This window comes from Bifidobacterium boum (assembly GCF_000741535.1).
Classification (GTDB): Bacteria; Actinomycetota; Actinomycetes; order Actinomycetales; family Bifidobacteriaceae; genus Bifidobacterium; species Bifidobacterium boum.
On sequence record NZ_JGYQ01000018.1, the window covers coordinates 57,518 to 115,188 of the forward strand.

Below are 57,671 nucleotides of genomic sequence, written 5' to 3' on the forward strand. Positions count from 1 at the left end.
GGGAGATTGTCTCGGCATCGGCAGGAGACCGATGAAGTCCCGGATTTATGCGGGAATTTATCGCGGTGCTGCAGATTCGCGGGTGTTCTCCCGATGCCGGCGTTGGGGGCGTTTTGCTGAACCGCTGATTTCCAACGTTTCTCTTGGGAGATTATCCGCAAGATGACGTTTTCCCATAATCCCCCGCCCCTTGTGTGGGAGTTTATACGCCCATCAAGCAAATCCGCCAGTTCTTCCGGCAGAATGCCGTAGCCGGGCGCGATGGACAACCGACGGGCTGATAAGCACCCGACGGCTCCTCCAGAAGCAAAGCAGCTGAGGAACCCGAGAATCAGCAGGGCTAGCCGAGGCGCTGCTGTTCGATGTCCGTGTAGATATCGGCGAGCATCTGTTCCAGCTCACTCATGGACATGCCGGCACGCTGGGCGGCGGCGCACGCTTCTTCGAGACTTTCGCGGGTTTTGGTCATCAGACGGCGGCGCAGCACTTCGGCGCTGCTTTGCGCGATGAATGTGCCCCGGCCTTGTTCGTTATGTACGATGCCTTCATCGGCGAGTTCGTCGTAGGCACGGGCGACGGTGAGCACGGACACCCCGAGTTCGGCGGCGAGCCGGCGCAGCGACGGCAGGGACTGGCCTTCGGCGAGTTCGCCGGAATACACAGCCGAGCGGATTTGGGTTTTCAGCTGCTCGTATTTCGGTTTGCCTGACTCGTCTGATACGAAGAATCGCATACCGCCCTCCCATCCTTGGCATCACTACGCGTTGGTGGTGTCCGCCCGCGATGCGCGCACACCACCAACTGTTCTACTGTATTCCATATCAGCATATCACCCGATGGTGCAGTCGCATCGGACGACGCCACCGCTCGACGGCCACTCGTCGTTACAAGCGTACCGGCGCATCACTGAAATCAAACATGATGCCGTCCGCCTCGTCGCAAATCGTCTGCCAATCCAAGTCAGAAGAATCGTCATGCATCGCCCATGCGTGCATGCCGACGGATTTCGCCGAGCGGATACCGACCAGAATATCCTCGAATACCGTACAGTTCTTTGGCTCGACATTGAGTAGTTGCGCCGCCTTGAGATACACGTCCGGCTCTTCCTTGCCGGTATCCCCCACTTCGTCAACGCTGCATACGACATCAAAATACTCGTCGAGACCGGTATGGCGCATCGCCGCCACCCGCATACTCGGCAACAGTGTCGTCGCGACCGCAAGCTTGGCCCCGCTTTGGCGCAAATACGCAAGATATTGCAAGGCATGCGGCTTGGCTTCGACAATGGTCGCATACGCATGCGTGGCCATCTCAGTCCACTCGTTCATCAGGTCTTCCGGCGTATCGTCCAAGTCGAAGCGTTTGATCGTATATTCGGCGATCTGCCGGAACTGCATCGAAGAAACCGTCGACATGTAATCGTCCGGCACTTCGATGCCCCTTCTGCCGAGGAAATCGATATCCACCTGATCCCATACGCCCATGGAATCAAGCAGTGTCCCATCAAGATCAAAAATCGCCGCCTTGCCGCTGTTGGCACCCATCTCAGGCTCCTTTCGTCATTTCCGCCGCAACGTTACGGCAGAACATGCTGATACCTGCTACTGTACACTTGTCGCGAGCAATTCACGCGCATGGTCGAGCGAGGTTCCCGATTCACTGCCGGAGAGCATGCGGGCGATTTCCTGGATACGCTGTTCGCCATCCACACGGGTGACCGTCGTGACTACGCTCACCTCCCCCGGCTCATCGGAAGCACCCGATTGGGCCGGCTGTTTGCTGACCACATACTGTTCTTGCGCCCATGAGGCGACCTGCGCCAAATGCGTGACCACGATGACTTGCGACGTACGGGCAAGCTTCGCCAAACGCCGCCCGAGTTCAGCCGCAGCCTTGCCTCCGACACCGGCATCGACCTCATCGAAAATAAACGTCATGTCGGCGGCACTGCCACGCCGTTCGGCGACAGTCAATTCAAGCGCCAACATAAGGCGGCTCAGCTCGCCGCCTGAAGCGCTCGACCCCATCGGCAGGGCATCCGAACCGGGGAACGGGGTGAATGCGAACATGATATCGTCCATGCCATGCGCATCAAGCACCGCCGCATCCGCATCGCCTTCCGTGTTCGCACGCGGCTGTACGCGCACATCCAGGCTTGCCCCCGCCATCGCAAGTTCCGCCAATTCCGCAGTGACCCGTCGGCTTAACTCCCCCGCCGCTTCGGCACGTACAGCACTCAGCTCGCGAGCGGCCTGCAACGCCTGGCTGGCAAGCTCACTGCGCTGCGCACGCAACTGGTCAAGTTTCTCCGGGCTCGCATCCAGATCTTCGACCTCAAACACCGCTTTGTCCCGCCATGCGATGACATCGGCAAGGCTTGGCCCCCACCGCCTCGTCAACTCACCCAGCTCGTGAATCCGCGCGTTGATCGCATCCAAATCACCCTCATCATCGTCATGATCCAGTTGCCGGGACAATGTGAACGCCACGTCAACAAGATCCGTTTCAATGGAATCCAAGCGTTGCGCGAGCCGGTCGTATGTGTCGTCGCCATCCATGCGAATCGAACGCAGGCTTTGGGCAGCATGCCGGACCAGATCAGTCGCCCCCATCCCGTCCGAACCAGTGTCGAATTGTGACGCGTCCAAGGCGGCGAGCGCACTGGTGACCCCCTGTTGGATGGAGGCTGCATTCTCAATACGGGAGCGCTTGGCTTTCAGTTCCTCGTCTTCACCGGGCTGGGGGTCGGCTTGGTTGATGCGTTCGATGGATTCGCGCAGATAGTCGGCTCGCTGCCTGGCATCCGCCTGCTGATGTTCGAGCGTATCCAACCGCTCATCGACGGCTTTGAGCGCCTGCCAAGCGTCATGATAGGCGTTCAGTTGCGTGCTGTCTTCGGCGTAGGCGTCAAGCAGGTCACGTTGCCGTGCGGCGGAGGCGATGCGCAGCTGATCGGCCTGGCCGTGGATGGTGACCAGATGTTGCGCGATGTCTTCAAGCACCGACCTTGGCACGCTGTGTCCGGACAGTACCGAGCGGGACCTGCCGGATACCGGGATGGTGCGGGATAGGAACAGTTCACCGTCGTCGGCGTTCGTGTCGACACCGGCCTCTTCGGCTTGGATGGCCGCCGGATTGTCGGCGTCTACCATGAACACGCCTTGCGCCCATGCCTGGGTTGCACCCGGACGGACGCGTCTGGATTGTGCCGGCGCGCCGGAAATGAGACGGATGGCGCTGAGCAGCATGGATTTGCCGGCACCGGTTTCGCCGGTGATGGCGGTCATACCTTTGGCTGGGGTGATACGCGCTTCCTGAATTGGCCCTAGATCATGGATTTCGAGCTCTTCCAGCATCAGCGGGTATCCTCCTTGGTGTCGATGATATTGCCGGCATTTGCTGCGTTCTGCGACTGTCGGGCGTGGCCATGTTCACGCCAGCCGACAACCGGCAGGTCGAATTTGGTGACGAGACGTTGTGTGAATGGTACACCGGACAGTCGGGCGAGACGTAACCGGCATTGTGATTCGCGTACGACGACGCGGGTACCCTTGGGTAGGGCGCGCTGGCGTCGGCCATCGCAGCAAATCCACCCGTCTGACGTGGAATTATCGAGAATCGTCATCGTAAACGACGATCCGGAGCCGATCACCAGTGGCCGGGCGAATAGGGCGTGTGCGGCGAGCGGGACGAGTTGCAACGCTTCGACATTCGGCCAGATGATCGGGCCGCCGGCGGAGAACGCGTAGGCGGTGGAGCCGGTCGGCGTGGATACGATGACGCCGTCACATCCGAATGAGCTCATCTCGACATCGTCAACACTGATGGACAGTTCCACCATTTTGCCGCGGTCGGATCGTTCGAGGGTGATGTCGTTGAGCGCCCAGTCGCTCAGCGGCTCGCTTACCCCCGGCAGCCACACGTCAACATGCGCAATCATGCGCTCGTCAATCGAATAGTCATGATCCGCGACGCGCCGGATCGCATCGGCCATCTGGAAGCTTTCAAATTCGGCGAGAAATCCTACGTGTCCGAGATTGACGCCCAGAATCGGGACTTTGCTGGAATGGACAAGTTCCGCTGCACGCAAAATCGTGCCGTCTCCGCCGAGAACGACAACGATTTCCGTGTCGTCATCAATCTGCGTGACCGGTTCGGCGAATTCCGGGGCGGCGACATTATCGATGATCGAAACATCGAATCCTGCGCCACGCAACTGGTCCACCGCTTCGGACACCACGGTTCCGCTTTCACGCAACCGGGTATGAGTCACCACAACAGCGCGTCGCCCAGACGTCATATGCCGCCCCTTTCCGAGTAAGGCAGTGCCCGCGTATCAGACGCGGCCAAACCTACACCCATCCTAGCCGAATGTCATCTACAATAGCCGCAGAGCCCAAGTACCGGCACGCTGTAAGGAGCGCAGAACATGAACCTCGTCCTTGACGAGTCTTCCACGAATCGTGAGGCCTCGCGCGGCTACAGCTGGTGGTTCTCCGGCGACGCGTTCGAGCGTCAGGCGGCGCAAGACCGCAAACCGCCGCGACGGAACCTGTCCGCCAGACTGTGGTCGCACCCGGGGCGTCTGACCATCCTGTATTTTTTCACGCTGATCATCATTGCCACGGTACTGCTCGCTCTGCCGATCAGTTCGCACAGTCGCACCGCCACCGACCCGGTGGTGTCGTTTTTCACTGCGGTGTCCGCCGCCTCAACCTGCGGCATCCAAGTGGTCAACACGACCACGCACTGGTCGATGTTCGGCCAGGCAGTTATTCTCCTCGCAGTACAGTTCGGCGGTTTCGGTGTCATGACATTCGCTTCCCTGATCGCGTTGGCGGTCAACCGGCATATCAAAGCATCGCAGCGCATGCTCACCGCCACCGAAATCGGGGCGACCAAACTAAGCGAAACCAAAGGTGTGCTCAACGCGGTCCTGGTCACGACCTTGCTGATTGAGGTCATCACCTTCTTCGCATTGTTCCCCGGCTTGCTGCACGTCAACCACGGTAATGTGAGGCATGCGCTGTGGGAAGCGCTGTTCTTCGCGGTGATTTCGTACAACAACGCCGGGTTCACCCCTGACGGCGCGGGATTGCATGTCAACAGCTGGTCGGTCGGATTGCCTGTGCTGCTCAGCGCGTTCTGCGGTACGCTCGGTTTCCCTGTCCTGCTTAACCTCATGCGTGCGGCACGCAACCATACACCGCCCAAACGCTGGACTTTGCACACCAAAATCACCCTGATCGCCACGTTCAGCATGGTTGCCGTCTCGCTGGTATGGTTCCGCTGTGTTGAGTGGAACAATCACACGCTGTTCGCACACGCCGACCTGCAAACCCGGATACGGTACGCGCTCACCGCCGCAGTGATGCCGCGAACCTCCGGGTTCGACCCGTCGTGGGTGCCTCAGGTCAGCGATCCGACGAAAGTGTTCATGAGTGCGGTCATGTTCATCGGCGGCGGCAGTACGTCCACCGCGGGCGGCATCCGCGTGACCACTTTCGCTGTCGTCCTGCTTGTTTGCCGTGCCGCATTCCAAGGCCGTCATGACGTGACCGTACTGCGTAAACGTATCAGCGAGCGCACGACGATGACCGCAGTGAGTATTATGACCACGTGCCTGTCGCTGGTGTTTGTGGTGTCGGTCGCGTTGATGGTGGTGTCCGACTGTTCGCTCAGTGACGCGTTGTTCGATACGTGTTCAGCGTTCGGATTGGGCGGTTATACGGTCGGCGTTGCTGATCAGGGTGACCCTGCGGCGTTGCTGCTGTTGTCGGTGACGATGATCATCGGGCGTATCGGCCCGATGACGATCGCGTATGCGATCAACCGGCCCGCTCAAGCGGAGGCGGTGCATTTTCCCGAGGAGCCGATTATCGTAGGGTAATGGTGCAACTGGCGTCGTGCATGCCGTGTCGGTGGCGTGCTTGGCGTGAGCTGGTTCGATTGTGTCGGTCGGCAGTTTCGAAAGGAAAGCGTGGAATGGCGGATAATAATCGCAGTGTCCTAGTGGTGGGGCTTGGTCGGTTCGGCAGTTCGGTGGCGGCGACACTTGACGAGTTGGGTCAGGATGTGCTGGCTGTGGACAAGGATCCTGATCTGGTGAACCGGTGGTCATCGACGATTCCGACCGTCCAAGCGGATATGACGGATGTGTTGGCGGTCGAGCAGATTGATGCCGGCATGTTCGCGACGGCTGTTGTGGCGATCGGTGACAGCATCGAGGCTTCGGTGATTACCACGGGAAATCTGCTGGACGCTGGGATCACTGATTTATGGGCGAAATCGGTGTCGAAGGAGCATGCGCGGATTTTGCAGCGTATCGGTGCACGGCATGTGATCAATGCGGAAATGGATGCCGGCAAGCGGATCGGGCATTTGGTGTCCGGTGATTATCTTGATTACATTGAGATTGAAGGGCCCCATACCGTGGTGAAAATCCATACTCCGGCGCAGGTTGTGGATCGGACGGTCGCTCAGGCTCGCGTCCACGACCGCTATGGGGTGACGGTGGTGGCGGTGAAGTCGCCTGGCCGCGAGTTGCAGTACGGGTCGAAGGATATCGTCATGCATCGCAATGATGAGCTGATTATCATGGGCAAGCAAGACCAAATCGACCATTTTATGCGTGGGTGAATCCGGCGGATGTCCGTTCCGCCCCGCGATTTGGCATCCCGCAGGCGTTTCGGTATGCTTTTGGTCATATCGGCGTGGATCCCGGGAAGGGGGCGCGCCACATTCACCAGTGTCCGGGCGGCACGGCGCATGTCGGATTCGCACGGATGCTCTGGCAGAAGGGCGAAGATGACCACAGAATGTCGGGGAGAACCGCGTCTGGACCACAGTCGGGGTAATGGCTTGGTGTCAGGCGCGCAACGTATGAATAGCGGGCAGAATGCTCATGCGCTGCCGGCACGCCGGGACGCATTGATGACAACCATCGTGCAGGCGAGAACCTATAATGAGCCGATTGATATGGGGCGGATTGTTGTGCTTCGACAGTTGCACTCCCCCGGCATCAGCGCTCGGAGCCTATTGTGCGATAACGCCACGGTGGTATGCGACGGCGATCTTACCGCGTCTCGTCTCAGCGGTTCCGGCAAACTCATCATCAATGGTCACGCTCGCTGTGACACATTGGATTTCATTGGGGAAATCCAATGCACTGGAAGCATCACATGCGCGAACAGGTTGACGGTGACCGGTTTGGCACGCACCCAGGCAGGCATTGACGCATCGCATATTGTTATCACCGGCGTGGTGAATGCCCCTCGTCTTTTCGCCGATGACACGGTCACTATCCGTTGTATCGGCAGCGGACTGAGCGTACAGCGTGCTTTCCCTTATGCCATGCATCGCAGTGAAATCGGTGTGATTGATACGAGTGTGGTCACCGCCGAGCATATGGTATGCGACCGGATTGAGGCCGAGCGGATCGAACTGAACCATGCCTGCCAGGTCCGGGTTATCCCCTCATCCGCGACCCTGTTGCATGACACGCATTCGCGGGTAGCGTTCAGCGCCGGCCCCGACGGCAATCTGATGATCAAGAAACGTATCGCATCCGAAATAACGGCACCATCTCAACGTTCGATATCCGATTGTCCGGCACGCGCATAAAGCAGATATTCCACGTTGCCAAAAGTCCCCTCAATCGGGGATACCGTCGTGCCAACAATCGTAAGTCCTTGGGCTTGGGCGCACGCGGTGACGCGGGCGACTGCCCGATCGCGCAGCTGCGGATCGTCGACGATACCGTTTTTGCCGAGATTGCCACGGCCGACTTCGAACTGGGGTTTGATCAGGAGCACAATGTGGGCTCCCGGAGCGGCGATCCGCGCAATCACAGGAATGACGTAAGTCAAGGAGATAAAAGAGACATCCGAGACGATCATGAACGGCGTGTAGGCCAGGTCCTCACTCGTGATATCGCGAATATTGACTCCGCTCATGTCAATCACCCGTGGATCGGCGGCGATGCGTGGATCCAGCTGGCCGTGGCCGACATCGAGTGCGATCACGCGCGCCGCCCCGCGTCTGAGCAGCACTTGGGTGAAACCACCGGTTGAAGCGCCGATATCAAGACAATTCATGCCTTTCGGCTCAATCAGTCCGCAATCGGCGAACGCGTCAAACGCGCCGACAAGCTTGTACGCGCCTCGGGACACGTAATCGTCCCCACGGTCGGCTTCAAGCGTGTCTTGGGAGGTGACAGCGAGCGATGGCTTGGTTTGGATGATCCCGTTGACACGGACGTTGCCACTGCGGATCAGTCGACTCGCTTTTGTTCTGGTCTGCGCCAAGCCCCGATCGACGAGCGCGAGGTCAAGCCTGGTTGAACCGGTCATGGTCATCCTGTCCCTTCATCCAAAGGCGCTGCTTGCGATTGAACGCTATCAGATATAGCGGTATTCCAAGCATCGCTTCCTCTCCGGGATACCCATTACGCTGTGGGCAACGTTGCCGGAGGATATCAAGCTTGTGCATGGCACGGATACGATATGCCTGCACGCCGGTTTGTGCGCCGGCACGTTCCCCGAAGCGCGGCACTCATGCGATGGCGAATCCGACAGCAGTGGTGTCTGTATCCTCGCCGGCATCAGCCCGTTCCCATGTCGCGCACAGCGCGGCACGTAACGCGTTGATGCTTGTCGGATCGCTGACCGTGAGCCTGCCACGTTCGACGTTTGCCTGGGCGTCTGCACAACGCCATGAGCCATCCGGCAGGCGTGTTGGCTGCGGCATTGCGGTAAGCAGGCCGCGTAAATCCTCAGACACGTATGTGGGCCGCAAGTGCTCGGGCGCGTGCAGCAGCTGCTGCGGGTCGGTAACCCCGGTCAGTACGGCAAGCGAGTCATAATCGCCACGGTTGCCTGCCTCGATATCCGTGTCGAGCCGGTCACCGATTGCCAGGCACTGTTCACGCGCGACCGGTGTGGCACCATCGTGTGCGGCAAGAATCCGCGCCTCATCATACATCGCGGACTCCGGTTTACCGGCCGATCCAACCGGCTCCACGCCGGTGGCGTTGATCACCGCTTGGATCATGGAACCGCAGCCCGGGGCAATCCCGAGTTCACGGGGAATGGTCAGATCACGGTTCGTGACGAAGTATTGGGCGCCGCGTTCGACCGCGTACGCGACTTGCGCCATTTCCTGCCAGCTCATCTGCGGATACCAGCCTTGGATGACCGCAACAGGATGATCCTGGGCTTGCCTCACAACGCACAGCCCCTGGTTGGTGACTTCCTCCGCCAGATGCTCCGCCCCCAACACCAGCACGGGTGAGTCTTGGGGAACATGTTTGGCGACCATGCGGGCGGCAACAACCGATGAGGTGATGACCTGCCAGGGTTCGACATCAAGGCCGAAACCTCGGAGCTGCTCGGCGACGATTCGCTGGAAGCGCGATGAGTTATTGGTCGTGTACTCGATGGTCATGCCAACGGCTTGCGCCTGGCGGATGCTGTCCGCAGCGTGGTCGACCGGGAGTTTACCCCGGTAGACCACACCATCCAAATCAAGTAGCGCGAGCCGGTAGGTCTCGTCAAGCGGCCGTTTGGTGCCGCCGAGCAGCTTACTCATGCCTGATCGCCGTCCGTCTGCGCAGCGTCGTCTTCGGTGGTGTCCGCATCGGTGGCTTCTGACGTTTTGTCAGTCTCGTCTGCGGCTTGAGCGGGCTCAGCGGACGTATCGGATTCAGCGGATTCGCCGGTGTCCGTCTGCTTGTCATCCGATTCGGGCTGCTCGCTCGCGACGGCATCCGCTTGATCTTGCGCCTGCTGCGGTTCCTGATCGGCTTGGGCGCCTTCTTCGGTTTCCTGGGCGGGCAGTTCGGTTTCGTCATCCTCCTGCTCAGGGTCTTCGGGGGCATATTGGGCGTCGTCCTCGCTGATACCCAGGTCTTCCATCAGGTCTTCGGGAAGATGCTCAAGATCATAGTCGATGACGATATCGTCAGAAGACTGCTCGTCCTCGTCTTCCTCAGCGTACTGCGCTTCAAGCCGGTCGAGCAGGTCATCGAGCTTCACCGCCTCATCATCGCGTCCAGCCTGCTCAAGGAAGTACTGCTCGGCTTGAACCGCACGCATACGGTAGGCACCCGGCAACCCCTTCGAACGACCCAGCTGATGGGCGATTTCGATGGCCTTGTCCCACAGCTTCAGGTCGCCGAGCGCACCGGCATAGACAAGGAACATCTCCGCTTTCGCTTCACCGTTCAGTCCACGAGCGTCATCGGACAACGCGATTTCGACCGCTTTCTTCGGGTGGCCGACACCGCGTTCGCAATCGGCAATCAGCGGCAGATAGTCAAGGTATCCGTTCATACGGTAAGCCGTACGGAACTCACGCAACGCGAGCTTGTACTTGCCTTGACGGTAGGCCACGAACGCGAGCGCCTCACGGGCGAAGTCCACGCGCGACGCCTGGCGTGCGGCCCACTGGGCGTGCTCGAGCGCAGCTTGCGGATCGTCCTGTTCAAGCGAATACGCGGCGAGGATATGCAGACCGACATTTTCGGCATGCTCCTTGGACAGGCCACGCAGCCGTTCACGCTCATCGGTGGACAGCATGGACCAGGTCAGCCCCTTCGGCATCTTCGGTTCGCCCGGACGTCGATCCGTGTACGGGTTCTGGGACGGATAGGATACCGTGCCGTCAGAGTTACGGCGCGGCTTGGACATGTATTCCTCGCGCTTGCGTTCACGCCATTGCTGGCGTTCCTCGCGATTGAACTCGCGGCGTTCCTCACCCTGCTGTTCACGCTCGGCGGTACGGGAATCCTTACGCTCGTCCTTATTCCAAGGCTTCCGTTCGGTATTGCCGCCGCGATGGTCGTTGAACGGACGACGATGATCATCGTGACGGTACCGTGGATTGCCGCCGTCTCGACGGTCGTCGCCGTCACGACGCGGACGGTCATACCCGCTCTTGCGGTCGCCGCGATGGAAGTCCTTCTTGCCGTAACCGCGCTTACCGTAGTCCTTGCGGTCGCCGCGGTAGCCGCGGTCATCACGACGCTGACCGTCGCGGTCGCGGTACTGGCGCTCCTCACGGGCCTCACCGTCACGGCGATCATCATGCCTGTCGTCGCGGTGGAAATCCTTGCGGAAACCGTCACGACGCGGCCCCTTATGGAAGTCCTTGCGGAAGCCTCCACGATGCTCGCCGTCGCGGTGGAAATCCTTACGATAGCCGCCGCGGCGCTCACCGTCTTGACGGCGCTCACCGTCGCGATGTTCGCCCTCCTTGTGGAAGCTGCGGTGTTCATCGTCACGGTGGAAATCCTTACGGAAACCATCACGACGCGGCCCCTTATGGAATCCTTCACCATCACGACGGCCGTGACCGAATGAGTGTCCTTTGCCGCCGCCGCGTGGCTTGAATCCTTTGCCTCCACGTGCGCCCGGACGACGCGATCCGAATGATTTGCCGCCGCCACGATTACCGTTGCCGTGTCGTTCTTCTGCCATGTATTCGCTTTCCGTGTTTCGGTGGCGGCGTGTTCAGTACACCGCCACATGGGTATCTGTCGTATGGTATGTCACACCCGGGCGATGGATGCCATCCGTCTGGTATGAGATATGTTCGGCACTAGATAGTTAACGCCGGGGTGCAAATTATTGTGCGCACCGTACCGCGCCCAACGCCTTCTTTCCTCGCCTGATCAGCGCGTAGCCGCCATCGAGGAAATCATCCTCGCCAAGTAGCTGATCCTGGTCTTCGACGCGCTGGTTGTTGACGTAAACACCACCGGATTTGATGGTTTTACGTGCCTCGGAAACGGACTTGAACAGTCCGGCTTTGACCCCCGCCTCGGCGATACGGTCTCCCGGCGCCACTTGTGCGAAGGTGCGACCGCCCTCGCCATCATCGACTTTCAGTCCTTCAATGGCGGCCTCAAGCGTATCCTTGCCGATGGTCGTCAAATCCCCGCCACGGCCGAACAATGCGGCGGCCGCATCGATCGCCTGCCGGGTGGCTTCCTCACCGTGCACGAAGCTGGTGACCTCCCATGCAAGCGTTTTCTGCGCTTCACGGGCGCCGGGATTGGCTTGCACTTCCCCGGCCAATCGTTCGATTTCGGCCTTGGGCAGGAACGTGAACACCTTGAGCAGCTTCACGACCTGGTCATCGGGCTGGTTGAACCAGAACTGGTAGAACTTGTAGGGGCTTAGCATGGTCGGATCGAGCCACATGGCGTTGCCTTCGGACTTGCCGAATTTCTTGCCTTGGGAATCCGTGATGATGGGGCTGGTCATCACGTTCACGGATTCGCCCCTCACCTTGCGGATCAGGTCGAGACCAGATGTGAGGTTGCCCCACTGGTCGGCACCACCGGTCTCCAGCACCACGCCGTATTCGTCGAACAGGTGCAGGAAGTCGTTGCCTTGCAACACCTGGTAGCTGAATTCAGTGAAGGAGATGCCTTCTTCGGAGTTGAGTCGGCGGGCTACGGTTTCTTTGCTGAGCATGGTGCCCATGCGGAAGTTCTTGCCCACATCGCGCAGGAAGTCAATGACCGACATGTTCGCGATCCAGTCGTAGTTGTTGACGAAACGCACGGCATTGTCGCCCTCAGTGTCGAGGAAGCGCGAAATCTGCGTACGCAGACGCTCGACCCACCCGGCGACGATCTCCTTGGGGTTGAGGGTTCGCTCACCGCTTTGGCGTGGATCGCCGATAAGACCGGTGGCGCCGCCCACCAACGCATAGGGCTGGTGTCCGTCAGCTTGGAGGTGACGCATCACGATGAGCTGCACGAGATTGCCGATATGAAGCGATGGCGCTGTCGGGTCAAAGCCGCAATAGTAAGCAATGGGATTCCCGTTGAGTACAGCCGCAAGCTGCTCCTTGTCAGTGGATTGGTTGATGAGTCCGCGCCACTCCAGCTCCTCCATAGGTGTGGAGAAGCCGGCATCCCTGTAATTCCTTACTTGGGCCATGATGCTCCCTCTGTTGTTGTCATGCCGTGCTGTGCCGGCACGTACCGCGATGCTGCCGCACAGGCACACTCAATCTTACTTATTGTGCCAGCTCATACCGACAGCGGCATGGCATACGATTCCGCTTCGCTGTTGGATACGACGGTGCCTGTCAGACTGCGCGCTCTTAGCTACTGGCAGGCGCCGACCGGCAGCCGAGTCAAGTATCGCAATTGGCGACGAATCCGCTTCCGCAGCGTCAATGATATGTGCGGCAGGCACGTTGTTGTGCGTGTTTACTTGGTGTGCTTCAGCAGATTGCGTACAGTTTCGATCAGCGCGTTGTAGGTGTCGGACGTGGTCGAAGACAGGCGCGGGAACGCGTCGATCATGCGGCGCTGCTGATGGCTGAGCATATCGAGTACCGCCCCGCGCCAACGCACGAATACCTCCTGGGAGGATTCGGACCAGGCTCGCATCCTGCGCACAACCGGCTGACCGTCCTTGAACGGCATGCTCTCCCCCGCCCGCACGGCGTATTCTTGGACCGCGGCTTTGAGTTTGTCAAGATTCTCCTCGAAACCGGCCATACCGCGAATCGTCACCATGATATCCGCGACCAGTAGCGCTGCGAACAGACCACATACCGCATGGAGCAGAGGCGACGGGATGAGCGCGGTCCATGCTTGGACCAGAGGCTGGACGACTTTCACGATGAGCACGCCTGCGGCACCGAATACTGTTGCGCCGAGCAAACAGACGCGTCCTTGGATATTGAAACGGTAATGGCGATAATCCCACCATCGTGCGTGAAACAGGCGTTCCAGACCCCAAGATGTCACGTATTCGAGAACGCTTGCGCCGAATGCGGCGGCCGCGAACACGATGACCGGATTGGCGATGCCGCTGAGCAGCACCACACCGAGGACCGCTCCCACCCCGTAAATCGGGCAGAGCGGTCCGTTCAGAAATCCCCTATTGACCCACCGGCGGCTGGTTATCGAGACGAAAGTAGATTCATAGGCCCATCCGATGACACTGTAGCCGACGAACCACAGGAACAGCTGTTCGAAAGCCACGATCATGCGCGTTGCAATCGTGGACGCCGGGAATGCTTGCGCGGCTTGGTGAATCGCGCCGGCGACAGCGTCTCCCGCGTAGCACTGACCTTGTCGGCAAGGGAGACGATGTAACCCTCAAGGTATTTCGGCGGGATTGGCGTCAGCGGGAACATGTGCCGGGCGATGCTGTCACGCTCGACGGATCCAAGCTGGAAATCACGCGAAGCGTTGAGCAACGCGGTCTGCCCATGAGTCAATCCGTGCAGGCGGTGCGTGCCATTGTCCCACTCATGCCAGTCGTACAGGAAGTAATCGTGCAGCAGAGCGGAACGCACGAGCGCACGCTGATCAACACGATTCCACAGGTGCATCCGGTCCGCCAGCCATACGCTCAGGCATGCCACTCTGATGGAATGGGCGAACGTCGTGACCACGCCATGCTGGTAACTGTTCTGTTCGATGCGCATATGCTCGTGCAGGATGATTTCCTTACCATGGTGCTCGACAATGCACTGGATTTGGGTGCGGTCGAGCATGTCAGGCAAGCGATCCCGGAGCTTTGTACGCAGTGCCGTCGCTGCGTGACTGTGCGAAACGGCGAAGCTCCACCGTGAGATTCTTCGCGGAGAGGATCTGCTCGCGCACACGCGCTGGCGAAGTGCCACCATGGCCGTTACGTGCGGTCACCGACCCCTTGGTGGACAGGACTTCACGTACTTGCGGCGCTTTGTCTGCCGGCAGGAAGTCTTTGAACACTGCGATGAAGTCGTCATCGGTCAAATCCCACAGCTCTTGGCTGCGGCCTTCGGCGAGCTTGACGCACGCGCCGGACAGTTCGTGGGCGTGGCGGAATGGGACACCGTTGCGCACCAGCCATTCGGCGATATCCGTGGCGAGTGCGAAGCCTTGCGGTGCCTGCTGTTCGAGGCGAGCCTTGTCAAAGACCATGGTGCGCAGCATGCCGGCGAAGGCGGGAAGTACGACTTCGAGGGTGTCCACCTGGTCGAAGACCGCTTCCTTGTCTTCTTGCAGATCGCGGGCGTACGCGGTCGGCAGACCTTTGAGCGTGGCGAGCAGACCAGTCAAATCGCCGATGAGACGCCCGGACTTGCCGCGGGTGAGCTCGGCGATATCCGGATTCTTCTTCTGCGGCATGATGGACGACCCGGTTGAGTACGCGTCGTCGAGCTTGACGAAGGCGAACTCCTGAGTATTCCAGATGATGATTTCTTCGCTTAGGCGTGACAGGTCGATACCGGCCATCGCGGCGACGAACGCGAATTCGGCGACTACGTCACGGCTGGCGGTCCCATCGATCGAGTTCTCGGTGACACGGCTGAAGCCAAGCTCTCGGGCGACGGCATCCGGGTCGAGTCCCAGCGTGTTGCCGGCGAGCGCTCCGGAACCGTATGGGCTGGCATCGGCACGGCGATCCCAATCGACAAGACGCTGTACGTCACGCAACAGGGGCCAGGCATGAGCCATCAACTGATGGGCGAGCAGCACAGGCTGGGCGTGCTGCATATGGGTACGCCCGGGCATGACAGTGTCCTCTGCCTGTTCGGCTTGGCCGATCAGCGCCTGGACGACGTCGAGCAGCTGTCCGGCGATGAAGCGGGCGTGGCGGCGCAGCCACATGCGGATGAGGGCTGCGATTTGGTCGTTGCGGGAACGGCCGGCGCGGAGTTTGCCGCCGAGTTCGTCACCGGCGATGTCGAGCAGGCCGCGTTCGAGTGCGGTGGCTTCATCTTCATCTTCTTCGATGGGGGCGAAGGTACCGTCGTCGACTGAACGCTGCAATTGGTCGAGTGCGGCTTCCATGTGGTCGAGTTCGTCTTTGGTGAGTAAGCCTGCACGGCCAAGTGCGCGCGCGTGGGCGCGGGAGCCGGCGATGTCGTCGTCGGCGAGCCGCCAGTCGAACTGGGTGGATTTGCTCAGGCGCGCCAGTTCGGGTGATGGGCCTGAGGTGAAGCGGCCTCCCCACAGTGCGATTGAATGGTCCTGTTCGTTGTTGTGTTCCATGGACATTGGCGTCTTTCTATGTGGTCTGGGCTGTCTTTCCGGCATTCCGCAGGCGTATGTGTTTTACCTTACACCGGTGATTCGTCAAATCGGTTTGAAATGTCGGGAAGGCCATGGACCGGCATGCCGGCATGGCCTTCCTGTGGTGTTTCTGTCGCAGCACGACGGTGTTGGATTCGTGTGCTACGTGAGACAGGTTTATTCGACGGTGTTCTCCGGCACTTCGATGCCGTTGCCGAACTTCACGTCACGAGCGGCGGCGACCTTGCTGGGCAGGCCGTAGATCTCGATGAAGCCGTTGGAGGCATGCTGGTCGAAGCTGTCGCCGGAATCGTAGGTGGCGAGGTTGTAATCGTACAGCGAGCTGTCGGAGCGGCGTCCGGTGACCACGGCACGGCCGCCGTGCAGGGTCATGCGAATCTCGCCGGACACGTACTTCTGCGTGTCCTCGATGAAGGCGTTGAGCGAGCGGACTGCCGGGGAGAACCACTGGGCGTCGTAGACGAGTTCCGCCCAGCGCTTGTCGATATCGCGCTTGATGCGGTGCTGTTCGCGTTCAAGGCAGCAGTTCTCGAGTTCCTGATGCGCGGTGATGAGCGCGACAGCACCCGGGGCTTCATACAGTTCGCGGGACTTGATGCCGACGAGACGATCCTCGATCAGGTCGATACGGCCGATGCCCTGGGCACCGGCGCGACGGTTCATTTCCTCGATGGCTTGCAACGGGGTGACTTCCTTGCCGTCAATCTTGACGGGCACGCCCTGCTTGAATTCGATGACCACCTCGTCCTCGACTGGCGGGAACGCCGGGTCGTCGGTGTAGGAGTAGCAGTCCTTGGTCGGGGCGTTCCACGGGTCCTCGAGGAAGCCGGTCTCGATGGCGCGGCCCCACACGTTCTGGTCGATGGAGTACGGGCTCTTCTCGGTCTGGGTGATCGGCAGCTTATGGTCCTTGGCAAACTTGATCTCGACATCGCGGGTCAGAGACAGATCGCGAATCGGGCTGATGGCTTTGAGGGTCGGGTCGATCGACTGGATGGAGACCTCGAAGCGAACCTGGTCATTGCCCTTGCCGGTGCAGCCGTGCGAAATGGTGTCCGCGCCGAACTGGTGGGCCGCACGCACCAGATGCTTGGTGATCAGCGGGCGGGAAATGGCGGAGACCAGCGGGTACACGCCTTCATACATGGCGTTGGCCTTGAGTGCGAGCATGCAGTATTCGTCAGCGAACTCCTCGCGGGCGTCGACGACATACGCCTCCACCGCACCGCAGGCAAGTGCGCGCTGCTTGATGGTCTCGAGGCTTTCGCCGCCTTGACCGACATCAAGGGAGACGGCGACGACATCCTTGCCGGTGCGCTCCTTGAGGTATGGAATCGCTACCGAGGTGTCGAGACCACCGGAATACGCTAAGACGATGCGCTTGTTGTCGCTCATAACTGCCCTTTCTTATCGGAGTTGCGCGGAGCTGATATTGCAATTATATACAGTCCTATGCATAAATATGCAATCAGGGTGTTCCGCGTGTCGTTTTATGTCGCGGCGACGTACGAGGGCATACCCGCCTGAAGCGCGTGCCATGCCAGACGAGTTACGAAGCCCAAACAACGAATGCGCCCGGCAGACCGTCGTTGATGGCGGCCTGCCGGGCGCACAGTCCGACGGCATCAATCAGTCGCCGGCTTGCTGGCTGGTTGAGGCGATTTCCAACAACCATGAAGCTCGGGACGCGGCACGTTCATCATCCTTGCAGATGATGAGTACGGTGTCATCGCCGGCAATGGTGCCTAACACATCATCAAGCGACTGACGATCCATGACGCTGGCGACATATTGCGCGGCCCCCGAGGGGGTATGTACGACAACGAGATTACGTGCCGCCGCCACCGAGGTGACCAAGCCGGAAAGGATCCTCGACATCTGCTGTTGCGCGGATTTCGGTGTCGCCGCCTTCGCGTTGCTGGCGAGCACGTAGGCGACAGTCCCGTCTTCAAGCCGAGTTTTCGTCGCGTTGATCTCTTCCAAGTCACGACTGAGCGTCGCCTGGGTCACCTCGATGCCTTCATCGGAAAGCATGCCGGACAACTGCGATTGGGAGGTGACGATATGATGCACCAGCATCTCCTCAATCGCGCTCAGGCGTGCCGCCCGGGATGCCGGTCGTTGCAGCGGGGTCTTGTTGTCTGCCATATCGTCACACAGCTCAGGCGAGCAGGCTTTCATCACCGCGAAGCTGTCCGGTCAGCCAGGTCAGCAGTGCTTTCTGGGCGTGCAGACGGTTCTCAGCCTCATCCCAAACCACGGATTGCGGCCCGTCAATCACCGAAGCGGTGACTTCCTTTCCGCGGTATGCCGGCAAGCAGTGTTGGAAGAGAGCATCGGGCTTGGCGAGCTTCATCAGCTCGTCGTTGACCTGATAATCCCAGAACGGCTTGGAGCGCTTCTCATACTCCGATTCCTCGCCCATGGACACCCATGTGTCGGTGAACACGCAGTCAGCGCCGTCCACGGCTTCACGCGGATCCGTGGTCACGAGAATGGAACCGCCGTTTTGGGCTGCGATACGCTTGGCATCATCGACAATATCCTGCGCCGGCAGGTAGCCGTATGGGCCGGCGATACGAACGTTCATGCCGGCGGTCGCGCCTGCCAACAGATAGGAGTTCGCCATATTGTTGGCGGCATCGCCCAGATACGCGATGGTTTGTCCGGCAAGCGCATCGACTCCCCCGCGGAACTGTGCGATGGTCATGAAGTCGGCGAGCACCTGGCAGGGGTGGAACTGGTCGGTCAGCGCATTGACGACCGGAACGGTCGCATACTTGGCCATTTCTTCGACACGCTCCTGGCCGAAGGTACGCCATACGATGCCGTAGGCCATGCGGGTGAGGACGCGCGCGGTGTCCGCAACCGGCTCGCCGCGGCCAAGCTGGGAACCGGACTTGTCGATGACCAGCGGGTAGCCGCCGAGCTCGGCGACACCGATCGAGAAGCTTGAACGGGTGCGGGTGCTGGGCTTGTCGAACAGCACGGCGACGCCTTGGGGCCCTTCGAACGGCCGCTTGTAGAAACGGTTTTCACGGAATTTCAGTCCGAGCGCGATGATTTGTTTCTGCTCGTCATGGTTGACGTCATCGTCGCGCAGCATGTGGCGCAATTGTCCATCCATACGTATTCTCCTTCTTGTTTTCCCGGCACAAGATATGTCGGGGGTGATCCACGGGATTGTCGGCGTATTGGCGATCAGTCGTCTGTCAGATCGCTGGGTACGGCCGCCATAATCGATATCGCCTCATCGACATCCTGTTCGGATACGATCAGCGGCGGCGCCAGTCGCAACGCGTTCGGGGCGACCGCATTGACGATCAGTCCGTGTTCGAGCATCCAGTTCATGGCGGCGTGCGCGCACGGATGAGCCAGTTCGACAGCATCCAGCAAGCCGGCACCGCGCGTGGACTTGAACAGCGGGTTGCCGGTGGCCATGATGCCGTCGCGCAGCTGTTCGCCTCGCGCTTGGGCGTTGGCGAGCAGATTGTCCTGTTCGATGACCCCAAGCGTGGCGAGCGCGGCCGCAGCGCCGAGCGGATTGCCGGCGAAGGTCGAGCCGTGCGAACCAGGGGTGAACAGGTCGGACAGTTGCTGACCGAAGGCGATCATGCCGCCCATCGGGAAGCCTCCGGCCACGCCCTTGGCGAAGGTGATGATGTCGGGGGTCACGCCTCCGGACAGCTCCTCCCGCTGGAACGCGAACCAGCTGCCAGTACGGCCGATACCGGTCTGGACTTCATCGATGATGAGCAGCGCATGATGCTCGTCGCACAGTGCTCGCGTCTGACGGACGTAGTCTGCGCCCACTGGCATGACGCCGGCCTCGCCTTGGATGAGTTCCATAATGACCGCAGCGACCGGGCCTTTGCCGTCGGCTGCGTTTGAGGTGGCGTCGAATGCCGCTTTGAGCGCCTCGGCATCTCCCGGTTCAACGAATTCGATTGCGGGAACGAGCGGTTCGAACGGTGTGCGGATAACCGGTTTCCATGTGGCGCTCAACGCGCCCAAGGTACGGCCGTGGAAGCCATGGACCATGGAAATGATGCGTGCCGGCTTGCCTCCCTCTTCAGGCAGAGCGCCGGGCAGGGTCCGACCGTACAGTTTCGCGAGTTTGAGTGCAGCCTCGTTGCCTTCGGCCCCGGAATTGCCGAAGTAGACGTGGGATCCTTCTGGCGCTCCGGCGAGTTTCACCAGTTTCGCGGCGAGCTCGATTTGCGGTTCGGTGGCGAAGTAGTTGCTGGTGTGGGCGACTTTGGCCGCCTGCTCGCTGACGGCCTTGACCCATGCGGGGTGCGCGTAGCCCAGCGAGTTAACCGCGATGCCTGCCAGGAAATCGAGGTATTCGTTGCCGTCGATGTCCCACAGACGGGTGCCTTCACCGTGGTCCATGACGCGCAGCGGGGTGCCGAATACGTTCATGTGCACTTGCGAGTATTTGCCGAGCCACGCTTTGTCTTTGGCTCCGAGCTGTTCGAGCTGTCCGTCAGTCGTCATAGGAACTCCTCATTTCCACACCGTCTTCGGGCACGACCATGGTGCCGATGCCTGCACTGGTGAATATCTCGTTCAGGATTGAATGTGGTTTGCGCCCGTCGATGATATGCGCTTGGGGTACTCCCCCGTCGATGGCACGCACGCACGCCTCCATCTTGGGCCGCATGCCGCTTTCCAAATCCGGCAGCATATCGCGCAGATTTTCAACGCCGATACGCCCGATCAGGGAATTGCGGTCCGGCCAGTCGGCGTACAAGCCGTCCACGTCGGTGAGGATCACGAGCTTGCGGGCGCCAAGCGCAGAAGCCAGCGCCGCAGCCGCAGAGTCAGCGTTCACGTTGAGCACCTGGGTGGCGTCTTCCTCGTCTGGCGCAACGGAGGAGACCACCGGTATACGGCCTGCGGAAATCAAATCCTCGACCGCAGAGGCGTCGACGCTGACCACATCGCCGACAAGCCCGATATCGGTGGGTTTGCCGTCGATGATCGGCTTGCGTTTCATCGCGGAGAACAAGCCACCGTCCTCGCCTGACAGGCCGACTGCCATCGGACCGTGCGAGTTGATGTAGCCGACGAGTTCACGCGAGACCTTCCCGGTGAGCACCATACGCACGACATCCATCGCTTCAGGCGAGGTGACGCGCAGACCGCCTTTGAACTCGGATTTGATGCCGAGCGCTTTGAGCATCTTGGAAATCTGAGGGCCGCCGCCATGGACGACGACCGGATGCATGCCCACTTGGCGCAGGAACACCATGTCTTCGGCAAAGCATTGTTTGAGATGCTCGTCGACCATGGCGTTGCCGCCGTATTTGATGACGATTCGTTGCCCGGCGAACTCCTCAAGCCAAGGAAGCGCTTCGATGAGTACTTCGGCTTTTTGATCCGGCCTCAGGTCGGTGTGTACGTCCAGGTGGTAGCCGGGGCCTTTCAATTCACTCATGCCGTTCTTTCTATCGGTTCTGGTATGCCATGCTTGGGATGGCGCGTTGGTGAGCGTTCAGCTCTCGTAGTCGGCGTTGATATGGACGTATTCGTGGGTCAGATCGTCGGTCCATACGGTCGCTTCGGCGTCACCGGCGTTGAGATACACATCAACACCGACTTCACGCGGGGTCATATCGACCTCGGAACGGTCGCGACCGGTGCCGCCGCCCTGGCAGATCCGCACACCGTTGACGTCGACATCCACGCGCGTCGGGTCGAAGGGGGCGACATCCAGCGGAACCGTACCCAGCGAGCTGAGGATACGACCCCAGTTCGGATCATTGCCGCTGACCGCGCATTTGAACAGGTTCGATGCGGCAATGGCACGCCCGCACGCCAGTGCCGCGTCTTCGCTCGTAGCCCCGTGGATGCTGATGCGGATGTCATGGCTGGCGCCTTCGCCGTCGCCGACAATCTGGCGGGCGAGGGATGCACACGCCTGGCGAACCAGATCGTTGAACTCGTCCGGATCCGGTTCGACCCCGGAAGCGCCTGAAGCGAGCAGCAGGACCGTGTCATTGGTGGACATGCAGCCGTCAGTATCGATGCGGTTGAACGTGACTGAAGTGCCTGCGGACAGTGCCGCTTGCATGGCACCGGGAGTGACGACGGCGTCGGTGGTGATGACGCACAGCATGGTCGCCAACTGTGGGGCGATCATGCCTGAGCCCTTGACCATACCGCCGATACGGTATCCACTGCCTTCCAATGCCACGGTTTTCGGCTTGGTATCGGTGGTCATGATGGCGTGTGCGGCGTCGCTTCCGCCGTGTTCACCATCATCAAGATGGTTGTAGGCATCGTGGACGCCGGCCAGCACATGGTCAAGCGGCAGAAGCTCACCGATCAAGCCGGTTGAGCATACGGCGATTTTACTGTCGGCGACGCCGAGCAGCCCCGCCGCCTCATGCGCTGTGGCCTGGGACTGTTCGAAGCCCGGCTGTCCGGTGCACGCGTTCGCGCCACCGGAATTGAGCACGACAGCCTTCAGATGGCCGTCCGCGACCGCTGCGCGCGACCATTGTACGGGCGCCGCGCAGAACCTGTTGGAGGTGAACACGCCGGCCGCCGCATCAAGCGGACCGTTGTTGACTACGAAAGCGAGATCTTGCTTGCCGGCTTTGGATGAGATGCCAGCGACCACTCCTGCCGCGGAGAATCCTTGTGCGAACGTTACACTCATGGTGCCACTCCAATCTTGGTCAGACCCTGATCCTCAGGAAGTCCCAAGGCGATATTAAGCGATTCGACCGCCTGTCCGGCGGTTCCCCTGTTGAGGTTGTCAATGGCCGCGAAGGCGATGATCCTGCCGGCTCGACGGTCGGCGACGACTTGAACGTGTGCGGCGTTCGAGCCGATTACATTGCCGGTCGCCGGCAGCGTGCCCTGCGGCAGCACGGTGATGAAGTCCTGCCCCGCGTACGCCTGCTCCCACACTGCGTGGAGCTGATCGTCGTCAAGGTCACGCGCCGCTTCGGTCATCGGCGCGCTGACCGTGGCGAGAATGCCGCGGGCCATCGGCACCAGCACCGGGGTGAACGACAGGGAGAATTGCGACGCCTGCGCAGCCTGCAAGCCGGCGGCATGAGCGAAGTTCTGCAGGATTTCAGGAATATGGCGATGTGTGCCGCCGACCCCGTACGGCAAGGCCGACCCGAAGGCTTCAGCGGCGAGCAGGTTGGTGCGCTTGAGGTTTTTTCCAGCGCCTGAGTATCCGACAGCAAGGTCGGCAACAATACCAGTGGATTCGACCAGACCTTCGGCAATGCCAGGCTGCAATGCGAATGTGGTCGCGGTGACATTGCACCCCGGGCCTGCGATACGCTTGGCGCCCGGCAGTGCGGCACGCTGGCGGATGTAGGATCCGTCGGCGTTCTTGCCGGTGATGAGCTCGGGCATGCCGTACGTCCAGTGCTCGTAGAAATCACCGCCGTAGAAGTCGTCCCATGCTGCACGTTCTTCAAGACGATGGTCAGCACCCAAATCGACCACAATGGATAGCGGGTCGAGCTTGGCCGCCAGCGCGCCCGACGCCCCGTGAGGTAGCGCGAGCACAATGACATCATGCCCGTTGAGCACTTCCGGCGTGGTGTCTTCCACCGTCAAATCGGCAAGTTGCGGAATATGCGGCATATGCTTACCCAGGCGGTCTCCCACCGATGAGTGTCCCGCGACGCACGTCACCTTGAAATCGGGGTGCGCCGCGAGGATGCGCAACGCCTCCCCGCCCGCGTATCCGGTGGCTCCCGCCACCGCGACGGTGTATTGTGCCATATCACATCACTTCCCATGCATCATGGCTGTCGTAGTTGATATGACCAGTGTAGCATATCTATACAAGACAATGCATAATTATGCATAGGCGTGTCGTGCAGGTATGTTCAGGCGCTCAAGGAATCCGATCCGGAACCGCCGACACCATACAGCTGGCTACCCAACATCTGATACACGTCGGCAGACGTCACCCCATTGATGAGCATCCACGCCCATACCACTGTGAGTATGACATCAATGACGACCGCGGCAATGGCGAAACCACGGCCCTTCATGTGGAATGTCTTCGACCGCCATATGGACACCGCACCAAGGATAGCGGGGAGAATCGGCAGCCCGAGCAACGCGAACACGAATGAGACGATAGCCGACGTATCCCAACGCCCATACAGCGGGTTGGACCGCGGATCGTTCAAATCAATGCCGTGATAATAATTCGGCTCGTATCCCGGCTGGCCAGGGAGCGGACGGCCGTCAGGCGACTGCGGATAATAGCCCTGCTGACCGTACCCCGGATATTGGCCGGGGTATCCCTGATTGGGCCCATACCGGTTGGGCTGTTGGGGTTGGCCTGACTGACCTGACTGTGCGGCACCTTGCTGTCTGCCGGGTTGATCGTCCTGCCCGAAACCGAACATCGCAAAGGGATTTTGCATCTCTTGACCGGTGCTGTCACCGCCGCGTTGCACCGGTTTTACGGGTTCCTCGGCACGACCGAACTGGTAAGGATCGTAATTCTTCGGGAACTGACTACGCATCGCACCATATTCCGGGCCATCGTTGCGCGGCGCACCCGCGGCACCAGTCGTCGCCTGCGATTCCTCCCCAGCGGGTATCTGGTTTGCGGCAGGCATGGGTGATAGGCGATCAGGTTCAGTCATGGTTCCTCCTCGGGTACCGAGTATTCACAGCATATTCGCCTTGCGTATGACAAAGCACCTGCATGCCATCAGGTACACGTCTGCCGGCACTGGTTTCCCGGTACCGGCAGACGGTTTCAATCAGACAATTCGGTCGGTATGCCGTGCGTGCACCACGATAGCACTACAACACAGGCATAGTCTGGCTCAGGCTCGCAATTGCGCGCCCAGCTCAGCGGCAGCATCAGTGACGGCCTTACGGACCGTGACGCTGTCCTGGGAGTCGAAGGTCTTGTCCGCCGAACGGAAGACCACCGAGAAGGCGAGCGACTTCTTGCCCTCTCCCAGCTGGTCGCCGGTGAACACGTCGAACAGCTGGATGGATTCCAGCTGGTCACCGGCCGCCTTACGGATCGCGGCTTCCAGCTGGGCGGCGCTGACCGTGTCAGGAACGGTGAACGCAAGATCCTGCTTAACCGGCGGGAACGTTGAAATCGGCTTGGCTTGGACAGGCTTGCCGTCAAGCGTGGCGAACAACGCGGTCAGATTGAGCTCGAAGGCGGCAGTGTGCGCCGGGAATTCAAGTGCCTCATTGACATGCGGATGCAATTCGCCGACCATACCCACCACAGTGTCGCCGGCGAGCACCTTCGCGGCACGGCCAGGATGCCATTGCGTCGGAACGTCAGCAGCAGCCGGCTGCGATAGCGTCAGATGCGCACCAAGACGGTCACTGATCCGTTGCACGGCCTCGACCGCGTCAGACCAATCGACATCACGATGCACGCCAAGCCAGCCGCTCTCCTCCGCCTTGCCGGCAAGAATGCCCGCAACATGCAGCGGCTGATCCGGCAGACCTGCATCCAACGCCTTCAGCTGCGCCTCAGTCGGCTTGACACCGCCCGGCAGCGCCGGAATCGCTGGAGCGTTCGGATCCCACAGATAGACGTGGCCGATCTCGTACAGGCTGACATTCTCGATACCACGGCGCAGGTTGCGTTGCACCGTGTGCGCCAAGGTCGGCAGGACCTCACGACGCAGGAACGGACGATCGCCGGCCAGTGGATTAGCGATTTCCACGCTCACCGGCTTGATCGCGTCAGCGTCATAAGAGAACGCCTTGTAATCGGCGTCGCCGACGAATGGATAGCTGAGCGTTTCGACCATACCGTATTCGGCAAGCTCGTTGGCCACCTCACGGCGATGACGCTGGTCAGGGGTCAGGCCGACCGCACCGGACACCGGTGCCGGCGGCACCGTGGTCGGAATCTGATCGTAGCCGACCAGACGGGCCACTTCTTCGACCAAATCGCACGGCTCATTCAAATCAGGACGCCACGTCGGCGGGGTGACGGAGAATTCGCCGTTGCCGCCGCCGGCGACCATGCAGCCGATATCGGTAAGAATATCGCTGATCTTGTTGACCGGCGTGTCAAGGCCTGCGACGCGACGCACCTCGTCGGCCTTGAAGTGGATAGGACGACGGCGCGCAGGCGTGTTGTTCACGTCGGTAGGATGCTCCGAAGGCTCGCCGTTGCCGTACTTGGTCATCAATTCGGCAGCCATCTGCGCGGCAGCCGGCTGCAATGCGAAGTCCACGCCGCGTTCGAAACGCTTCGACGCCTCGGAAGGAATCTTGTGGCGACGAGCGGAACGCGCAATGGTCACCTGATCAAAATGCGCGGATTCCAGCAACACGTTCTTCGTCTCGGCGGTCACCTCACCATACAAGCCACCCATCACACCGGCGATGCCGAGGATGCGCGAGCCGTGCTGGCCGTTGGGCGAATCCGTGATCAGCAGGTCTTCCGGGCTCAAGTCGTGATCCTTGCCGTCAAGCGTGGTGAGCTTCTCACCTGCCTTGGCACGACGCACGACAATCGGGCCTTCAATCTTGTCCAGATCATAGGCGTGCATCGGCTGGCCCAGATCAAGCATCACATAGTTGGTGACATCCACAGCGAGCGAGATAGAGCGCATGCCGGCACGGATCAAACGGCGACGCATCCAGTTCGGCGTATGCGAGGACGGGTCGAAATTATGCACCGCACGGGCATAATAGCGGTCGCAGCCGGGGACGCCGTGAATCGGGTTGTCATCCTCAATCGACACTTCAATATCAGACGGGGTACCAGCGGCAACACCGGTCAGATCCGGGGCTTTGCGATTGAGCTCAACCACCGGATCGGTGAACTTCGCTCCTGTGGAATGATGATACTCGCGCGCCACACCGCGGTAGGACAGCGTGTACCCGCGGTCCGGGGTGATGTTGATCTCGAGGATCGGCTGGTCCAGATGCAGCAGGTGCATCGCGTCGTCACCGGGCTTGAGCGCCTCGTATTCGTCAGGCGTGAAGCCGTAGTTGCGCAGCAGGATGATACCGTCGTGGTTGTCGCCGAGCCCGAGTTCGCGCTCGGAGGCGCACATGCCGTCGGACATGTGCCCGTAGGTCTTGCGCGGTTCGATGCGGAAATCACCGGGCAGCACGGCTCCGGGCAGCGTGACGACGACCTTTTCTCCGGCGGCCATATTCGGCGCGCCGCAGATAATGCCGCGGGGCACCTTGTTGCCGTTCTCATCGACGGCATTGTACTTCTCGCCGACGTCCACGTGGCACCAGTTGATGGTCTTGCCGTTCTTCTGCGGTTCCGGCGTGGCATCCACCACGTAGCCGACCACGATCGGACCGGTCACCTGCGAGGCATGGATCTGCTCCTCCTCGAGGCCGACCTTGACGAGATCCTTCGCAAGCTGTTCGTATGTCAGGCCCTGGGGAACCTCGACATGTTCCTTGAGCCAGTCAATATCAACCATAGGCATGGGTCAATCACTCCCCCATTACAAACTGTTCGCTGAAGCGCACGTCACCTTCGACGAGGTCGTGCATGTCGTTGATGTCGTGGCGCAGCAGAAGCGTACGCTCCATGCCGACACCGAACGCGAAGCCGGTATAGACCTCCGGGTCAAGCCCCGCGGACTTGAGCACGTTCGGGTTGACCATGCCGCAGCCACCCCATTCGAGCCAGCCGGCGCCGCCCTTCTTGTCAGGGAACCACAGGTCGAGCTCGGCGCTCGGCTCCGTGAACGGGAAATAGCTCGGACGCAGACGGGTCTTGGCTTCCGGGCCGAACATGGCAACAGCCAGCTTGTCCAGCACACCCTTGAGATCCGCCATGGTCAGATGCTTGTCCACTGCGAGCGCCTCGCACTGGTGGAACACCGGCGTGTGCGTGGCGTCAAGCTCGTCCGTGCGGAACACACGGCCGGGAGACGCGATGTACAGCGGCACCCCGCGGGTGAGCAGGGCGCGCACCTGATCGGAGGAGGTCTGCGTGCGCAGCACCATGTTGGAGCCGACGAAGCCCGCGGCATCCTTGGCCTGATTACCTTTGACATAGAAGGTGTCCTGCATCTGGCGGGCAGGATGGTCAGGGCCGAAGTTCAAGGCGTCGAAGTCGTACCACTCGGTTTCCACTTCCGGGCCTGCGGAAATCTGCCAACCCATGGAAATGAAGAAGTCCTCGACATCTTCCATAAGCCTGGGCAGCGGATGGCGTGCGCCCAAGGGCTTACGGCGAACCGGCAACGTCATGTCGACCGTTTCGGCTGCGAGGGCGCGCTGCTCTTCTTCAGCCTTGATCTGCTGCTGCTTGGTGCCGAATGCACGCCCGAAATCGGCGCGCAGCTTGCCCATGAGCTTGCCGGCTTCCTTCTTCTGGTCGGCGGGGAGTGAGCCAATGGCCTTGCTCGCTTGCGTCATTGCCGATTCCGCACCCGCATACTGGGTTTTAATGGCTTTCAATTCCTCCGAGCTGGAGGCTTTTTCGATCTTCCCGATGCCTTCGTTGACCGCTGCGGTCACCGCCTGTGCATCGAATACCGCGCTCTGTGCCACGAGTACCCTTTCTTATTTCAGTGAAACGTCGCTCTTGCTCAAGCCGTTGTACCGTCTTCACATTTTCCCAATATGACTCGACATAGCCAAGCTCATGAGCATGACTGCCGCGCTTGTCGCCAGGTTCAGCGATTCAGCCTTCCCGTAAATCGGGATGGCGACAACGCGGTCGGCTCGCTCGACCAGACCAGTCGGCAAACCACGCGCCTCGTTGCCGAATAGCACGGTAAGCAGACGGGCGGAATCCTGCAGGGAGTGTTCCAACATATGGCCACGCTCTCCCAACAGGCTTGGCAGCTGTTCGGGGGGACGCGACGGGGTTCCGTGTACGTCGGCGGCGACCAGCGTGCTGTGCTGTTCAGCGCACCAAGCGAGGAAAACCTCGGTGGTCATGGTCAATACGGGCACGTGGAACAGGGATCCGGCGGTGGCGCGGACGACTTTGGGATTGAAGCGGTCGACGCTGTCATCCACGAAAATCACGGCGTCACAGCCGGCGGCATCGGCGGCGCGAATCACGGTGCCCGCGTTGCCGGGGTCGCGCACCTGCCAGAACGCGGCGACCATGGGATGATCCGACCAGTCGAGGTCTTCGGGGTCGTCTTGCATACGTTCGGTCAGGCCGATGGCGGCGATGCCTTGGCAATCCCCGCTGATCTGACGCATGACCTGGGCGGTGGCGCCGTGGATGTACAGGCCGCCCTGCTGGCCCGCCCGCGGGTTGTCAAGCGCCTCGCGGTAGATTTCGGCGATGGTCTGGTTCGCGGGCTGCGGGTCGTCCCCGCTCATCTGCACGTACAGGTCGGTCACGGCGTCGGGACGCCAACGAATCGCTTCGCGTACGGATTGCGGGCCTTCGATAAGGAAGCGCCCGGAGCGTTCACGCTGCGACTTGGACTCCAAGCCTGCGATCTTGCGCACGCGATCGGCATGCGGATTGCTCAGTATCTCATTGTTCAACGGCATACCGCCCACTGTACGCGGCGGCGGCTACCTGGCGTGGCGTGCGAGGATCTGCTCACACGGCGGGCATCTATCACACCTCAGGCCACCCGCACAGCATCCAACCGGGCCAACGTGTGAGGATTCACTCGCATGATGACCAACTAACACTCCCCCAGGCCACCCGCACGCGCTCAACCAGGCCACTGTGTGAGCGGATTCTCACACAATGACGGGCGGAACAACCAAACCAGCAGAATCCTTCACCCAACTAGGTCACTATGCGAGCGGATCCTCACACAGTGACCGGTAAAGACCTGCAATACCAAGAATTAAAGAAGACAAGGGGCCAACATGTGAGGATTCACTCACACGATGGACACTGTTACAAGCCGCAATTATGGGAGAACACTTCCGCGCAGCTTGCATTCCCATTGCGTAACACTGGGATGGTTCTACCGATTTACCTGAAAGAAGCCGGGAATTCGCATCATGAATGATGATTGGTTTGACCGCAGGTGAACCGCAGGGGCGGTGTGCAACGACGCGCTAGTACAATCGGCGGTATGCAGACACAGGATTTCGAACAGATCAGGCAGCAGACAGCGCAGGCGGTGCGTGAGGTTCTCGAGGCGGCGCACCTGTCGGCCGGGGATATTTTCGTCATCGGATGCTCGTCCAGCGAAGTGCTCGGCGAGCAGATCGGCACCCACACGTCCATGGATGTGGCGCCGTACCTGTTCGAAGGCGCCCAGTCGGTGCTGAAGCCGGCGGGAATCTTCCTCGCCGCGCAATGCTGCGAGCACCTCAACCGTGCGCTGGTCATCGAACAGGAATGCCTGGAACATTACGGTTTCGACCAGGTCAACGCGATCCCCCAGCCCAATCATGCGGGCGGCGCGTTCGGCACCATCGCCTACCGGTCGTTCGACCATCCGGTACTGGTCGAGGATATCCAAGCCAAAGCGAAAGCCGGCATCGATATCGGCGGCACGCTCATCGGCATGCATATCCACCCGGTGGTTGTTCCGCTGCGCATTTCCATCGATATGATCGGCAAAGCGCATATCATCTGCGCGCGTTACCGTCCGAAGTACATCGGCGGCAGCCGGGCGATCTACGATGAAAAGCTAATGTAAAGCACTGACAGCCTCTAGTCACGGGCCTTATCGGGAAACCCGTAAGCCCGTGACTATTCGGCCGCCCCAGTCGTCTTGCCGAGCAGCCCGAAGTCAACAGTGGACATGAATATCGTCTGCGTGAGCATCGTACGATAATTCTCACGGACATCGGTAGCGGTACCATCGCCGTTCGTCTGGATATGACGAAGGAAATCAACCATCAGGCATGAGAATAGGATCACCGCTTCTTTCGGATTGCTGCACACCATGCGAATAGACGGCTCCCACATATCCCACAGCTGATTGCCATGTGCAACCGTGGTTCTCCAGCTTCCGCCAAGAATCCGATGCGACCCATTGCCGACCATTGAACCGACGACAGTGTCGGCAATGCCTTGAATGTCAAGATCAGCGCCATCCGGGTAAACGTTCCGGTACCCGAACCGCACGAGACCCGCCACACTGTAATCTTGCATATTGAGCAGATACTGGTCCAACGCGGGGCCCATCACCCAACGGCTGCCATCGGAGCCCATCACCGTGTCAAGACGCAAACCCGAAGGCACCCCCGAGTACACTGCCGCATACTGCGCGGCATACGCGGCAATAAGAGCCACAGGATCCGCCATCTCACTGACCTGAACAACACCATTGATCGAGCACATCCGCTCAAGACGCGCGTAGAACGGCCCCTCAGCCACAGCCAAGCCATGCAACAGGTCGCGCTGCTTCTCCTTACGCACCCGCGCGAAATAGATCCTGTCTTGCAAGGTCGGCTTGGGCATCGGCTTTGCATACGCCGGCCAGCCGGTCGTTGGTTCGTTCATTATCCCTGCTTTCTCTTTGATGATTTGGTTTGTGGTTGGGTGCCGTGCGGGGGCCGCTAGAACCTCCGCCCCCGGTACACGACATCCTTGAACGTATGCCAGTTACACGCATCCCAATACGCCCGCAGGAACGCCGCATCCGGCTCATACCAGTCACGCCCGCGATTGAAGAACACATGCCTTGCGTTCACCCGCCGTTCGCCAACCGGGCGTGCAAAATCCTCACGGACCTCACGCCACCCATACGCGGCGCCGTCGTAAATGAACCCGCCCATGGTCCCGCTGCCGCCGCCATGCGGATTATGCGCCACCGGCACCCTCCACAGCACGGACCGGCCAGCGTCATCGATTGTCACCTTCCCGCCCGGCTTCACCTGCCGGGCGAACCCCCCGGGCGACAAACCAGCCGCATACGCGTACTCCCCCTCGGACGGGACACGCACACGATACCGGGTCAACGGCACATCCCACGGGCCAACCAAGCCGCCCTCACGCACCTTCAAACCAGACCTGTCAACATCATCCCAGGTCACACCATCCGGCCACACGCCACCATACGACAGCCAACGGCGGTAATACACCCGCAGCATCGCCGCCAAGACTTGCAGCATCCCCCTGTCCGGCTCCACCGTCTCACCCGACAGGCCTACATCACCGAAATCCGCCTCATACCAGCCGGCCGGCACATCCCTTACCCGCAGCATGGCATTCACACGATACTCCTGAATGCCTTCGTCACTGAATTTCCAATCAACATCCATCAACATCGGCACCCCCCGCCACACATACTGGTATCGATGAAATCTAGCCTGAGTAAGCAGCGCCTCGCCGCCATCACCGACAACCCAATACCGGCAATGCTCCAGATCTACGCCCAACGCGCGCAGACCATTCATCTCCCGCGGAGACAACAACGTGAACGGACCCTCGACCCTCACCACGACAACCTCTTCCCACCCCAACACAAGCGTTAGGACTCGCTGTTCTTCAACCTTCTTTTCTCTTGACGGTACCGGAATGTCTCACACGTCTCGGTAACGACAAGCGCGACACTCCACATTTCAACAACGTCAAACCTTTGACTTTTTTTCGCTCTCATCCCAGCAGCTTCAACATGCCATATATCAGAGCAGCACGCTAACTACTCCGACACGTCCCTCAGATCATGTCCCAAATGTTGCCACATGCAACACCACGACTGAGAGCGCCCGACGCAGAACCAACGCCGATCTCCTGCGCGCCCAAGGCGGCAGAGAACACATATCTTGTCTTTTCGTAGTACCTTCGGAAGCGTTTCTTCATTATCGGGGTCTGCACATGTCCAACACCGCAAGTACATCACGCGGAATATCAACACACCTACCGCCGAATCCGGATACAACGAACCCTGCTAAGCGCGTTATCTTCCGGCAAGTACTACAGATATCGCAGATAACAGCAGATCTGCGGCCCCTCTGTGTATCACACCGATGCGTCATCGGGCACCGGGAAGACCTCCACATCGTTCACCATGACTGCGATCACTTGCCGCCAAAGAAGCTGAACGCGCCACACCACACCGACACCGCGAGCGCAATCATCGGCACCGCGAAGCAGCACACGAGGAACACCCGGTCGCGTGTCCCGCTCATGCTGACGCGCGCGTGGCTGCGAGGCCCGTCGCCGCCGAATCCACGCGCCTCCATCGCGGTCGCCAGCGTGGTCGAACGCCTGATGGACAGCACCAGCAACGCGAACGCCTGTGGGAAGAACGCCTTGAACGCGTTGTCGTCACCGAGTCCGCGCGAACGGCGTGACGCGGTGAGCGCCGCCCAGTCGTCGCGCAGAACGGAGAACAGGCGCATGCCGGCGAGCCCGCCATAGACGAATCGGTCCGGCAAATGCAGAATCTGGCTGAACGCGTCCGCCAGATCGGTCGCGTCAATGCCCAACACCAGAATAATCGCGGGAATACCCACCGCCAGAATGCGCAAGCCGGTAGCCAAAGCAAGCCACGCCGACCGTTCACTGACGGTGATCATGCCCCAATGCCACCAGACAGCTCCCCCCTGTTTGCCGTACAGCAGTACAGCGAGCGCCGAACCTGGCGCCCCGATGAATACCGGCCACGTGGATTTGACGACCCGCAACGGTTTGAGCCCGAGACAGGCGAGCGCCAGGAATTCGATGACAAGCGCGGTGCATGCGGACACCCAGTCGAGGCTGAAAATAAGCGGCAGCGAGGCAAGCAGAGCGCCGAAGAGCCGGTAGGCGGGGTTGATGGATGCGATGACGCTTGACCTGCTGGAGGCACGCGGCTGTTCGTGACGTTCGTTGACCGGGCTGACGCGGATGGTCTGCTCGTCATCCCATTGGCCTTGCCCGCCTTGCGGGATGAGTTCGATGACGCGTGCGCCGAGCGCGGTGACAAGCTCATGGTCGTGAGTGACGACGATGATGCTGACGCCATCGCCGCGCAGCCCGTGGATGAGGTGGACGATCTGCATCCAAGTACGGCGGTCCTGCCCGAACGTGGGTTCGTCAAGAATCAGCACGCGTGGGGCGGCGGCGAGCGCTGCAGCCACGGTGAGCCGGCGTTTTTCGCCTCCGGACAGCGTGTACGGGTTGACGTTCTCGTACCGGCTGAGGTTGAAGCGTTCAAGCAGGTCGTGCGCGCGGCTGCGGGCTTCGTCGGGCGCGATGCCGGTGCGCAGCGGCCCGAGCATGACTTCGTCGATGACGCTGCCCCGGGCGAACTGGTGTTCGGGGTTTTGGAAAACGTAGGAGATGCGGGAGGCGAGTTCGGTTGATTTCCAGTTGATCGGCTGGGTGCCGTGCGCGGTGCCGGCGAGTTCACGGCTGGCGTTAACGGAGCCTTCGAGCGGTTTAAGCAGTCCGGCAAGGGTCAAGGAAAGTGTTGATTTTCCGGCGCCGTTCGCTCCCACGAGCGCGGTGATCTGCCCGGGTTTGAACGCGAGGTTGATGTCGCGTGCGATGGCGTCTTCACTGTGCCCGATACCCAGACCGCTGGTGGTCAGGATCGGCTCGCCGGTGCCGGTCGCCGGATCGTATTCGGGTTCGCTGTCGGTGTGGATGCGTGTGATGGCGTCTTCGGAGCGCTGGTAGCGTTTGGGTAGCCAGATGCCGAGGCCGGCGAAATCGATGCTGCGGTCGGAGAATATCTCGTCCGGGGTGCCGTCGGCAATGATCACCGTACGCTGGTCGCCGTGGCGGCCCACTTCGGCTTCGTCGCCCTGCTGGGTGATGACAGTGCCGTTGCTTGGTTCGCCCTGTTCGTCGGATTCCGCTGTGTCCCCCGCTCCTCCAGTTTCCCCGGTCTTGCTCGCAGGCTGGCTGTCTTGCAATCCGAGAACGATGACCCTGTCGATCATGTCAATCCATGGTTCCGCACGGTGTTCCACGAGCATCATAGTCGCATGCGTACTGTCAAGCACATTGCGCACCGCGCCGACAATCTGGTCCACACCATCCGGATCAAGGTTGGCAGTGGGCTCGTCCAACAGCAGGACGCCGGGCTGCATGGCGAGCGCTCCCGCAAGGGCGAGGCGCTGCATTTGCCCGCCGCTCAAGTGCATGGTGGAACGGTCAAGCTGGATGCCATGCATGCCGACCGCGTCGAGGCTGTCGCGGACGCGCTGCCAGATCGCTTCGCGTGGCACGTTGAGATTTTCCGGACCGAAGGCGACATTGTCGCCGAGCCGTTCGAAAATCGCCTGCGCATCCGGGTCCTGCAATACGAGGCCGACGCGTCCTCTGGCCTGGCTGACGGGTGTGCCGTCAACAGTGACGCTCCCCTCGGTCAACCCGCCGTCCGCGTCGATGGTGCTGGTGGTGCCGTTGGCAGCGGTGTTCACGCTTTCGATATCGCCGCCGAGCAATCCGGCCGCGCCTTCGAGAATGGTGGATTTCCCTATGCCGGAAGCCCCAAGCAGCAGTACGCGCTCACCGGGTTCGATGCTCAGGTTGAGGCCGCGGACGGCGAAGTGGCGGCGTGAAGCATGCCGGTAGCCCCAATCATGGAATTCGAGGCGTGCCGGTTGTGTCGATACTGCCGTCATCGTGCTGCTGTTGTCGTGTTCGCTTGACTTCATCGCGTCCTGTGTCCTGCCGTCTTCGAATGCGCTGGCGCGGAACCGTTGCCCGGCCGCTGTTCGTTACTGTATCGCGAGCCGCCGTCCGCCGGTCTCGGTTCCGCCGCCGCGCCTGTTGCGTTGTCGTACTGCTGTACCGCCGCTGCTGTTGTACTGTATTGCTTCACACCTCAACAGTTGCCTGCCAAGGCGCTTCTGCCGGGCGGAGTCATTGCTCCGCCAAGGTTCAGGCCGTGGCCCGCACTTCGCGCCCGGAAGCGAACTTGTCAAGCGCACCGGTCCGTGCGATCGCACGATACAGGTACCACACCACGATGCCGGCGAACACGATGCCGGAAATCACGGACGTGACTAGATAGATGGTGATGTACTGCCCGGTGAACGCCTGGCCGCGCATGAAAATGTCATGCAGCCACACGGCGACCCCGGCGAACGCGCCGGACAGCATGGTGATCGGCACGTTCCACACGCGGTACAGCACTATGAGGAACGCGAGTTCGGCGAACGCGCCCTGCATCAGCGATGTGCTGAACGTGTCCATGCCCGTCCACTGGTTGCCCATCAGGCTTTCGATGATCCCGCCGAGCAGTTCCGCGTACGTGGCGGCGCCGGGCTTGCGTACGATGACCGCCGCCAAGGGGCCGGCGAACAGCCACAAACCGTTATAGATGCCTTGGAATCCGGGCATGACCAGACCGATCAGGTCGCCGACGCCCAGTGAGTAAATCAGGGACACCAGCCAGAAAATCAGTGCGCTGGCCACGCCGATCACCGACGCGACGGCGATATCGACGACACGCCATCTCAGGCTGGGGCGACCCGCTGCGACTGGGGTCGCCTCGGGTTGCGGCGCGGGGGCCGAATTGCCAGTAGATGTCGCTGTGGCGATGGATGTGTTGGATGTGTTCGAAGAGTTGTTGCTCATATTCATGTCTTCCTATGCGATGCCGGATTTCGATGATGCCCGGCACGGGGTGGTATATCGCTGCAATGATCCCGAAACCGCCCGCCCATATTGGTGGCGGGTCTTATGCCGCTGACTTGCGAAGCCGTATCGGCGCTCCGCCGCAAGCCCCGGGGATTCAGACGCTGACGCTTTCAGATGGTGCTATCAGACGGTAATTTCAGACGGTGTTGTCTCTCAGGCGCTGATACCGCGCACTTCACGCCCTGACACAAACTTGTCGAGCGCACCCGTCCGCGCGATCGCACGGTACAGGTACCACATGAGGATGCCGGCGATCAGCAGGCCAGACACCACAGTGGTGATCAGGTAGACAATGCCGTAGGACCCGGCAAGATTGATGCCCTGAAGATTCTCGATAAAGCTGTACGCCCAGCATCCGACCCCGGACAGCGCGCCGGACAGGGTGACAACCGGCAGGGTCCACTTGCGGTAGCGCACAATCGCGAACGCAAGCTCCGCGCACACACCTTGCACCAAGGCGATGAGGAATGTGGCGAGACCGCCCCACATGTTGCCCATCAACGCTTCAAGAATGCCGGCGACGACCTCCGCATACACTGCGGCGCCCGGCTTGCGCACGATGATAGCGGCCAAGGGGCCTGCGAACAGCCACAATCCGTTGAACAGGCCGGGCAGACCGGGGACGACCGCGTCCAGTGCGGTCCAAGGTGCGGCGGTCAGCAGGGCGACCAGCCAATAAATCAGCGCGCTGGCCACGCCGATCACCGATGCGACGGCGATGTCGACGACGCGCCACTTGAGATTCACTGTGGATGATGCTGCGGTATTCGCAGATTGTGCCATGATTTGTGCCTTTCTTGAACGGTTGTTCTCAGGCACGGGAAGAGCGACGTCCGTGCGCCGGCATTGCCCGGTTCACGTTCATTCGGTCGGAGGAAACCCCCATCTCAGCCTGGCGCTCAGCCAAGCCCCCGTGTCGATTGCTCAGTCTAGGGGCACCCCATGATTTTGCGTGATTCCGCGTGATTCTGCATGCGGCATCACGCGGGAGCGGTGGTCTTCCCTTCCCAACCTACGCCTGGCCGGAACCAGTGGCTCGCAGATACGCCAGTATTTTGGATTCCCAGCAACCCACACCACACAGGAACCGCCAATCCCGGCCAACCCGCAACGCTGACCGTCGACGAAGTGCCAGCAAGCTGACAGGCTGCGAGCGGCAGGCTGGTGGAGGTCGTTATGCGAGCGAATCTGTGCTGTTATGTATGCCAGAACATGCGCAACATGACATTTTGCCCTGCAACCAACGAGCAACACCAGCCAATCCACCCTCTGACGCATGTCGAGACATACGCAGCATCACGAACACACCTCAACCAGCTCCCCGAACCAACCAATCAGCACCGTTACGAATGCCCGGACACGCGCAACGCAACAGATACCCCACAGACAACGACTCCGCCGGTCGACCTGCACCATCACGCGTGTCAGGACATACACAACACCACAGATACCCCACAGTCAGCAGCCATCGCCAGACATCACTACAACTTGCGCATGCTCAGACATACGCAACCACCCGCAACCACCCAAAAGACGGCAGCACCGACACCGGCATCCACGCCAGCACCGGCACCACCGCCTCACCAGACAAAACGACACGCGATCGATCACTTCGACCGCGACATCCGCCGCCGCATCACTGCCCGAGTTTGGCGAGCAGCAGCGCCTCTGCGACCACGTTCTTCTTCAACCCAGGCAGACTGACCGACTCGTTAGGGCTGTGGGCATTGGATTGCGGGTCTTCAGGCCCGGTCACCAGCACCTGCGCCTTCGGGAAGATCCGCTGCAATTCAGGGATGAACGGAATGGAACCGCCCTCACCCTTGTTGATCGGCTCCACGCCGAACGCCTCACGCATGGCGACGAGTGCATCCTCGGTCGCTTCGGCGTCAGGGTCCATGGCCCACCCCATGCCGTTGTCCAGCGGGGTCACGGTCACACTCGCACCGAATGGCGCGTGCTCGGTGAGGAAATCGGCAACCGCCTGCTGCGCCTCTTCAGGTCGTTGACCGGGGGCGGTGCGCACGGACAGGCGGAATCGTGCCTCGTTGGCGATCACGTTAAACGATCCGTCAACCGGGTGCGCGTCGAATCCGATGACCGTGGCGCTCGGCTTGGTCCACAAGCGGGAAGCGAGCGAACCGGTGCCGGCGAACCGGTAGCCGGGCACGAGGGATGTGTCGGAACGCACCTTGTCGGGGTCGAGATCCTGCTGCAGGCCGCCGATCGGTTCCTGAGAGAGCAGTCCGGGGATGTTGAGCTCGCCGTCGGCGTTGTACATGGACGCGATGAGCATGGCGGCGAGCGTGTTCGCGTCGAGAATCGGTCCGCCGTATTGTCCGGAGTGGACGGGATGGTCAAGGACTTTCACGCTCACGTCAAGCGTGGTGTTGCCACGCAGGCTGGTGGTCAGGCTGGGGATGTCCGGGGTCCAGTTGCCGGAGTCCGCGACAATGATGACGTCGGATTCGAATTCGTCGCGATGCGCTTCGATGAAGGGGATGAAGCTGCGCGATCCCATTTCCTCTTCGCCTTCGAAGAACACCTTGATATTGACGTGCAGGTCATCGCCGAGCGCCTTGAGCGCGCCGGAGTGGATGGCGATGCCGCCGCCGTCGTCGCACGTGCCGCGCCCGTACAAGCGGTCGCCCACCTGGGTGGCGGTGAAGGGATCGTCGATATCCCAGTCCGCTGGATTCGGCGCGGGCTGTACATCGTGGTGCGCGTACAGGAGCACGGTGGGTGCATCCGGGTCGACGATATGCGAGCCGATGACCTCCCACGCGCCCGGGGTGCCGTCCGGGTTGGTGGACTGTTCGACATGCGCATCGATACCGACCTTGCGCATTTCGCCGGCGACGAATTCAGCCGAACGCTTCATATGCTCGCCGGTGATGCCTTGCGCTGACACGGCTTTAAGCGCGATCTTCTCTTTGAGCAGGTCGACGATCCGGGTCCAGTCGGCTTCTACGCGTGCGCGGACGGTCTGTTCATTCAACGCGGTCATGGGTTCTCCTTATATATCTGCTCATCGTGTGTGCGATGTGTGATGTGTCGCCGCCGCGCACCATCCGAGTACCGCGATACCTTGGCGTCCGGCCGTGCCCATCGGGCTGGTTTTCGGCGGTTCCGGGGCGGATTGCCGGGCTGCGAGCGTCTAGTGGTCACCGTAACCTGCAAGCATGACATGGAACCCGTTCAAGAAGACCACCGACGAGCAGCCGGCCGAGCAGGATGAACCGGCCGCGTCGAAGGAATCAGGCGCGAAAACCACTGAGGGCAAGGGGCGTCCGACCCCCAAACGCAAGGAAGCACAGGCGAAGAACTTGCGTCCGCTTGTTCCCAAGGATCGTCAGGCGAGTGCGAAGGCCGCCAAGCAGCGGATTCGTGCGAGGGAAGACGCGGAATACGAGGCGATGCAGAACGGTGACCTTCGCCACATGCCGAAGTCGGAGCAGCTGCCGTGGCGCGTGTATATCCGCGATTATGTGGACGCCCGTTACAATCTGGGCGAATTCTTCATTCCGGTGATCGTCGTGATGATGGTCGTCATGATGGTGTTCAGCTCCCGCAGTCCGCAGGCGGTAATCGTCCTGACGATTCTCATGTACGCGTATCTGTTCGCGGTGATCATCGACATCGTGGTGATGTGGCGCAAGCTCAAGAAGAAACTGGTCGCCAAATTCGGCGACCGTGCGGTGGCCCGCGGTTCGCGCTCGTGCATGTACGCGTGGAGCCGGTCAATCCAGATCCGCCGGTGGCGTCTGCCCAAGCCCACCTCCCCGAAGCGCGGCAACTGGCCTGACTGAGAGTTGCTCGGTCACGTTCTCGGATTCAACTGACAACCCCGTTGCGGTATTCACGCCGCAGCGGGTTTGTTATATTCGCTGCATGTTGCCCGCCGGCTGCCGCTCGCTTCGCCACAGGCGGATATAGGCGGCAGGTAGAAGCGTCACCCTAGACTGGGAGGCATTGCAACCTGAACCAAGGTCCGGCGCACACGGCAGCGCGGCGGGCCATGTGCGAGGAGGCCATATGAGTGAACATGCCGACATCGTCATCATCGGGGCCGGACCGGGCGGATACGCCACTGCATTGCGTGCCGCACAACTGGGCAAATCCGTCGTACTGGTTGAGCGGGACGCCACCCTCGGCGGCACATGCCTGAACCGCGGGTGTATTCCATCCAAGGCGTTGTTGACCGCCACCCGCACTATCGGCATGGTCGGCCGCGCCCAGCAGCTTGGCATCAATGCTACGCTCAACGGCGTGGATTATGGCGCGTTGCGCGATTACCGGCTGCGCGTGGTCGACACGATGACCAAAGGATTGGCCGGTCTGCTCGCCCATCGCAAGGTCACGGTCATCCATGGGCAGGCCGAATTGACGGACCATACCACAGTCACCATCGCCCCCAGTGCCGGGAAGCAGCAGGTGCAGCGCTTCCGCAACGCCGCAGTCCCGGAGGACGCCGGGCAAACGCTGGTCATCAACGCGGATCATGTGGTGCTGGCCACCGGCTCGGAACCCAAGCCGCTGCCAGGCCAGCCGTTCGGTGGGGCACTCATCGATTCCACGCAGGCGCTGGCACGCAACCAGTTCCCGTCCAGTGCGGTCATTATCGGCGCCGGGGCGATCGCCATCGAATTCGCTTCCATGTGGCATGCCGCCGGGACCGATGTCACCATGCTGATCCGCAAAGACCGGCTGCTGTCGGCGTGGGACCGTAGGACGTCCATGGCGTTGACCCGTGAATTGAAGCGGCATGGCATCACCATCATCGACCACACCTCCGTGAGTCATGTCGATACGGGAGTCAATCTCGGCGCGACCGTCCATTACACGCGTGGCGTTGACGCGACGGACCACACCGCGTATGGCGAAGTCGTGCTCGCCGCGATCGGCAGGACACCGAATACGGCAAGCCCGTGGTTCGAAAAGAACGGCATCGCCCTGACCGACGGCGGTTTCGTCGTCACCGACGCTTACGGACGCACCAATGTGTCCGGCATCTGGGCGGTCGGTGATATCACGGTCGGCCCGGCCCTCGCCTACCGCGCGTACGAGCAGGGTATCGTCATCGCAGAGTCGATCGCCGGGCTCAATCCCCAGCCGATTGACGATGACGCCGTGCCGCAGATTGTGTTCTCCACGCCGGAGGTCGCCTCCGTCGGTATGACGCTTGATGAGGCGCAGAAGCGCGACGATGTGCTGGAAGTCAAGGAAACCATATACCCGATGCTGTCGAACGCGCGCATGCTGATGAGCGGCTCCGCGGGTTCGATGTCCGTGGTCAGCGGCATGCGGGCGAGCGACCCGGACACGGAGGTGATTCTCGGCGTGCACATGATGGCCCCCGTGGCCAGCGACCTGATCGCCGAAGCCCAGCAACTGGTCGGCAACCATGTGCCGCTCAGCCAGGCGGCGCGGCTCATCCACCCGCATCCAACCTTCAGCGAGACGCTCGGCGAAGCGATGCTCAAGGCGGACGGGCGGCCGTTGCATACCCGCTGACAACACTGCGGTACCGTACGACCGACAACAGGCGGGCAGCGAACGACTATCGCGGGCGGCGATGTGGCTGCCCGCAGGCAACATCGCGCTTCCATGCCGTTTGGTAAAGTGGTGCTCAGTGTGTCCGTTTCCCAGAAGATAAGGATCGCAAATGGCAGACAAGGATGAAAAGAGCAACGGCGGCAATCGCCGGAACATGGTCAAACAGATTATCGCCCTGTTCAAGTTCACCTATAAAGAGGACAGGATGCTGCCCTGGCTGGTTGCCGGAGCGTTCCTTGCGCCGATTGTCGTCGCGATTGTGTTGGGCATCGTGTTCCACTGGTCGGTCATCGCTTGGATTCTGCTCATGATCACCGCGGTCATGCTGGGCGCGCTGTTCTTCACCATGGTGCTCACCAACCGCGCCGATCGTGTCGGCTATGCGAAGCTTGAAGGCCAGCCGGGCGCCGCCATCGGCGTGCTGGGTAATATCAGTCGCGCCGGTTACACCTTCCCGCAGGAGCCGGTGTGGGTCGATCCGAAAACCAAGGATATGATCTGGCGCGGAACCAGCAATTCCGGTATTTATCTGCTCGGTGAGGGCGACGAACAGCGCATCAACCGCGCCATGGACCGCGAGGAACGCAAAATCAAAGGCGTCACCGCAGGTTCATCCATTCCGGTCTACCGCATCTGCGTGGGCACCGGTGAACATCAGGTGCGTCTGAAAGACGTGCGTCGCGCCGTGCTCAAGTGCAAAAGCTACGAACCGACCCATCACAAGCTGTGGATTGCGAAGAAACTCCACCCACGCTCCCGTTTCTACCTGACCAAGACCGAGCTCAACACGCTCAACGAGCGTCTGCGCACCCTGCAACTCAAGCAAGGTTACGGCGTGCCCAAGGGCATCGATCCGACGCGCGCCCAGCATATCAGCCGTCGTGCGTTGCGCGGTCGCTGATCGCCGCTCGCAATACTGCCAATGCCCGGTTGGACTGCCGTCCGGCCGGGCATTGGCGTAGGTGACGGGTGGTTCCATCACCATGCAAGCAATGTGAAACGAGCAGCGCAGCCGATGCTCAGTCATCACCACAACCAGCCGTGAAATACGCCGGCAACAACCCGTATGTCCATGTTTCGAACGGCAAATCAATGAAATTCGACCGGATGTTAACAACAAAAACCGCGAGTTTCCAACGTTTTCACCCAAATGTTACCGAAGTACGAAACATGTTCGTAACGCAAACGGCGAGTGGGCGAAACCGACGAACCTAGACTTGAAGCCTGTAAGTTCACATGAAAGGAGCGGTCCCTTGACTGCACTCGAAACCAAAGCAGACGTCGAGGCCCTGATTAACCAAGAGGGCGTTGAGTACGTCTCCGTTCGCTTCACCGATCTCATCGGTATTCAGCAGCACTTCACGGTTCCCGCCAGCGAGTTCCTCAAGGATGCATTCACCGACGGCATGCCGTTCGATGGTTCCTCTGTCCAGGGCTTCCAGGCGATCAACGAGTCCGATATGAAGCTGGTGCCGGATGTCTCCACCGCATTCATCGACCCGTTCCGCAAGCACAAAACGCTCGACGTGGCCTTCTCCATCGTCGACCCGATCACCGATGAGCCGTACTCCCGCGATCCGCGCCAGGTCGCAGGCAAGGCTGAAGCTTACCTGAAGTCCACCGGCATCGCCGATACCGCGTCCTTCGCGCCTGAAGCCGAGTTCTTCATCTTCGACAAGGTGCGTTACGAGAACAGCATGCGCCGCTCCTTCTACGAGGTCGACTCCATCGAGGCTCCGTGGAACTCCGGCGTTGACACCGAAGATGACGGCACCCCGAACATCGGTTTCAAGAACCGCGTCAAGCGCGGCTACTTCCCTGTCCCGCCGAACGACCACTACCAGGATCTGCGCGACGACATGGTTGCCAACCTGCAGAAGGTCGGCCTGATTCTCGAGCGTTCGCACCATGAGGTCGCGGGCGCCGGCCAGCAGGAGATCAACTACCGCTTCAACACCCTGCAGCACGCGGGCGACGACCTGATGAAGTACAAGTACGTCGTTCACGAGACCGCAGCCCTCGCCGGCAAGGCCGTGACCTTCATGCCGAAGCCGATCGCAGGTGACAACGGCACCGGCATGCACTGCCATCAGTCCCTGTGGAAGGACGGCAAGCCGCTGTTCTACGACGAGAAGGGCTACGGCGGGCTTTCCGATATCGCTCGTTGGTACGTTGGCGGCCTGATCAAGCACGCTTCCTCCGTGCTCGCCTTCACCAACCCGTCGCTGAACTCCTACCACCGTCTGGTTCCGGGCTTCGAGGCTCCGGTCAACCTGGTGTACTCCGCCCGTAACCGCTCCGCCGCCATCCGTATTCCGCTGGCTGGCACGAGCCCGGCTGCCAAGCGTATCGAGTTCCGCGCTCCGGATCCGTCCTCCAACCCGTTCCTCGCCTTCTCCGCACAGCTGATGGCAGGCCTCGACGGTATCCTCAACCACATCGAGCCGCCGGCTCCGGTTGACAAGGATCTCTACGAGCTGCCGCCGGAAGAGCATGAGGGCATCAAGCAGGTGCCGGGCTCCCTTGGCGAAGCGCTCGACGCTCTCGAGGAAGATCACGACTTCCTGACCGCCGGCGACGTGTTCACCGACGATCTGCTGGAGACTTGGGTTGACCTCAAGCGCGGCGAAATCGACCAGGCTCGCCTGCAGCCGACGCCGCTCGAGTACGAGCTGTACTTCAACATCTGATTCTCGCTGATCAGTAACCGGAAAACGGGAAGCAAGTTTGCGCTTGCTTCCCGTTTTTCGTATGCGTGCGACGTTCGTGATCTACGTGCGACCGTATGAAATCGTTATCATTGTGGACTATCGCCCACGAACGATAGCCGCAATACGCTCGTAGCCACTGGCGTGGCGGACAGAAGCGCGCTACGGTGTTCAAGGACAATCAGGAGGAACCATGGCACACACCCCGACTTCCCGGCAGGCGACGGACAAGCATGACGGCGCGACGACAGCAATCGCCGACAATCAGCCGAATGCCGTTGAACTTGCGATGTTTCACCGATTAAGCAAGATCATCGACCCGGAATTGGGACGTTCCATCACCGATCTGGGGATGATCACCGCCATCCAAGCGACGCCGCGGGATGCACACCCATCCACGTTCGACGTCACTGTGCATGTGGAACTGACCGTCGCCGGATGCCCGTTGTCGAAAACCATCACGAGCCAAATCAACAGCGCCGTGGAATCCTACCCGGAGGCGACGCTCATCCCCCATATCGAAGTGAGCGCGATGAGCCAGGACAAGCTCGCGGATCTCGTCGCCCAGCTCAAGGCCGAACGCCGGCAGAACCCGTTCACCAAGCCTGGCGTGCACACGCGGATCTTCGCAATTGCTTCCGGCAAGGGCGGAGTCGGCAAATCCTCGGTCACCGCGAATCTCGCCGCCACATTCGCAGCGCTCGGCTACGATACCGCGGCCATCGACGCGGACATCTATGGGTTCTCGCTTCCGCGGCTGTTCGGCGTGCACACGCAGCCTACCAATCTGAACGGCATGCTCATGCCGGTGGTCTCGTGGGGCGTCAAACTCATGTCCATCGGCATGTTCGCCGGTTCCGAGCGCGCGATCTTGTGGCGCGGGCCACGCTTGCAACGCTCGCTGGAACAATTCCTGTCGGATGTGTGGTGGGGAAGCCCGGACGTGCTGCTGCTTGATATGGCTCCCGGCACCGGGGATATGGCGATTTCGGTCGCGCAGACCTTGCCGAACGCGGAACTCGTGGTGGTGACCACGCCGCAGCCGAGCGCTTCGGAAATCGCGGTACGTTCCGGTCTGGTCGCCTTGCAAGTGCCGATGAAGGTGCGCGGCGTCGTCGAGAATATGAGCTATTTCGAACACAAAGACGAACGGCTGGAAATCTTCGGGCACGGCGGTGGGAAGCGTGTCAGCGAGCAGCTCACCCATGCGCTCGGCTATGATGTGCCGCTGCTCGCCCAGTTGCCGCTCGAACCGGAAATCCGTGAAATCGACGATTCCGGGCGTCCTGCGGTACTTGACCCGTCCGGCAAACTCGCCGACACCCCACTCGCCGCTCAATTCACTACCCTCGCCCAATCCCTCATATCCAGCGCGCAGTGAGCAGCCCCGCACACAGCGTCACCACCATCGGTAGAAGGTCATTGTGCTGCTTCTGCCGACGCTCAGCACCGTCTAAGCGTCGGCAGAAGGTTGGAGTGAGGTCAGTTGGTGAGTTCAGGTTGGAGTGCATCTGCTGTTCCAGCGTCGGCGTGAACCGCCGGCTCCCCCGGTTCGCCGGTATCCAGCAGGTGATGGAACTGGGCTTCGTCGAGAATCGGCAATCCGAGTTCCTCGGCTTTCGTTGCTTTCGAGCCCGGATTCTCACCGACCACCACGTACGTGGTTTTCTTGCTGACCGACCCCGAAGCCTTACCACCGTGCGATACGATGGCTTCTTTCGCAGAATCCCTGCTGAAATCCTCCAACGATCCGGTCACGACCACCGTCATGCCGGCCAAGGTCTGTGGATCGGTGTTTTTGTGCTCGATCTGTCCCACACCGGCGGCTTTCCACGCGGTGAGGATCCTGCCACGCCAATCCCCCGGCTCGCGTGATTTGGCGAACCAGTCGACCACGGAACTGGCGATCTCCTCGCCAATACCGTCGATTTCGGTCAAATCTTCAACGCTCGCCTGTTCAATCGCTTCAAGTGAGCCGAAATGGTCGGCAATCGTACGGGCGGTCGGCGGGCCAAGCCGCCTGATGGACAATGCAACCAGCACACGCCACAAGTCCGCCTGCTTGGCTTTATTGATTTCGTCAAACAGCTTGTACGTGTTCTCCATCGGCCGCACATACACCGGCTGGTGCACGACCGTCCCGTTACGCAGGGTCCGGGTCAGCTCATGCACGATATGCGCGTCCCGCGGCACGGCATACCCCGGGTAGGATTCCAGATCGTCCCCGCGCGCGTTCGCCTGTTCGATCGCCTTCTCGCTGGTCGCGGCTCTCGCGTTGGTCGGCGTCGTCCAGAACGCCGGTACCTGATGCCACAGGCCTGACCCGCCGATCCGCCGCCGGATCTTGCGTTTCTTCCCGTTGCGGCCAATCTGTTCGCGCACTTCGATAATCGGCGCTTCACGCCACACCCGTACGTCACGCAACATCTCGGCGTCCAGACCGAACAGCCCCGCTTCACTGGACAATACCGGCGTTTGCATGGCCGGCAGTTGCAAGCCCTCGACCGGCTCGTATGGCTCGGGCTCTTGCCCCGGTTTCACTTCGATTTCCGTTCGGTACGGATCGTAGGATGCCACGGAATCCGGCCGGTTCTCCTCCGGATTGGTCAACGCAATCGCGCTCTGGTCGCCCAGATGCTCGATGTCGAACGCCTTGCGCGACCCCAAGTTGATGATCCGCTCGGTCAGCTGCGCCGGGCAGGATTCGACATTCGGGCAGCGGATGTCCTTGTCACCCTCCTTCGCCGGGGCAAGCACCGCTCCACAGGACGGGCAACGCGTGGGCATCACGAACTCATGCAGCTGCCCTTCCCGGCCTTTGCGCCGTTCCAGCACCGGCCCGACAAGCTCCGGAATCACGTCGCCCGCCTTGCGCACGACCACGGTGTCACCGATGAGAATGCCCTTGCGCTTGACCTCGAACGGATTATGCAGCGTGGTGCGTGCGACCGTCGACCCGGCGACATACACGGGTTTGAGCACGGCGACCGGCGTGACGCGTCCTGTCCGTCCGACCTGCACGATGATGTTGAGCAGTTCGGTGTTGACCTCCTCCGGCGGATACTTGTAGGCGATCGCCCAGCGGGGCGCGCGCGACGTGGCGCCCAGCCGACGCTGCAACGCCAGATCATCGACCTTGACGACAATACCGTCGAGCGCATGTTCGATATCCCCTCGATGCTCGCCGTAATAGTCGATCATGTCGAGAATCTGGCTGAAATCCGTAACCTCCCGATTATGCGGGGAAACCGGAATCCCCCACTTCTTGTACAGGTCGTACGCCTGCGACTGGTCGTCCACCTGGTCGTGCCCCTGATGCGCGCTTCCCCCGCCCCAACGCAAAGTGCCCAAGCCGTGCGCGTAGAAGCTCAATCGTCTGGTCGCGGTGATTCGCGGATCCTTCTGCCGGAGCGACCCCGCCGCCGCGTTGCGCGGATTGGCGAACGGGGCGTGCCCCTCATCCTCGTTGCGTTCGTTGAGCGCGTGGAAATCATCCCAACGCATGAACACTTCGCCGCGAATCTCCACGAATTCAGGGATATCCGAAGCGGGACCGGCGAGATTCTGCGGAATCGTTGCAATCGTGCGCACGTTCATCGTGATATCCTCACCGATGACGCCGTCGCCGCGCGTCAGGCCTTGTTCGAGTACGCCGTTGCGGTAGATGAGATTCAAAGCCAGACCATCGATCTTGACTTCGCAGGTCATCGGCAGCGGCTTGCCTTCCGGCCATTCGAGGTCCTCCCGCACGCCGTCGTACCAGTCGCGCAGCTCCTCAATGGAGAACACGTCGTCCAGGCTCATCATCCGAGAAGGGTGACGGACCGACACGAAATCATTGGAAAACGCTCCGCCGACACGGTGCGTGGGCGATTGCGGGGAATCAAGCGAAGGGAACGCGGCCTCCAAGCGTTGCAGGCAGCGCATGCGCGCGTCATAGGCGGCGTCCGAGGAAACCGGCGAATCGTCGATATAGTAGGCGACCTGGTCGCTTTCCACCCAAGCGGCGACCTTCGCCCACAGCCGTGCCGCCGCATCCGCGTCCATGGCACCGACATCGAGGCGGTCGAGCCGCAGCGCATCCTCATCATCGGGCTGGAGAGCGGCAATCCATGCCACCGTGCCGGGCGCGAACCGGCGGGTCCCCTCATCTGCGGCCACCGGAACGCTGCCCCCCGGATGCGTGCCGCTAGCTTCGGCAGTCTCCGGGGCATCAAAATCCCACGCCAACTGCTCGCTTTCAGTCTCGCGCTTGCCATCAGCAGCATTCATCGCCCAGCCCACCAATCATCGGTTCAAGACAGGATGTCGAACACCTCTGTCGTTCGTTCTATCGTTCTTCGATGATAGTCGACGCCCGTCACCGGCTTGCCATACCCGTCCTGCCACGCGATCATGCTATGACAAGCACGGCACAGTCTTCTAAGCGGCAGGAAGCCGTTCAAGCGCTCAATGACCGCAGGAACTGTGCCTGAACCATGTCGATATTGTCGCCCATACCATCGTTCAAACGTGCCGCCGCGATTGACAGTGTGCGTGCGGGAACGAACATGCCTTGGTCAACACACAAGCGTGCCGCCTCCCGCACAATCGCAGCGACTTCAGTGTGCGGCCAAACCGGCAGGTCATGTTCCGCGAGCACAGCTGCCGCTTGGGCGACGTCATGCGGGACGGGAATGCACTGCGAGCGAGCGCGCTCAGTGAGTTCCTCAAGTTCCGCCGGAAGCGTGGCGATCTGGCCGGGCGCGATATGCGCTGCCATGAGATACGCTGCAGTGGCGGTGTCGAAACGGTCACGCATCCATTCGGCGTACGCGAAACGGTAATATGCGAAAGCGGCATCATCGCGGTCAAGTGCCACGCGCAACGCGTTGAGACATGCCGCCCGGGCCGAATCCCAATCCTCATCGCGGGCAAGCTGCACCGCCAGTTTCATATGCGACAGCGGATAGGCCGGCGCATATGAGACCATCGCGTTGAGATGCGGCAACGCAGCCTTAACGCCTTTGATTTGTGAGAGAATATCCGCCAATTCCACGTGCGCGTAGAACAGATTGTCGGGGATGAGTACCGTCCGCTCCCCTGTTGTGGCGAACAGCCGATTGTAGACGACGCGTTCCGCATACGAGTTGAAATACCGCGGTACGCCGTTGCTTTGCGCATATAGGGTATCGAGTTTCGCCACAGCGGATTCTTGCAGTTCCACCGCTTGTTCGGCTTGGCCGGAGAAGAACAGGTCGCGCGCCTTGCTGCGTTCATCATCCAACTGTTTGGCCAGCGTGAAATCGAAGTCCGGAGTGTCGTTGCCATCGATCAGCGCGGCGGTGACTTGCGGGGCAAGTTCCGACAGTTCCGGATCGCCTACACGTTCGACAATACGCATCGCCTGTTGGGCTTTGGCCACGGACGGCATGATCTCGTCAGCAGCCAGACGGTGGAAGTCGGTGACCGCCCGTTGCAACAGGTCGACACGTTGGATGGACAGTCCGGTGGCATCGCCACAGCCCAAGATGCGGCTTGCCGATGGGTCGAACCGGGTTTCTGAGAACTCCGGCTCCTGTTGTGCGGCGAGAGGACTGTATTTCGCGTCACGCAAATCGAAATCGACGTTGACCGGATGCATTGCACCATGCGCATCAACGTCCATAACCGCATCGAACATACGGTAGGTGGCGATCGGGTCGTTGAGCCCGTGCTCCTGGACGCGTTGGAGGAACGCATCACGGTGGAACGTGACGGCCACCATATGACGGACAGTCGGGTTGCTGCGCAGTACGCTCAACGGGTCATTGTGGTTACGATCGCTTCCGTTCACATCAGGCGTACCGCCGATGGTGAAGACTTCTTGCTCTTGCGGCTGTCCGGCATGGTCTTGGGGTACGCTGAAGGCGGTTTCATCGATATCCGCCCCGGACATCAGCGTTTCAAATTCTTGATCGACATCAGCAGCCGATGTCTCTTCATAGCGTTCAGTCTGGTCATCTTGGGATTGTTCCCCGCTCGTAGCCGGCATGGAAGCCTCCTGCGAAGGGTGGGATGGCCCGGATACCGGTTTGCCGCCACGGGTTTCCCCGCCATCGTACGGTGATTCACCGCGCATGGTGGATGCCAGCGAAGGGTCGCCGTGGATATCGCCGTCTTTCGGCGCGGATTTGCTTCCCATCACCGTGCCGGTATCTTGCGAGCGCATCCGTTCGAACGCTTTCAAAGCGTCGCTCATCAGTTTGGTGATGGCGGAATCCTGTTCTGCGACGGCTTCCTCCAGTCCGATGGAATCGATGTACACGGTGACTTGTTGGACTCGTGGGTCTGCACAGAACGCGATGGTGGCCATCATCAGGCCAACACGCAGATTGTATGCCGCGCTTATCGCCGCCCGGTCAGGTTCTTCGAGTTTGATCCAATCGTGTGTGGTCCCGCTGTATTTGCTTTTCGGCATCATGGCGGCACCGGCGGTGGTGAATGCCAGCGCCACGTTGCCGTCCGCAAGATTCGTGCGGAATTCAACGTCAAAACGGTATGGCAGTCTCATACTGCGCAAGAGCAGCGCAAGGGTCTGCCGGTATACCCATTCGGAGCCGGAACCATTCGTGACGGCCGACGCCGCTGTGGGGTCGGGGAAGTCGTGGGCGGTTTGTTGCGCCGCCTGCCGCGCGATGCGCATGATGTTGCGTAACGGGGCGACACCGTCATCATGCAGCGGGTCGAGCATGGTCCGGTCGTCGGCACGTAGCGCGATCAGGGCCGGATCGTCAAGAAGCGCCATGTCAATCTGGGCTGCTTGGGCTCGGGTAACGTTATCCTCAATGGGCTGCTGGCCAACCCGTGCGTTGCGTTCCAGTACGGCGCTTACGGCCGCGAACCGGTTGAGCCCGCCTTCGATGATCAGCGACGCCAACGCGGGCGAGAATTCCAGCGAGGCATCCCAAGAGAAGAAGTAGCTGCCGGAATAACTGGACGTGTACAGGTGCAACGGTTCGGCGCCGTGTACCGCTTCAAGGCCGGCGACGGGTTGTAATGCCCCGGATTCGCGCATCACATCCGCGAAATAGTCCTCCAGCCCGGACACGCGCATGCCATGTGCCCGTGATTCCAAGGTGTCGCGTACGCTTCTGCGGATTGCTCCGATAGGCGCCTCGCGGTTGAGCCGGCGGAAGATGTTGCCTGACCCGAATCCCATGAGCAGTCCGTTGATTTGGGGAAGCAGGTATGCGGCGAAGAAAGCGATGGCGATGGCGTCACGGTATTCCAGGCCGCACCGCATCTGCTGAGGAAGGTCGGCACGCAACTGTTCGAGCGTGTACCGGTTGTTGCGTTTGATCCAAGACGCGAGCCACATCATGCGCCCGTCTTCTCCACGCCCGACGACACTGCCTTGGATGACGTCGACCGTGTGCGCGTCTTGGGTTTGGCCGAGCAGATCTTTCAGATGGGTTACGGCTGCGGCGGACACGGTAGGCGTGGCACCGAGTCGGGTGTCATCCGGTAACCGCGATTCACCGTCTTTGCCGAACATGAATCGTACTTCAGCGCTTTGGATATCCATGTGCGGGTCTGTTCCGGCGAAAACACGACCCCGATCATCTGCGAGCGCGACTTGCGCGAAATGCGTGTCGTCAAGGAACACGCCGATGGAGAATGCACGGCCGTGGGTCTGCGGCAGTTGCACCCAGCCGAGGTCGACACCGTTGGGTGCGCCCGCGAGGCGGCTGTATGTGTGGCGTTTGATGAGCGGGCTGAGGGTGATGGCATGACGTTTGAGTTCGTCGAGCATGGTGTCGGCTTGCGATGCCGTTCCTGGGCCGGAGGTCGTGTCGTGTTGTGGTTGCACGGGTCGGGTTGGGTCGGTTGCAGGCGAAGCCGGTGTCGTGCGACCGGTGACGGATTGGTGCAGCGATTCCTTGAGCTTGGCGAACATGGAGGTGTTGTGTCGGCGTCCATTGCCGTTGTGGTGCTTGGTGAATCGTGTCATACCGAGATTGTCCCAATCCGCGCAGACATGGTGGGACGGTCATGCTCTTAGAATAATACCGTGGTATCTGTTCCTCAACGTTTCATGTCCGGCGGTAAACCCCGTGCCGCGTGGCGTTTTGCCGTCCTGTCCGTTCTGATGATCGTGGTGTTGGAAGGCGTGGTGTTCAATCTGCCGTATTGGACCAGTATGGCGGCGAGTACGGATTCGCCTTCCACGCTCAACTCAATGGGTTCGGGCCTGGTGCGTCAGGCTTCCGGGGCGCTTGAGGTCACGGATCCGACGAAAGCGTATTTGCGTACTGCGGTTGATGGCACGTCATCGTATGTGCGTCTTGATCTTGCCGATATGATGGGTTCTTCTGTACGGACCGGTACGACGGTGCTTTCGACGGTGCGGGTTCGGCTTGACTCGGACGGTTTGGCGGGCCGTTCCACCTTGGTTGATACTGATGAGCCCAGATCCTTGTACTTGCATACTGATGCCAAGCGTACGGTCACGGTGTGGGTTCAGGAACCTGCCGGCACTCAAGTGCCATTCTTCGCGGTGCGGCCGAATGTACGGGTGCCGTTCTCGTGTGATTGGATCCGTGTCACGCTGATGGCGGTGGTCGCTTGCCTGATTGGCTGCTGGCGACCGGGGTCTCGATTATGGCAGGTGCGTGTCGACCCACATGCGCGCGGCCAACGTCTGGTCGCTGCCGGTATCATGACGGTCATTGGCGTATGCTCGTTTGCCGCCGCAGCGGTGTTGGCCGCGCAGGCAAGACCGCTGGTGTTCCATGCGCCAAGCGGATACACGTATGATTTCGACCAGTATGGCCATGCCACTGACGCGCTGTTGCATGGCCGTCTGTCATTGGATTTGCAGGTTCCCGAAGCGTTCGCCAACAGCGCCGACCCGTATGATCCGGCATTGCGTGAGCGCCTGTTGGATTCGGGGGTTTCGCCGATCTATTGGGATTACGCGTTCTATCAGGGACGCTGGTACTCGTATTTCGGCGTGATTCCAACCCTGTTGCTGTTTGTCCCGTATCAGGCGGCGTCCTCCTTGTGGACGCCTGGAGGGGCGATGCTGCCGTCGGCGAGCGCCGTGCTGGTGTGCATGTTCGGTTTTGTACTGTTCGCTTCGCTGCTCATGGTTCGTATCGTACGGCGTGTGGCTCCGCAGGTTTCCGTTGCCGCGATGAGCATGGCGTGGGTGACGCTGCTGTTGGGTTCGAACGCCGGGTATTTGTGGTTGCGTACGAATTTCTACTCTGTGCCGATCGCGGCGTCGTTGATGGTCACGATGCTGGGCTTATGGTTGTGGACGTGTGCCGTACGGTCGCAGGATCGTGCCGGATTATGGCGTATCGGGGATGCGCCCGGCTTGTCGATTCCGTATCTCGCTGCGGGGTCGGCGTGTATAGCGGCGAATATCGGGTGCCGCCCCCCGTTCGTATGGTCGGCGCTGCTGATTTTCCCGATGTTTTGGCCGCAAATCCGTGAATTGTGGCGCTTGTTGCTCTGTCATCATGCGCCTCGGGACGCATGGAAGGCTCCGACGGCGGTTATTGTCGCTGCCGGCATTGTCGCCCTGCCGGTGTTCATATTGAATGCGCTGCGTTTCGGTTCTCCGCTCAATTTCGGCAACGCGTATCAAATCACGGTCAACAATATGACGTCCTATCATGAGCCGCTGGAGAATATCCCGCGCATCATCGGCTACTATTTGGCGCTGCCGGTACGCTTGCAGTCCACGTTCCCCTTCGTGGCGGTCAATCCTACGCCGTTGCCGGCATGGGGGTACACCGAACCGATGGTTGCCGGACTGTTCGCCTTGTGCCCGATGACCTTGTTCGTGCTGCTGCTTGCGATGCTCCGTCATCGGATCGATGCCCGGACTGCGGATCTGCTGGGATGCATGGCTTGGCTTGGCGTGGCTGTCATGTGTTTCGACGCGTGCAAGGCGGGTCTGGGATGGCGTTATATCTGCGATTTCGGTTGGTTGTTCACATTCGCCGCACTGCCCGGCTTGGTTTGGTTCGTCGGCGATATGCCTGGGGATGATGCGTCGCTCTCACCGTCAGGCCTGCGGATGCCACGACTGCAAGCCATGGCATGGTGGTTGCGTCGCACGGTGATGATGCTCATGATCATCGCTTGCATCCTACTCTTGTTGGCGTCCTGCTTCACTGCGGGACGTGACGATACGTTGCAACGCACCGCTCCCGCTATGTTCGCCCGCATACAATCATGGTTCACGCTGGTAGGATGACAGGCATGGGTCTCTTCTCAACGCTGTTTTCCCACGATCACGGTCAAGCCCGGCCGCGCCCCGACCACGTGACATTCACCTTGTCCCACGCCTCGTTCACATATGATGACGGGCATGTGGGATTGCGCGATGTGACGGTCACGCTTGATCAGCGGCGTATCGCGGTGATCGGATTGAACGGGTCCGGCAAAACAACCTTGTTGAAACTGTTGGATGGGGCGCTGGCTCCGACCAGTGGATCGGTGACGCTCACTGTCGGAAAGGACACGATGACCCCTTGCGGCAGGAAGGATCGCAAACGTGTCGAACGACTGGTCGGCCGTGTGCGCCGCGAGGAGATTCCCGAAAGCTTCTACCGTAGCGAAAGCGTGGCTAAAGCGTTGGACGAGCGGATGCGCACCAACCATATCGCGGACGGTGAGCGTCAGGCGCGAATCGGCTCACTGCTCGTCCAACTTGACTTGTCACTGTGGCGTGATCGGCCTGCTGACGCGTTGGACAGCGAGCATCGTCATCTGCTTGCCGTAGGAGCGGCATTGTGCGCCGACCCGATTGTGCTGGTTGCAGACGAGCCGACCAAGGGCTTGGATGAGGTCAGTACCGCACGTGTGGCGCGAGCCTTGTTCGCGCTTGACCGCCAAGTCGTGTTCGCCACACATGACACGTCGATGATCACGCGCCCGGAGATCGCAATCGACCGGGCGATCCTGCTTGACGAGGGGCGTATCGTGTTCGACGGCACACCCCAAGACGCGGTGGACGCGTACGCCGACGTGATTCGCCGCCACCGCAACCGTGACATCGCCGTCTGACAGCCTCATCACGGGTAGCACCCACTACTCGCCGATCATGACAGCCACGGTGTCAAGCACTGCGGCGATATTGCGGGCGAACTGGTCCGGCTGTGGCAGGAGTGAAACCGCAAGATACCCGTTGGCGGTCATATCGAAGAAATAGCCGGGCTGCCCGGTCAGCTTATGATCACGAATCATACGCAACACCATCTCATTCTCATCGAGGACGGATGGGATACGCACCAATGCGTTCCACCCGCCTTCCATGCGCAGCATCGACACCAATCCGCGGGGATCCTCTTGCAGCATCCGGCGTAACGTCCAAGCGTTACCGGTCACGCGGTCCCGGACGCGAACGGTCTGCTGCTTGGCTTCTTCAAGCATGTCAGGCAGACGGGCGGCGATGATGTCGCTCATCGGCAGATAGTCGTCGGCGATGACATCCAGCCGATGTAACGCCTGAGACACCTCGTTTTGCGGGCCGGAAACCTGGATCCAACCGACTTTCGCATGCGGGGCTGCCAGCATTTTCGACAATCCGTCCAACGCGAATGTCAGTACGCGGCGCTCCCCCGCGAGGCGAGCGTTACCGGGGAACGGTTCGACCGGGAAATCGTAGAACACTTCGTCGGCGATGATGGCAATCCCATGGTCAGCGCACAACCGTACGATGCTTTCACGCTCCTCCGGTTTGACGTATGAGCCGGTGGGATTGTTCGGGTTGATGAGGACGAGCGCACGGATTCTCTCGCCTTGTGGGCTTTCCAACGCGGATTGCAGTTGAGCGGTGTCGATGATCCACGACCCGTCGAACCGTTGCTGGTAAGTCATCACTTCAACGCATTCCAATGCGGCAATCGATTCGATCAGCGGATAGCCCGGCTTGGGGGCGAGAATCACGTCGCCGGCGTCGCACAACAGTTTCATCAGCCACGAGTAGGCCTGGGAGGTTGAACTGAGCAGATACAGATGCTCCGGGTCGACCGGGTCGACCGTGTTCGGTGCGCCGGATTGCACGGCCTCCTGCGCATGCCGGTCGGTCAGGAAACGCGCCAGCACCCTTCTGGCGGCCAACGGTCCACGCGGTTGGGCGGCATACACCGTGGGAAGGGATCGGGGAGCCAACGCGAATCTGGTCGGGTTCGAATCGTTGAGCTTGTCCAATGCTATGCCGCCGGCTTTGGCGGCTTGTTCCGCTTGCGCGATCGCATTCGGGTCGCTGATGTCCACTCGTGATGAAAAACGCATGCCACCATCGTAGTCCGCCGCCGCAACGTTGCTTGAACGGATGGCACGCTGGTTGCAAACCCCGGAATGCGTGTGGCCCGCCCGAATAAATCCGGGACGGGCCACACAAGCGGTACTGCGGTTGATGGGAAACCGGTTTGCCGCTACCGTTTACTTGGCGGTTTTCGTGCTGGCGTAGTAGGCGGCGCCGATAATGCCGGCCTCGTTACGCAGCTTCGCCGGGACGATCGGCGTCTTGATGTCGATGTACGGCAGGAACTTCTCGCTGACACGGCTGACACCGCCGCCGACCACGAACAGATCCGGGTTGAAGTACTTTTCCATAAGACCGTAGTACTTGGTCAGACGCTTCGCCCACTTCTTGTAGCTCATGTCCAGCTGGTCACGCACGGACGACGCCGCGTATTTCTCCGCGTCACCCTTGCCGTTCTGCAGCTCGATATGCCCCAGCTCGGTGTTCGGGATGAGCACGCCGTCATAGATGAGCGCGGTGCCGATACCGGTGCCGAGCGTGGTCGCGATGACTAGGCCATCTTGACCCTTGGCCGCGCCGAACTGCTGCTCGGCAAGTCCCGCGGCGTCCGCGTCATTGACG

Annotated in this window: 43 protein-coding genes and 1 riboswitch (1 of these 44 cut by a window edge); of the genes, 11 read left to right on the forward strand and 32 right to left on the reverse strand. The window is 60.7% G+C overall.

Annotated elements, in window-relative coordinates; all coding sequences use genetic code 11:
- Positions 1–340: 340 nt before the first annotated feature.
- The 4 genes from BBOU_RS08465 to BBOU_RS08480 form a co-directional block, all read right to left on the reverse strand.
- On the reverse strand, positions 341–733 hold the full coding sequence (locus tag BBOU_RS08465; RefSeq protein WP_026503254.1) for a GntR family transcriptional regulator: 393 nt from the start codon (positions 731–733) through the stop codon (positions 341–343).
- A gap of 151 nt (positions 734–884) precedes the next feature.
- On the reverse strand, positions 885–1,544 hold the full coding sequence (locus BBOU_RS08470; protein WP_026503255.1) for an HAD family hydrolase: 660 nt from the start codon (positions 1,542–1,544) through the stop codon (positions 885–887).
- A 57-nt stretch (positions 1,545–1,601) separates the two neighbouring features.
- The gene (gene recN, locus BBOU_RS08475; RefSeq protein WP_026503256.1) at positions 1,602–3,356 is read right to left on the reverse strand and encodes a DNA repair protein RecN; all 1,755 of its coding nucleotides are present in this window, start codon (positions 3,354–3,356) and stop codon (positions 1,602–1,604) included.
- The gene (locus BBOU_RS08480; protein WP_026503257.1) at positions 3,356–4,300 is read right to left on the reverse strand and encodes an NAD kinase; all 945 of its coding nucleotides are present in this window, start codon (positions 4,298–4,300) and stop codon (positions 3,356–3,358) included. The genes recN and BBOU_RS08480 overlap by 1 nt, the downstream gene beginning before the upstream one ends.
- 129 nt (positions 4,301–4,429) lie before the next feature.
- On the opposite strand from BBOU_RS08480, the gene BBOU_RS08485 reads away from it, so the two are divergent.
- From BBOU_RS08485 to BBOU_RS08495, 3 genes are all read left to right on the forward strand, one after another.
- The gene (locus BBOU_RS08485; protein ID WP_026503258.1) at positions 4,430–5,890 is read left to right on the forward strand and encodes a TrkH family potassium uptake protein; all 1,461 of its coding nucleotides are present in this window, start codon (positions 4,430–4,432) and stop codon (positions 5,888–5,890) included.
- Positions 5,891–5,985: 95 nt separating this feature from the next.
- Positions 5,986–6,639 (forward strand): potassium channel family protein, encoded by a 654-nt coding sequence (locus tag BBOU_RS08490; RefSeq protein WP_026503259.1) that lies wholly within the window; start codon positions 5,986–5,988, stop codon positions 6,637–6,639.
- A 243-nt stretch (positions 6,640–6,882) separates the two neighbouring features.
- Entirely contained in the window at positions 6,883–7,623 is a 741-nt protein-coding gene (locus tag BBOU_RS08495) for a polymer-forming cytoskeletal protein (protein ID WP_026503260.1), read from the forward strand.
- Here BBOU_RS08495 and BBOU_RS08500 read toward each other — a convergent pair.
- The 18 genes from BBOU_RS08500 to BBOU_RS08590 all read right to left on the reverse strand — a co-directional run bounded on the left by BBOU_RS08500 (position 7,587) and on the right by BBOU_RS08590 (position 29,536).
- Positions 7,587–8,351: a TlyA family RNA methyltransferase gene (locus BBOU_RS08500; RefSeq protein ID WP_026503261.1), complete on the reverse strand. Its 765-nt coding sequence runs from the start codon at positions 8,349–8,351 to the stop codon at positions 7,587–7,589. The two genes, BBOU_RS08495 and BBOU_RS08500, sit on opposite strands and share 37 nt — an antisense overlap.
- A gap of 202 nt (positions 8,352–8,553) precedes the next feature.
- Positions 8,554–9,588 (reverse strand): HAD-IIA family hydrolase, encoded by a 1,035-nt coding sequence (locus tag BBOU_RS08510; RefSeq protein WP_026503263.1) that lies wholly within the window; start codon positions 9,586–9,588, stop codon positions 8,554–8,556.
- The gene (locus BBOU_RS08515; protein WP_033490505.1) at positions 9,585–11,477 is read right to left on the reverse strand and encodes a tetratricopeptide repeat protein; all 1,893 of its coding nucleotides are present in this window, start codon (positions 11,475–11,477) and stop codon (positions 9,585–9,587) included. The genes BBOU_RS08510 and BBOU_RS08515 overlap by 4 nt, the downstream gene beginning before the upstream one ends.
- Positions 11,478–11,624: 147 nt before the next feature.
- Positions 11,625–12,950, reverse strand: a complete 1,326-nt coding sequence (tyrS, locus tag BBOU_RS08520; protein ID WP_026503264.1) for a tyrosine--tRNA ligase — start codon at positions 12,948–12,950, stop codon at positions 11,625–11,627.
- A 275-nt stretch (positions 12,951–13,225) separates the two neighbouring features.
- A complete protein-coding gene (locus tag BBOU_RS08525; protein WP_238552191.1) occupies positions 13,226–14,014 on the reverse strand; it encodes a putative ABC transporter permease in 789 nt (262 codons plus the stop codon).
- Positions 14,011–14,526, reverse strand: coding sequence for an HD domain-containing protein (locus BBOU_RS08530; RefSeq protein WP_026503266.1), 516 nt, complete (start codon positions 14,524–14,526; stop codon positions 14,011–14,013). The genes BBOU_RS08525 and BBOU_RS08530 overlap by 4 nt, the downstream gene beginning before the upstream one ends.
- A gap of 1 nt (position 14,527) precedes the next feature.
- On the reverse strand, positions 14,528–16,012 hold the full coding sequence (gene argH, locus BBOU_RS08535; protein ID WP_026503267.1) for an argininosuccinate lyase: 1,485 nt from the start codon (positions 16,010–16,012) through the stop codon (positions 14,528–14,530).
- Between the two features lie 198 nt (positions 16,013–16,210).
- Positions 16,211–17,449, reverse strand: a complete 1,239-nt coding sequence (locus tag BBOU_RS08540; protein ID WP_026503268.1) for an argininosuccinate synthase — start codon at positions 17,447–17,449, stop codon at positions 16,211–16,213.
- Positions 17,450–17,683: 234 nt separating this feature from the next.
- Positions 17,684–18,202 (reverse strand): arginine repressor, encoded by a 519-nt coding sequence (gene argR, locus BBOU_RS08545; protein ID WP_026503269.1) that lies wholly within the window; start codon positions 18,200–18,202, stop codon positions 17,684–17,686.
- 13 nt (positions 18,203–18,215) lie between these two features.
- Positions 18,216–19,181, reverse strand: a complete 966-nt coding sequence (gene argF / locus BBOU_RS08550; protein ID WP_026503270.1) for an ornithine carbamoyltransferase — start codon at positions 19,179–19,181, stop codon at positions 18,216–18,218.
- 74 nt (positions 19,182–19,255) lie between these two features.
- Positions 19,256–20,554 (reverse strand): acetylornithine transaminase, encoded by a 1,299-nt coding sequence (locus BBOU_RS08555; protein WP_026503271.1) that lies wholly within the window; start codon positions 20,552–20,554, stop codon positions 19,256–19,258.
- Positions 20,544–21,497 carry an acetylglutamate kinase gene (argB, locus tag BBOU_RS08560; RefSeq protein WP_033490507.1) on the reverse strand — a complete coding sequence of 318 codons (954 nt, stop codon included), beginning with the start codon at positions 21,495–21,497 and terminating at the stop codon, positions 20,544–20,546. The genes BBOU_RS08555 and argB overlap by 11 nt, the downstream gene beginning before the upstream one ends.
- Positions 21,498–21,554: 57 nt before the next feature.
- On the reverse strand, positions 21,555–22,724 hold the full coding sequence (gene argJ / locus BBOU_RS08565) for a bifunctional glutamate N-acetyltransferase/amino-acid acetyltransferase ArgJ (RefSeq protein ID WP_026503273.1): 1,170 nt from the start codon (positions 22,722–22,724) through the stop codon (positions 21,555–21,557).
- Complete coding sequence (gene argC, locus BBOU_RS08570; RefSeq protein WP_026503274.1) at positions 22,721–23,815, reverse strand: N-acetyl-gamma-glutamyl-phosphate reductase; 1,095 nt, start codon at positions 23,813–23,815, stop codon at positions 22,721–22,723. Before argC ends, argJ begins: the two co-directional genes overlap by 4 nt.
- Positions 23,816–23,922: 107 nt before the next feature.
- Positions 23,923–24,696 (reverse strand): DUF4190 domain-containing protein, encoded by a 774-nt coding sequence (locus BBOU_RS08575; protein ID WP_238552194.1) that lies wholly within the window; start codon positions 24,694–24,696, stop codon positions 23,923–23,925.
- Between the two features lie 186 nt (positions 24,697–24,882).
- The gene (pheT, locus tag BBOU_RS08580; RefSeq protein WP_026503275.1) at positions 24,883–27,495 is read right to left on the reverse strand and encodes a phenylalanine--tRNA ligase subunit beta; all 2,613 of its coding nucleotides are present in this window, start codon (positions 27,493–27,495) and stop codon (positions 24,883–24,885) included.
- Between the two features lie 7 nt (positions 27,496–27,502).
- Positions 27,503–28,570: a phenylalanine--tRNA ligase subunit alpha gene (gene pheS / locus BBOU_RS08585; protein WP_015451284.1), complete on the reverse strand. Its 1,068-nt coding sequence runs from the start codon at positions 28,568–28,570 to the stop codon at positions 27,503–27,505.
- A 57-nt stretch (positions 28,571–28,627) separates the two neighbouring features.
- Complete coding sequence (locus BBOU_RS08590; RefSeq protein WP_026503276.1) at positions 28,628–29,536, reverse strand: TrmH family RNA methyltransferase; 909 nt, start codon at positions 29,534–29,536, stop codon at positions 28,628–28,630.
- Positions 29,537–30,078: 542 nt separating this feature from the next.
- On the opposite strand from BBOU_RS08590, the gene BBOU_RS08595 reads away from it, so the two are divergent.
- Positions 30,079–30,651, forward strand: a complete 573-nt coding sequence (locus tag BBOU_RS08595) for a TIGR01440 family protein (RefSeq protein ID WP_026503277.1) — start codon at positions 30,079–30,081, stop codon at positions 30,649–30,651.
- A gap of 53 nt (positions 30,652–30,704) precedes the next feature.
- Here BBOU_RS08595 and BBOU_RS08600 read toward each other — a convergent pair whose 3' ends face one another.
- The 6 genes from BBOU_RS08600 to BBOU_RS08625 all read right to left on the reverse strand — a co-directional run bounded on the left by BBOU_RS08600 (position 30,705) and on the right by BBOU_RS08625 (position 39,546).
- Positions 30,705–31,460, reverse strand: a complete 756-nt coding sequence (locus BBOU_RS08600) for a hypothetical protein (protein WP_026503278.1) — start codon at positions 31,458–31,460, stop codon at positions 30,705–30,707.
- Between the two features lie 56 nt (positions 31,461–31,516).
- Positions 31,517–32,401: a hypothetical protein gene (locus BBOU_RS08605; RefSeq protein WP_152595645.1), complete on the reverse strand. Its 885-nt coding sequence runs from the start codon at positions 32,399–32,401 to the stop codon at positions 31,517–31,519.
- Positions 32,402–32,980: 579 nt separating this feature from the next.
- Positions 32,981–35,518: an ATP-binding cassette domain-containing protein gene (locus tag BBOU_RS08610; protein ID WP_161788254.1), complete on the reverse strand. Its 2,538-nt coding sequence runs from the start codon at positions 35,516–35,518 to the stop codon at positions 32,981–32,983.
- 259 nt (positions 35,519–35,777) lie between these two features.
- Positions 35,778–36,476: an ECF transporter S component gene (locus BBOU_RS08615; protein WP_238552196.1), complete on the reverse strand. Its 699-nt coding sequence runs from the start codon at positions 36,474–36,476 to the stop codon at positions 35,778–35,780.
- 216 nt (positions 36,477–36,692) lie between these two features.
- Positions 36,693–37,322 carry an ECF transporter S component gene (locus BBOU_RS08620; RefSeq protein WP_033490509.1) on the reverse strand — a complete coding sequence of 210 codons (630 nt, stop codon included), beginning with the start codon at positions 37,320–37,322 and terminating at the stop codon, positions 36,693–36,695.
- A gap of 31 nt (positions 37,323–37,353) precedes the next feature.
- A riboswitch (TPP riboswitch) is annotated at positions 37,354–37,464 on the reverse strand.
- 711 nt (positions 37,465–38,175) lie between these two features.
- A complete protein-coding gene (locus BBOU_RS08625) occupies positions 38,176–39,546 on the reverse strand; it encodes a dipeptidase (RefSeq protein ID WP_026503283.1) in 1,371 nt (456 codons plus the stop codon).
- Between the two features lie 175 nt (positions 39,547–39,721).
- Between BBOU_RS08625 and BBOU_RS08630 the strand changes: the two genes are divergently transcribed.
- The 5 genes from BBOU_RS08630 to BBOU_RS08650 all read left to right on the forward strand — a co-directional run bounded on the left by BBOU_RS08630 (position 39,722) and on the right by BBOU_RS08650 (position 46,184).
- Positions 39,722–40,348, forward strand: coding sequence for a DUF3043 domain-containing protein (locus BBOU_RS08630; RefSeq protein ID WP_026503284.1), 627 nt, complete (start codon positions 39,722–39,724; stop codon positions 40,346–40,348).
- A 226-nt stretch (positions 40,349–40,574) separates the two neighbouring features.
- Positions 40,575–42,053: a dihydrolipoyl dehydrogenase gene (gene lpdA, locus BBOU_RS08635; protein ID WP_026503285.1), complete on the forward strand. Its 1,479-nt coding sequence runs from the start codon at positions 40,575–40,577 to the stop codon at positions 42,051–42,053.
- 151 nt (positions 42,054–42,204) lie between these two features.
- Positions 42,205–42,996: a DUF4191 domain-containing protein gene (locus tag BBOU_RS08640; RefSeq protein WP_026503286.1), complete on the forward strand. Its 792-nt coding sequence runs from the start codon at positions 42,205–42,207 to the stop codon at positions 42,994–42,996.
- Positions 42,997–43,348: 352 nt separating this feature from the next.
- The gene (gene glnA, locus BBOU_RS08645; RefSeq protein ID WP_026503287.1) at positions 43,349–44,785 is read left to right on the forward strand and encodes a type I glutamate--ammonia ligase; all 1,437 of its coding nucleotides are present in this window, start codon (positions 43,349–43,351) and stop codon (positions 44,783–44,785) included.
- Positions 44,786–45,092: 307 nt separating this feature from the next.
- On the forward strand, positions 45,093–46,184 hold the full coding sequence (locus BBOU_RS08650) for an Mrp/NBP35 family ATP-binding protein (protein ID WP_033490542.1): 1,092 nt from the start codon (positions 45,093–45,095) through the stop codon (positions 46,182–46,184).
- A 101-nt stretch (positions 46,185–46,285) separates the two neighbouring features.
- Here BBOU_RS08650 and ligA read toward each other — a convergent pair whose 3' ends face one another.
- Both ligA and BBOU_RS08660 read right to left on the reverse strand, forming a co-directional pair.
- Entirely contained in the window at positions 46,286–49,075 is a 2,790-nt protein-coding gene (gene ligA / locus BBOU_RS08655; protein ID WP_026503289.1) for an NAD-dependent DNA ligase LigA, read from the reverse strand.
- Positions 49,076–49,244: 169 nt separating this feature from the next.
- Positions 49,245–52,775: a tetratricopeptide repeat protein gene (locus BBOU_RS08660; RefSeq protein WP_026503290.1), complete on the reverse strand. Its 3,531-nt coding sequence runs from the start codon at positions 52,773–52,775 to the stop codon at positions 49,245–49,247.
- A gap of 60 nt (positions 52,776–52,835) precedes the next feature.
- On the opposite strand from BBOU_RS08660, the gene BBOU_RS08665 reads away from it, so the two are divergent.
- Both BBOU_RS08665 and BBOU_RS08670 read left to right on the forward strand, forming a co-directional pair.
- Positions 52,836–55,034 (forward strand): glycosyltransferase, encoded by a 2,199-nt coding sequence (locus BBOU_RS08665; RefSeq protein WP_152595646.1) that lies wholly within the window; start codon positions 52,836–52,838, stop codon positions 55,032–55,034.
- Between the two features lie 5 nt (positions 55,035–55,039).
- Positions 55,040–55,846: an ATP-binding cassette domain-containing protein gene (locus BBOU_RS08670; protein ID WP_081815547.1), complete on the forward strand. Its 807-nt coding sequence runs from the start codon at positions 55,040–55,042 to the stop codon at positions 55,844–55,846.
- A gap of 24 nt (positions 55,847–55,870) precedes the next feature.
- On the opposite strand, the gene BBOU_RS08675 is transcribed toward BBOU_RS08670, so the two are convergent.
- Positions 55,871–57,076: a pyridoxal phosphate-dependent aminotransferase gene (locus BBOU_RS08675; RefSeq protein ID WP_026503293.1), complete on the reverse strand. Its 1,206-nt coding sequence runs from the start codon at positions 57,074–57,076 to the stop codon at positions 55,871–55,873.
- 150 nt (positions 57,077–57,226) lie between these two features.
- Positions 57,227–57,671, reverse strand: the 3' portion of a protein-coding gene (gene ppgK, locus BBOU_RS08680; RefSeq protein WP_026503294.1) for a polyphosphate--glucose phosphotransferase. Its footprint extends 326 nt past the window's final position; the window shows 445 of its 771 coding nt (coding positions 327–771); its start codon lies off the right edge, out of view; the stop codon is at positions 57,227–57,229.

Coding starts and splice junctions, on each gene's coding strand:
- BBOU_RS08590 (WP_026503276.1), bottom strand. CDS start 29,536: ATGCCGTTGAACAATGAGATACTGAGCAATCCGCATGCCGATCGCGTG.
- BBOU_RS08595 (WP_026503277.1), top strand. CDS start 30,079: ATGCAGACACAGGATTTCGAACAGATCAGGCAGCAGACAGCGCAGGCG.
- BBOU_RS08515 (WP_033490505.1), bottom strand. CDS start 11,477: ATGGCAGAAGAACGACACGGCAACGGTAATCGTGGCGGCGGCAAATCA.
- BBOU_RS08525 (WP_238552191.1), bottom strand. CDS start 14,014: ATGATCGTGGCTTTCGAACAGCTGTTCCTGTGGTTCGTCGGCTACAGT.
- argC (WP_026503274.1), bottom strand. CDS start 23,815: ATGGCACAATACACCGTCGCGGTGGCGGGAGCCACCGGATACGCGGGC.
- BBOU_RS08660 (WP_026503290.1), bottom strand. CDS start 52,775: ATGACACGATTCACCAAGCACCACAACGGCAATGGACGCCGACACAAC.
- BBOU_RS08600 (WP_026503278.1), bottom strand. CDS start 31,460: ATGAACGAACCAACGACCGGCTGGCCGGCGTATGCAAAGCCGATGCCC.
- recN (WP_026503256.1), bottom strand. CDS start 3,356: ATGCTGGAAGAGCTCGAAATCCATGATCTAGGGCCAATTCAGGAAGCG.
- BBOU_RS08555 (WP_026503271.1), bottom strand. CDS start 20,554: ATGACGACTGACGGACAGCTCGAACAGCTCGGAGCCAAAGACAAAGCG.
- tyrS (WP_026503264.1), bottom strand. CDS start 12,950: ATGGCCCAAGTAAGGAATTACAGGGATGCCGGCTTCTCCACACCTATG.
- BBOU_RS08610 (WP_161788254.1), bottom strand. CDS start 35,518: ATGACGGCAGTATCGACACAACCGGCACGCCTCGAATTCCATGATTGG.
- BBOU_RS08465 (WP_026503254.1), bottom strand. CDS start 733: ATGCGATTCTTCGTATCAGACGAGTCAGGCAAACCGAAATACGAGCAG.
- BBOU_RS08630 (WP_026503284.1), top strand. CDS start 39,722: ATGACATGGAACCCGTTCAAGAAGACCACCGACGAGCAGCCGGCCGAG.
- BBOU_RS08500 (WP_026503261.1), bottom strand. CDS start 8,351: ATGACCGGTTCAACCAGGCTTGACCTCGCGCTCGTCGATCGGGGCTTG.
- BBOU_RS08650 (WP_033490542.1), top strand. CDS start 45,093: ATGTTTCACCGATTAAGCAAGATCATCGACCCGGAATTGGGACGTTCC.
- BBOU_RS08625 (WP_026503283.1), bottom strand. CDS start 39,546: ATGACCGCGTTGAATGAACAGACCGTCCGCGCACGCGTAGAAGCCGAC.
- BBOU_RS08675 (WP_026503293.1), bottom strand. CDS start 57,076: ATGCGTTTTTCATCACGAGTGGACATCAGCGACCCGAATGCGATCGCG.
- BBOU_RS08575 (WP_238552194.1), bottom strand. CDS start 24,696: ATGACTGAACCTGATCGCCTATCACCCATGCCTGCCGCAAACCAGATA.
- BBOU_RS08615 (WP_238552196.1), bottom strand. CDS start 36,476: ATGAGCAACAACTCTTCGAACACATCCAACACATCCATCGCCACAGCG.
- BBOU_RS08640 (WP_026503286.1), top strand. CDS start 42,205: ATGGCAGACAAGGATGAAAAGAGCAACGGCGGCAATCGCCGGAACATG.
- argJ (WP_026503273.1), bottom strand. CDS start 22,724: ATGAGTGTAACGTTCGCACAAGGATTCTCCGCGGCAGGAGTGGTCGCT.
- BBOU_RS08670 (WP_081815547.1), top strand. CDS start 55,040: ATGGGTCTCTTCTCAACGCTGTTTTCCCACGATCACGGTCAAGCCCGG.
- ligA (WP_026503289.1), bottom strand. CDS start 49,075: ATGAATGCTGCTGATGGCAAGCGCGAGACTGAAAGCGAGCAGTTGGCG.
- BBOU_RS08490 (WP_026503259.1), top strand. CDS start 5,986: ATGGCGGATAATAATCGCAGTGTCCTAGTGGTGGGGCTTGGTCGGTTC.
- BBOU_RS08495 (WP_026503260.1), top strand. CDS start 6,883: ATGAATAGCGGGCAGAATGCTCATGCGCTGCCGGCACGCCGGGACGCA.
- BBOU_RS08620 (WP_033490509.1), bottom strand. CDS start 37,322: ATGGCACAATCTGCGAATACCGCAGCATCATCCACAGTGAATCTCAAG.
- BBOU_RS08510 (WP_026503263.1), bottom strand. CDS start 9,588: ATGAGTAAGCTGCTCGGCGGCACCAAACGGCCGCTTGACGAGACCTAC.
- BBOU_RS08540 (WP_026503268.1), bottom strand. CDS start 17,449: ATGAGCGACAACAAGCGCATCGTCTTAGCGTATTCCGGTGGTCTCGAC.
- argB (WP_033490507.1), bottom strand. CDS start 21,497: ATGAGTGAATTGAAAGGCCCCGGCTACCACCTGGACGTACACACCGAC.
- argH (WP_026503267.1), bottom strand. CDS start 16,012: ATGGAACACAACAACGAACAGGACCATTCAATCGCACTGTGGGGAGGC.
- BBOU_RS08530 (WP_026503266.1), bottom strand. CDS start 14,526: ATGCTCGACCGCACCCAAATCCAGTGCATTGTCGAGCACCATGGTAAG.
- lpdA (WP_026503285.1), top strand. CDS start 40,575: ATGAGTGAACATGCCGACATCGTCATCATCGGGGCCGGACCGGGCGGA.
- BBOU_RS08480 (WP_026503257.1), bottom strand. CDS start 4,300: ATGACGTCTGGGCGACGCGCTGTTGTGGTGACTCATACCCGGTTGCGT.
- BBOU_RS08470 (WP_026503255.1), bottom strand. CDS start 1,544: ATGGGTGCCAACAGCGGCAAGGCGGCGATTTTTGATCTTGATGGGACA.
- argR (WP_026503269.1), bottom strand. CDS start 18,202: ATGGCAGACAACAAGACCCCGCTGCAACGACCGGCATCCCGGGCGGCA.
- pheT (WP_026503275.1), bottom strand. CDS start 27,495: ATGCCTATGGTTGATATTGACTGGCTCAAGGAACATGTCGAGGTTCCC.
- argF (WP_026503270.1), bottom strand. CDS start 19,181: ATGGATGGACAATTGCGCCACATGCTGCGCGACGATGACGTCAACCAT.
- BBOU_RS08485 (WP_026503258.1), top strand. CDS start 4,430: ATGAACCTCGTCCTTGACGAGTCTTCCACGAATCGTGAGGCCTCGCGC.